The organism is Bosea beijingensis, from assembly GCF_030758975.1.
Classification (GTDB): Bacteria; Pseudomonadota; Alphaproteobacteria; order Rhizobiales; family Beijerinckiaceae; genus Allobosea; species Allobosea beijingensis.
In genome coordinates this window covers 1119020-1176440 of record NZ_CP132359.1, presented here as the reverse complement: position 1 = coordinate 1176440, position 57421 = coordinate 1119020, and the positions used below count along the sequence as shown (strand labels likewise).

At 66.5% G+C, this 57421-nt stretch carries 49 protein-coding genes and 1 riboswitch (1 of these 50 only partly in view); of the genes, 21 read left to right on the top strand and 28 right to left on the bottom strand.

Features of this window, described 5'->3' with window-relative positions; all coding sequences use genetic code 11:
* From fdnG to Q9235_RS05715, 5 genes are all read right to left on the bottom strand, one after another.
* Positions 1-592, bottom strand: the 5' end (the start) of a protein-coding gene (gene fdnG, locus Q9235_RS05735; RefSeq protein WP_306225867.1) for a formate dehydrogenase-N subunit alpha. Its footprint begins 2492 nt before the window's first position; only the first 592 of its 3084 coding nucleotides appear in the window; it begins with the start codon at positions 590-592; its stop codon lies off the left edge, out of view.
* 291 nt (positions 593-883) lie between these two features.
* On the bottom strand, positions 884-2164 hold the full coding sequence (locus tag Q9235_RS05730; RefSeq protein WP_306225866.1) for a TRAP transporter large permease: 1281 nt from the start codon (positions 2162-2164) through the stop codon (positions 884-886).
* Complete coding sequence (locus tag Q9235_RS05725) at positions 2161-2730, bottom strand: TRAP transporter small permease (RefSeq protein ID WP_306225865.1); 570 nt, start codon at positions 2728-2730, stop codon at positions 2161-2163. Before Q9235_RS05725 ends, Q9235_RS05730 begins: the two co-directional genes overlap by 4 nt.
* 99 nt (positions 2731-2829) lie before the next feature.
* On the bottom strand, positions 2830-3843 hold the full coding sequence (locus Q9235_RS05720) for a TRAP transporter substrate-binding protein (RefSeq protein WP_306225864.1): 1014 nt from the start codon (positions 3841-3843) through the stop codon (positions 2830-2832).
* Positions 3844-3937: 94 nt separating this feature from the next.
* Entirely contained in the window at positions 3938-4948 is a 1011-nt protein-coding gene (locus Q9235_RS05715) for a DctP family TRAP transporter solute-binding subunit (RefSeq protein WP_306225863.1), read from the bottom strand.
* A 132-nt stretch (positions 4949-5080) separates the two neighbouring features.
* Between Q9235_RS05715 and Q9235_RS05710 the strand changes: the two genes are divergently transcribed.
* The 4 genes from Q9235_RS05710 (at position 5081) to Q9235_RS05695 (ending at position 8857) form a co-directional block, all read left to right on the top strand.
* Positions 5081-5839, top strand: a complete 759-nt coding sequence (locus Q9235_RS05710; RefSeq protein ID WP_306225862.1) for a FadR/GntR family transcriptional regulator — start codon at positions 5081-5083, stop codon at positions 5837-5839.
* 2 nt (positions 5840-5841) lie between these two features.
* Positions 5842-6606 (top strand): SDR family oxidoreductase, encoded by a 765-nt coding sequence (locus Q9235_RS05705; protein ID WP_306225861.1) that lies wholly within the window; start codon positions 5842-5844, stop codon positions 6604-6606.
* A 71-nt stretch (positions 6607-6677) separates the two neighbouring features.
* Positions 6678-7877 (top strand): mandelate racemase/muconate lactonizing enzyme family protein, encoded by a 1200-nt coding sequence (locus Q9235_RS05700; RefSeq protein ID WP_306225860.1) that lies wholly within the window; start codon positions 6678-6680, stop codon positions 7875-7877.
* Positions 7878-8128: 251 nt separating this feature from the next.
* A complete protein-coding gene (locus Q9235_RS05695) occupies positions 8129-8857 on the top strand; it encodes a methyltransferase domain-containing protein (protein WP_306225859.1) in 729 nt (242 codons plus the stop codon).
* Between the two features lie 91 nt (positions 8858-8948).
* On the opposite strand, the gene Q9235_RS05690 is transcribed toward Q9235_RS05695, so the two are convergent.
* A complete protein-coding gene (locus Q9235_RS05690; protein ID WP_306225858.1) occupies positions 8949-10280 on the bottom strand; it encodes a dicarboxylate/amino acid:cation symporter in 1332 nt (443 codons plus the stop codon).
* A gap of 207 nt (positions 10281-10487) precedes the next feature.
* On the opposite strand from Q9235_RS05690, the gene Q9235_RS05685 reads away from it, so the two are divergent.
* Both Q9235_RS05685 and Q9235_RS05680 read left to right on the top strand, forming a co-directional pair.
* On the top strand, positions 10488-12308 hold the full coding sequence (locus Q9235_RS05685) for a sensor histidine kinase (protein ID WP_306225857.1): 1821 nt from the start codon (positions 10488-10490) through the stop codon (positions 12306-12308).
* Positions 12305-13672, top strand: coding sequence for a sigma-54-dependent transcriptional regulator (locus Q9235_RS05680; protein WP_306225856.1), 1368 nt, complete (start codon positions 12305-12307; stop codon positions 13670-13672). Before Q9235_RS05685 ends, Q9235_RS05680 begins: the two co-directional genes overlap by 4 nt.
* Positions 13673-13679: 7 nt before the next feature.
* On the opposite strand, the gene Q9235_RS05675 is transcribed toward Q9235_RS05680, so the two are convergent.
* Together Q9235_RS05675 and Q9235_RS05670 are read right to left on the bottom strand one after the other, a co-directional pair.
* A complete protein-coding gene (locus tag Q9235_RS05675; protein WP_306225855.1) occupies positions 13680-14876 on the bottom strand; it encodes a mandelate racemase/muconate lactonizing enzyme family protein in 1197 nt (398 codons plus the stop codon).
* Positions 14873-15631, bottom strand: coding sequence for a GntR family transcriptional regulator (locus tag Q9235_RS05670; protein ID WP_306225854.1), 759 nt, complete (start codon positions 15629-15631; stop codon positions 14873-14875). Before Q9235_RS05670 ends, Q9235_RS05675 begins: the two co-directional genes overlap by 4 nt.
* Before the next feature lie 78 nt (positions 15632-15709).
* Here Q9235_RS05670 and Q9235_RS05665 point away from each other — a divergent pair, with 78 nt between their 5' ends.
* From Q9235_RS05665 to Q9235_RS05625, 9 genes are all read left to right on the top strand, one after another.
* Positions 15710-16741 (top strand): succinylglutamate desuccinylase/aspartoacylase family protein, encoded by a 1032-nt coding sequence (locus Q9235_RS05665; protein ID WP_306225853.1) that lies wholly within the window; start codon positions 15710-15712, stop codon positions 16739-16741.
* A gap of 51 nt (positions 16742-16792) precedes the next feature.
* Positions 16793-18331: an ABC transporter substrate-binding protein gene (locus Q9235_RS05660; protein WP_306225852.1), complete on the top strand. Its 1539-nt coding sequence runs from the start codon at positions 16793-16795 to the stop codon at positions 18329-18331.
* Positions 18332-18539: 208 nt separating this feature from the next.
* Positions 18540-19484, top strand: a complete 945-nt coding sequence (locus Q9235_RS05655) for an ABC transporter permease (protein ID WP_306225851.1) — start codon at positions 18540-18542, stop codon at positions 19482-19484.
* Positions 19484-20332: an ABC transporter permease gene (locus tag Q9235_RS05650; RefSeq protein ID WP_306225850.1), complete on the top strand. Its 849-nt coding sequence runs from the start codon at positions 19484-19486 to the stop codon at positions 20330-20332. The genes Q9235_RS05655 and Q9235_RS05650 overlap by 1 nt, the downstream gene beginning before the upstream one ends.
* Positions 20333-20349: 17 nt before the next feature.
* Positions 20350-21843: a M81 family metallopeptidase gene (locus Q9235_RS05645; protein WP_306225849.1), complete on the top strand. Its 1494-nt coding sequence runs from the start codon at positions 20350-20352 to the stop codon at positions 21841-21843.
* Positions 21844-21854: 11 nt separating this feature from the next.
* Positions 21855-23033 (top strand): mandelate racemase/muconate lactonizing enzyme family protein, encoded by a 1179-nt coding sequence (locus tag Q9235_RS05640; RefSeq protein ID WP_306225848.1) that lies wholly within the window; start codon positions 21855-21857, stop codon positions 23031-23033.
* A 35-nt stretch (positions 23034-23068) separates the two neighbouring features.
* Positions 23069-23280, top strand: a riboswitch (cobalamin riboswitch).
* Between the two features lie 215 nt (positions 23281-23495).
* On the top strand, positions 23496-24533 hold the full coding sequence (locus tag Q9235_RS05635; RefSeq protein ID WP_306225847.1) for an ABC transporter substrate-binding protein: 1038 nt from the start codon (positions 23496-23498) through the stop codon (positions 24531-24533).
* Positions 24530-25573: a FecCD family ABC transporter permease gene (locus tag Q9235_RS05630; protein ID WP_306225846.1), complete on the top strand. Its 1044-nt coding sequence runs from the start codon at positions 24530-24532 to the stop codon at positions 25571-25573. The genes Q9235_RS05635 and Q9235_RS05630 overlap by 4 nt, the downstream gene beginning before the upstream one ends.
* A complete protein-coding gene (locus Q9235_RS05625; RefSeq protein ID WP_306225845.1) occupies positions 25570-26355 on the top strand; it encodes an ABC transporter ATP-binding protein in 786 nt (261 codons plus the stop codon). Before Q9235_RS05630 ends, Q9235_RS05625 begins: the two co-directional genes overlap by 4 nt.
* Before the next feature lie 127 nt (positions 26356-26482).
* Here the strand turns inward: Q9235_RS05625 and Q9235_RS05620 are convergent, their stop codons facing one another.
* From Q9235_RS05620 to Q9235_RS05590, 7 genes are all read right to left on the bottom strand, one after another.
* Complete coding sequence (locus Q9235_RS05620; RefSeq protein WP_422678274.1) at positions 26483-27175, bottom strand: ABC transporter ATP-binding protein; 693 nt, start codon at positions 27173-27175, stop codon at positions 26483-26485.
* A 101-nt stretch (positions 27176-27276) separates the two neighbouring features.
* On the bottom strand, positions 27277-28308 hold the full coding sequence (locus Q9235_RS05615; RefSeq protein WP_306225843.1) for a FecCD family ABC transporter permease: 1032 nt from the start codon (positions 28306-28308) through the stop codon (positions 27277-27279).
* Complete coding sequence (locus Q9235_RS05610) at positions 28305-29291, bottom strand: FecCD family ABC transporter permease (protein WP_306225842.1); 987 nt, start codon at positions 29289-29291, stop codon at positions 28305-28307. The genes Q9235_RS05615 and Q9235_RS05610 overlap by 4 nt, the downstream gene beginning before the upstream one ends.
* Positions 29288-30034 (bottom strand): ABC transporter substrate-binding protein, encoded by a 747-nt coding sequence (locus tag Q9235_RS05605; RefSeq protein ID WP_306225841.1) that lies wholly within the window; start codon positions 30032-30034, stop codon positions 29288-29290. The genes Q9235_RS05610 and Q9235_RS05605 overlap by 4 nt, the downstream gene beginning before the upstream one ends.
* A gap of 190 nt (positions 30035-30224) precedes the next feature.
* Positions 30225-32633, bottom strand: a complete 2409-nt coding sequence (locus Q9235_RS05600) for a TonB-dependent receptor (RefSeq protein WP_306225840.1) — start codon at positions 32631-32633, stop codon at positions 30225-30227.
* A gap of 139 nt (positions 32634-32772) precedes the next feature.
* Positions 32773-33768, bottom strand: a complete 996-nt coding sequence (locus Q9235_RS05595) for a FecR family protein (protein WP_306225839.1) — start codon at positions 33766-33768, stop codon at positions 32773-32775.
* Between the two features lie 45 nt (positions 33769-33813).
* Entirely contained in the window at positions 33814-34305 is a 492-nt protein-coding gene (locus Q9235_RS05590) for an RNA polymerase sigma factor (protein ID WP_306225838.1), read from the bottom strand.
* A gap of 149 nt (positions 34306-34454) precedes the next feature.
* Here Q9235_RS05590 and Q9235_RS05585 point away from each other — a divergent pair, with 149 nt between their 5' ends.
* Positions 34455-35225, top strand: coding sequence for a siderophore-interacting protein (locus Q9235_RS05585; RefSeq protein ID WP_306225837.1), 771 nt, complete (start codon positions 34455-34457; stop codon positions 35223-35225).
* A gap of 550 nt (positions 35226-35775) precedes the next feature.
* Here the strand turns inward: Q9235_RS05585 and Q9235_RS05580 are convergent.
* The 7 genes from Q9235_RS05580 to Q9235_RS05550 all read right to left on the bottom strand — a co-directional run bounded on the left by Q9235_RS05580 (position 35776) and on the right by Q9235_RS05550 (position 44293).
* Positions 35776-36585 carry an ABC transporter permease gene (locus Q9235_RS05580; RefSeq protein WP_306228126.1) on the bottom strand — a complete coding sequence of 270 codons (810 nt, stop codon included), beginning with the start codon at positions 36583-36585 and terminating at the stop codon, positions 35776-35778.
* A gap of 71 nt (positions 36586-36656) precedes the next feature.
* On the bottom strand, positions 36657-37598 hold the full coding sequence (locus tag Q9235_RS05575; protein ID WP_306225836.1) for an ABC transporter permease: 942 nt from the start codon (positions 37596-37598) through the stop codon (positions 36657-36659).
* Positions 37599-37633: 35 nt separating this feature from the next.
* Positions 37634-39226, bottom strand: a complete 1593-nt coding sequence (locus Q9235_RS05570) for an ABC transporter substrate-binding protein (RefSeq protein WP_306225835.1) — start codon at positions 39224-39226, stop codon at positions 37634-37636.
* 64 nt (positions 39227-39290) lie between these two features.
* Positions 39291-40982, bottom strand: a complete 1692-nt coding sequence (locus Q9235_RS05565) for a M20/M25/M40 family metallo-hydrolase (protein WP_306225834.1) — start codon at positions 40980-40982, stop codon at positions 39291-39293.
* Between the two features lie 71 nt (positions 40983-41053).
* Positions 41054-42604, bottom strand: coding sequence for an ABC transporter substrate-binding protein (locus tag Q9235_RS05560; protein WP_306225833.1), 1551 nt, complete (start codon positions 42602-42604; stop codon positions 41054-41056).
* 1 nt (position 42605) lies between these two features.
* Entirely contained in the window at positions 42606-43403 is a 798-nt protein-coding gene (locus Q9235_RS05555; protein ID WP_306225832.1) for a polysaccharide deacetylase family protein, read from the bottom strand.
* Positions 43400-44293, bottom strand: coding sequence for a polysaccharide deacetylase family protein (locus Q9235_RS05550; protein WP_306225831.1), 894 nt, complete (start codon positions 44291-44293; stop codon positions 43400-43402). The genes Q9235_RS05555 and Q9235_RS05550 overlap by 4 nt, the downstream gene beginning before the upstream one ends.
* 143 nt (positions 44294-44436) lie before the next feature.
* Between Q9235_RS05550 and Q9235_RS05545 the strand changes: the two genes are divergently transcribed.
* From Q9235_RS05545 to ggt, 3 genes are all read left to right on the top strand, one after another.
* Entirely contained in the window at positions 44437-45225 is a 789-nt protein-coding gene (locus Q9235_RS05545; protein WP_306225830.1) for an IclR family transcriptional regulator, read from the top strand.
* 49 nt (positions 45226-45274) lie between these two features.
* Positions 45275-47020 carry a M28 family peptidase gene (locus Q9235_RS05540; RefSeq protein ID WP_306225829.1) on the top strand — a complete coding sequence of 582 codons (1746 nt, stop codon included), beginning with the start codon at positions 45275-45277 and terminating at the stop codon, positions 47018-47020.
* A gap of 299 nt (positions 47021-47319) precedes the next feature.
* Positions 47320-48924, top strand: a complete 1605-nt coding sequence (gene ggt, locus Q9235_RS05535; protein WP_306225828.1) for a gamma-glutamyltransferase — start codon at positions 47320-47322, stop codon at positions 48922-48924.
* 469 nt (positions 48925-49393) lie between these two features.
* Here ggt and Q9235_RS05530 read toward each other — a convergent pair whose 3' ends face one another.
* The 6 genes from Q9235_RS05530 to Q9235_RS05505 all read right to left on the bottom strand — a co-directional run bounded on the left by Q9235_RS05530 (position 49394) and on the right by Q9235_RS05505 (position 55487).
* Complete coding sequence (locus tag Q9235_RS05530) at positions 49394-49864, bottom strand: YHS domain-containing (seleno)protein (RefSeq protein WP_306225827.1); 471 nt, start codon at positions 49862-49864, stop codon at positions 49394-49396.
* Positions 49865-49868: 4 nt separating this feature from the next.
* Positions 49869-50354 carry a hypothetical protein gene (locus Q9235_RS05525; protein ID WP_306225826.1) on the bottom strand — a complete coding sequence of 162 codons (486 nt, stop codon included), beginning with the start codon at positions 50352-50354 and terminating at the stop codon, positions 49869-49871.
* A 21-nt stretch (positions 50355-50375) separates the two neighbouring features.
* Positions 50376-51773: a tetratricopeptide repeat protein gene (locus Q9235_RS05520; RefSeq protein WP_306225825.1), complete on the bottom strand. Its 1398-nt coding sequence runs from the start codon at positions 51771-51773 to the stop codon at positions 50376-50378.
* A 70-nt stretch (positions 51774-51843) separates the two neighbouring features.
* Positions 51844-53040 (bottom strand): OpgC family protein, encoded by a 1197-nt coding sequence (locus Q9235_RS05515; RefSeq protein WP_306225824.1) that lies wholly within the window; start codon positions 53038-53040, stop codon positions 51844-51846.
* Positions 53040-54692, bottom strand: a complete 1653-nt coding sequence (locus Q9235_RS05510; protein WP_306225823.1) for a thiamine pyrophosphate-binding protein — start codon at positions 54690-54692, stop codon at positions 53040-53042. The genes Q9235_RS05515 and Q9235_RS05510 overlap by 1 nt, the downstream gene beginning before the upstream one ends.
* 72 nt (positions 54693-54764) lie before the next feature.
* Complete coding sequence (locus tag Q9235_RS05505; protein WP_422678273.1) at positions 54765-55487, bottom strand: CE1 family esterase; 723 nt, start codon at positions 55485-55487, stop codon at positions 54765-54767.
* 310 nt (positions 55488-55797) lie between these two features.
* On the opposite strand from Q9235_RS05505, the gene Q9235_RS05500 reads away from it, so the two are divergent.
* Complete coding sequence (locus Q9235_RS05500) at positions 55798-56370, top strand: sigma-70 family RNA polymerase sigma factor (RefSeq protein ID WP_306225821.1); 573 nt, start codon at positions 55798-55800, stop codon at positions 56368-56370.
* 87 nt (positions 56371-56457) lie between these two features.
* The gene (locus tag Q9235_RS05495) at positions 56458-57099 is read left to right on the top strand and encodes an NrsF family protein (RefSeq protein ID WP_306225820.1); all 642 of its coding nucleotides are present in this window, start codon (positions 56458-56460) and stop codon (positions 57097-57099) included.
* Positions 57100-57421: the final 322 nt, after the last annotated feature.

The following is a 57421-nucleotide window of genomic DNA, read 5'->3' as shown; positions in this document are numbered from 1 at the left end:
GCGCCTGGTTGTCGAACGCCAGTACTCCGAGGCTCCGCACGACCTTGTAGGTCACGAAGGCCGTCTCGTTGGTGGTTGCCGATGCCGCCAGGAAGCCCGTGGTCAGCCAGCGGTTGACCGTCGTGCCGTCCTGGTTCTTGGCAATGAAGTTCTTATCGCGATCGTCCTTCATAAGGCGCGCTATGCGGTCTAGCGCCTCGTTCCAGCTGATCTGCTTGAACGCCTTCTCGCCCGGGCCGCGATATTGCGGGACCTTCGTGCGCGTCTCGGAATGGACGAAGTCGAGGAGGGCGGCTCCCTTCGGGCAGAGCGTGCCGCGATTGGTCGGGTGGTCCGGGTCGCCTTCGATATGGATGATCGCCGGATGGGCGTTCTTGGACTTGTCGCCCAGGCTGTACATGATCACGCCGCAGGCGACGGAGCAGTACGGACAGGTATTTCGTGTTTCCGTGGTGCGCGCCAGCTTGAAGGGCCGCACGGCCTGGGCAAGCGCCTCTTCGGCACCCCCGAACCCAAGCGCGGCGACGGCAGAACCGGCGACACCCGCACCTGCGGCTTTCAGAAACTGGCGACGCGAGAGCTCATGCAGCATCTCAACCTCCCAGGCGAACGACAAGGCGTTGTTCAATTTAGAATAGTGAAACTCTGAGGCGGGGGCGTCAAGGCGCGCCTTCTGTCGCCCTGAAGGCCGCTTCTTAGACTTTGGGTGTAGGACGTTTTTGCCTGCGAGGCGTTGCACGACCGGGCTGTCGCGGTGTCCGGAGGCTTCGAAAGCAATGCCCGCGCCGCGCTTCTGCGCTTCCCGTGCCGGATGCCTCAGGCGGGAAGCTCCGCAACATCGCTGAGGGAGCGGGGGCCAACTGGCCCCCGCGCGTCGCACTTCTCAGCGCGACATCATCTGCAGCGGCCACATTACGATCTGCGGGAAGATGACCAGCAGGGCGAGCACGACGAGCTGGGCGACCATGAAGGGCGTCACGCCCTTGATGACGCCCGTCATCGGCACCTTGGCGACGCCGCAGACCACGTTGAGCACGGTCCCGACCGGCGGCGTCACCAGGCCGATGGCATTGTTCATGATGAACAGAACGCCGAAATAGACCGGGTCGATGCCCGCCTGCTTGACCACCGGCATCAGCACCGGGGTCAGGATCAGAACCGTCGGTGTGAAGTCCAGCGCCGTGCCGACGATGAACACCATCACCATCAGGATGGCCATCAGCAGGGTCTTGTTCTCCATGAAGGGCGCGACCATGTCGGCGACCTGCTGGGGAATGTTGGCCGTGGTGATCAGCCAGGCCGAAACGCCGGCTGCGGCGACCAGGAACATGATGACGGCGGTGGTCTCGGCCGCGCGGTACATCAGGCCGAACAGGTCGGGGACCTTGATCTCGCGATAGATGAAGACGCCGACGAAGAGCGAGTAGGCGGCAGCGATGACCGCCGCTTCTGTCGGTGTGAACCAGCCGACCTTCAGGCCGCCGATAATGACAACGGGCAGCACGAGCGCCCAGCCGGCATTGCGGGTTTCGATCAGCCTCTCGCGCATGCTGCGCTTCGGCTCGACGCGCGGGTTGTCGCGCTTGATGCTCCAGCGCCAGGCCAGCATGATCGCGATGCCCATCATCACGCCCGGCACGATGCCGGCGATGAACAGCTTGGTGATCGAGACGCCGCCGGTGACGCCGAAAATGATCATGCCGATCGAGGGCGGGATCACCGGCGCGATGATGCCGCCGCAGGCGATCAGGCCGCAGGAGCGGTTGATGTTGTAGCCGGCATTGCGCATCAGCGGGATCAGCACGGAAGCCAGCGCCGCTGTGTCGGCGACGGCCGAGCCCGAGAGCGAGGCCATGATGACGGCGGCAATGACCGCGACATAGCCGAGGCCGCCGCGGATATGGCCGATCCACGCCATCGCCATGGTGATGATCCGGCGCGTCATGCCGCCGGCATTCATCAGCTCGCCGGCCAGCATGAAGAAAGGCACGGCCAGCAGCGGGAAGGAGTTGGCGCCGTCCCACATGTTCTGGATGATGATCTGCGGGTCCGAGATGCCCATGTAGAGCATCATGGCGAGACCGCAGCCGATCAGTGCGAAAGCGACCGGCATGCCCAGCGCCATCAGGCCCAGCAGCGACGTGATGAAGACGAAGACGATCACGGCTTGGCTCCCTGCGCCTTCATGTCGCGCTCGGCTTCGAGGCCTTCCGCCATCCCCTCCTCGTGTACGTCGATCAGCTCGTCGTCGGAGACCTCGCCGCGTGCGAGGCGGATCAGGTTCGACAGGCAGATCAGCGCGATCGCGGCGCCGGTGACATAGCTCACGCCATAGACCCAGATCATGCTGAGCTGCGCGACCGGGGAGGCGTTGCCGGCGATGATGTCGTGCTGGAGGTAAGTGCCGTAGAAGATGAACAGCGCGCAGATCAGCATGATGACCTGGCTGATCGCCCAGCAGACCTTGCGGCCGAAGATCGGCAGGGCCTGGACCACCATGTCGACGCCGAGATGGCTGCGCCGGTGCAGGCCGATGATGCCGCCCAGAAAGGTCATCCAGACGAAGGCGAAGCGCGGGATTTCCTCGGACAGGTCGATGCCGGTGTTGAAGAACAGCCGTAGCATCACGTTGCCGAAGACCATGACCAGCATCACGGCCATGCAGATCACGAGGATGATCTCGATCAGACGGTAGAAACCGTCCGTCGCGATCTTGAGGGCGCTGGTCATCGGTCACCTCGCCGGCGGCACTTTGAAGGAATCGCCGGCTCGGCGCCGGTATGCGGAAAAAGGGCAGCCGGCCGCTGGGGCCGGCTGCCGTCGCGTGCCTTACTTGGCGGCGCGGGCCTTTTCGATCTCGGCGACGAAGCCGTTCACGAATTCCTCGCCGATCTGGCTCTTGAACTTGTCGATCACCGGCTGGACCTTGGCCTGGACCTTGCGCAGGTCGTCGGCCGAGACGGTGTCCACCGACACGCCGGCTTCCTTGAACTTGGTGATCACGTCGCGGTCGCCCTCGTCGAGCAGCTTGCGCTGCAGCAGGCCGGCCTCGGTCGCGGCCTTCTGGACGCCGGCCTTGTCGCTGGCCGAGAGCGAATCCCAGAACTTCTTGGAGGCGACGAGCGCCACCGGCGTGTAGACGTGGTTGGTGATGGAGATGTGCTTCTGCACCTCCTGCATCTTGTTCGCCCACATGTGCTGAAGCGGGTTCTCCTGGCCGTCGAGCGCCTTGACCTCGAGGGCAGTGAACACTTCCGAGAAGGCCATCGGCACGGCGTTGGCGCCGATCGACTTCCAGGTGTCGAGCGCCACCGGGTTGGCCATCACGCGCAGCTTCAGGCCGTTGACGTCCTCGGCCGTTTTCACGGCGCGGCGGCTGTTCGAGAGGTTGCGGAAGCCCATGCCGGTCCAGGTCAGGCCGACGAGGCCGCTCGGCTCGATCTTCTCGAAGATCTTCTTGACCGAGGCGCCGTCGAGGACCGCGTAGACCTCCTTCTCGTTCTGGAACAGGAAGGGCAGGTCCCAGACCTGGACTTCCTTCACGCGCGTCGAGAGCGGCGCCAGCGTGCCGATATAGAATTCCTGCGTGCCGGCCTGCGTCGCCTGGAGCTGCTTCTCGTCGCTGCCGAGCATGGCCGAGTGGAACGCCTGAATCTTGACGTTGCCATTGGTGTAGGTGCCGGCGAGTTCCGCGAACTTGGCGACAGCGGTCGCCTGCGGATGCGTGTCGGGCATGGCATGGCCGATCTTGGCCTTGATCTCGGCCATGGCCGCCGTCGAGCCCAGCAGGGCCGCGGCCAGCGCGGCGATGAAAGCGAAGCGTGTCGGATGGGTCTTGGTCACGATACTCGTCTCCGGAACAATTGCTGCGGGATGTGTCACCGAACGAAGGCAGGCTCAACCGCCCGGCGGCGTTTTCCACCGCCGAGGCAGGGGCTTATTTCCGGTTCTTTTTGATCTCGGCGTAGAAGTCGTTGACGAAGGCGGCGCCGATCGTCTCGGTGTTCTTCTCGATCACCGGCTGGATCGCCTTGCGGATGGCGTCGAGTTCGGCCGCCGGCATCTCGGTCGTCGCCATGCCCTTGGCCTTGAGCTCGCCGAGCACCTCGCCCGCCTCGCGCAGTTCCGCCTCGCGCTGGAAGGCCCGGGTCGTCTCGGCCGCCTTCTGCACGGCCGCTTGCTGCTCCGGCGTGAGCGAGGCCCAGAATTTCTTCGAGGTCACCAGCGCGACCGGCGTGTACACGTGATTGGTGACGGTCAGATACTTCTGCACCTCGAACATCTTGTTCGCGTACATGTCGACGAAGGGGTGCTCGTAGCCGTCCAGCGCCTTGGTCTCCAGGGCGGTGTAGACCTCCGTGAACGCCATCGGCACGGCGTTCATGCCCATGGCGTTGAAGCTCGCCAGCGCCATCGGGCTCTGCATGACGCGGACCTTCAGGCCCTTCAAGTCGGCGAGCGTGGCGATCGGACGCTTGCTGTTCGAGAGGTTGCGGAAGGCGCCGCCCGACCAGGCGAGACCCTGTAGGTTCATGTCGGCGAGCCCGTCCAGCAGGCGCTTGCCGGCCGGGCCGTCGAGCACGGCGGCGGCCTCGGCATCGGTCGCGAACAGGAACGGGAAATCGAAGATCTGCAGCTCTTTCTTGCGTGCCGCGATCGGCGAGAGCGCACCCATGTAGAAATCGATCGTGCCGGCCTGCGTCGCGATCAGCATCTTCTCCTCGGAGCCGAGCGCGGCATTGCCGAAGACATCGACCTTGACGCTGCCATTCGTCGCCTTGGCGACCTCTTCCGCGAAGCGGCGCATGGCGGTGGCGCGGGGGTGCGAGTCGGCGAAGGAGTGGCCGAGCTTGGCGGTCTTCACGGCCTGCGCGCTTGCGGGGGCGAGACCTGACGATGCGAGCGCTGCTCCGGCAACAAGCAGCGTCCGGCGGGTTCCGTTGAACATATCGGGCCTTCCCTGTGCTTGGCGCGTTGTGTCGCTCTGAAGGCGGGCGCCGTTGCGGCACCCATAACGCGGCAGAAGTCAGGTTGTCAAACAACTGACAACGTGACAATGATGACCCAGCAGGAACCCACCATGCAGCTCTCATCCATCGGATCACGGCCCAATCTCGCGAGCGATGCCGCCACCGCGCTGGCGACCTCGATCCGTTCGGGCGCCTTGCAACCGGGCGATCGGTTGCCGTCCGAGACGGAGCTTGCCCGTCAGCTCGGCGTCAGCCGGCCGGTAGTGCGCGAGGCGATCGCCTATCTGAGGGCCGACGGCATCGTCGAAAGCCGGCGGGGCCTCGGGCTTTTCGTCAACCAGCAGGATTCATTGCGTTTGCGCCGGGCCGAGATCGCGGCCTCCGAGCAGTCGATCCTGCAATTCCTGGAATTCCGCCTCGGCCTGGAAGTCGAGGCAGCGCAACTGGCCTCGCTGCGCCATACGCCGGAGGATCTCGCGCGAATGGAAGCGGCCGAGGCCGCGCTGAACGTCGCTGACGATGCCGGGGAGGACAGTTCCGCCCATGACCTCGCGCTCCACCTCGCCATCGCGACGGCCGCGCATAACCCGCTCTTCCTGACCGTGCTCCAGTTCGTGTCGAGTCCGCTGCTCAACTCGATCCGCAGCATGCGCGACAAGGATCGCGGCGAGGATTCCAACATCGCGATCCGCCGCGCCGACCACGCCGCGATCCTCGGCCGCATCCGCGCCCGCGATCCGGCCGGCGCCGGCGAGGCGATGCGCAAGCATATCGGCGAATCCTATCGCCGCTACGCCGCCCAGCTTGCCGCGAGCGGCATGGTGCCGGCCCATCCGGCCATCCAATCCACGCCGAAACAGGACGCTTGAGCTTGACCTCTCCCTTCGATCTTTCCGGGCGCACTGCGCTCGTGACCGGTTCCTCGCGCGGGCTCGGCCGTGCCATGGCCGAAGGGCTTGCGGCCGCGGGCGCCAGCATCATCCTCAACGGCGCCGATGCCGGACGCCTCGCCGAGGCGGTCGCCGCGATGAGCGCGGCCGGCCACAAGGCCCGCGGCCTCAACTTCGACGTGACGGACGAGCAGGCGGTTGTCGCCGCCTTCGCGGCGCTCGATGCCGAGGGCGTCGCGGTCGACATCCTCGTCAACAATGCCGGCATCCAGTTCCGCAAGCCGATGCTGGAGCTGGAGACGGCCGACTGGCGCCGCGTGCTCGACACCAACCTGACCAGCGCCTTCATGGTCGGCCGCGAGGCGGCCCGACGCATGGCCAAGCGCGGTCAGGGCAAAGTCATCAATATCGGCTCGCTGACCAGCGAGCTCGCCCGCGCCACCGTCGCGCCGTACACGGTGGCGAAGGGCGGCATCAAGATGCTGACCAAGGCCATGGCGGCAGAATGGGGCGAGCTCGGCATCCAGGCCAATGCGATCGGCCCCGGCTACATGATCACCGACATGAACCAGGCGCTGATCGAGAACCCGGCCTTCGACGCCTGGGTGAAGGGTCGCACACCCGCCCGCCGCTGGGGTCGCCCGGACGAGCTCGCTGGCACCTGCGTCTACCTTGCCTCATCGGCTTCCGACTATGTCAGCGGCCAGATCATCTATGTCGACGGCGGCATGATCTCGGTGCTGTGAACCCCCGATAACCGACCAGCGGCGAGGGGGCTTCCCACCTGCTCGCGACAGATTGAACAGGACGAAACGCCATGAAGATCACCGCCATCGAAACCCTGCGCGCCGAGGAATTCGGCAATGTGCTCTGGGTCCGCGTCCACACCGATTCCGGCCATATTGGGCTCGGCGAGACCTTCTACGGCGCAGCTTCCGTCGAGGCGCATATCCACGACACGCTGGCCGGGCGCCTGCTCGGCAAGAACCCGCTGCATATCGAGGCGCTGCATCGCGAGATGACCAACCTGCCGATGGCGCAGTCCTCGACCGGAGCGGAATCCCGCGCGACCTCGGCGATCGACATCGCGCTCTGGGATCATTTCGGCAAGGTCTGCGGCCTGCCGGTGCATCAGATGCTCGGCGGGCTCTGCCGCGACAAGCAGCGCATCTACAACACCTGCGCCGGCACCCGCTATGTCCGCTCCAGCAACATCAAGCCGGTTTCGAACTGGAGCCTCGGCGACGAGGGCAGCCCCTATGAGGACCTCGACGGCTTCATGAACCGCGCCGATGCGCTGGCCGAGAACCTGCTGGAGCAGGGCATCACCGCCATGAAGATCTGGCCCTTCGATCCGCCCGCGATCGAGAACCAGGGTCTCTACATCACCGCCGAGCAGATGAAGAAGGCGGTCGAGCCCTTTGAAAAGATTCGCAAGGCCGTCGGCGACAAGATGGAGATCATGGTCGAGTTCCACTCGCTCTGGAACCTGCCGACCGCCAAGCAGATCGCCCGCGTGCTCGAGCCCTACAAGCCGACCTGGTACGAGGACCCGATCAAGATGAACTCGCCGCAGGCGCTGGCCGAGTACGCCCGCTCGACCGATGTCTGGGTCTGCGCCAGCGAGACGCTGGGCTCGCGCTGGCCTTACAAGGACATGCTGGAGCGCGACGCCGCCCATGTCGTGATGGTCGATCTGTGCTGGACCGGCGGCCTGACCGAGGGCCGCAAGATCGCCGCGCTGGCCGAGACTTGGCACCGCCCCTTCGCGCCGCATGACTGCATCGGCCCGGTCGGCTTCGTCGCGGCGGTCCACACCTCGTTCAGCCAGCCGAACACGCTGATCCAGGAATCGGTGCGCGCCTTCTATCGCGGCTGGTATCTGGAGCTGGTCACCGAGATGCCGCGCATCGAGGGCGGCTATGTCTACCCGATGGAAGCGCCGGGCCTCGGCGTCGACCTGCTGCCGTCGGTCTACGAGCGCTCCGACCTGACGGTGCGCCGCTCGACGCTCTGAGGAGGCCGGATGCGCGGCGCGGGCGCCAGGAGCCGTATATGACGTCTGGGTGCCGGAGCAGCTCGGTGGATCATCGAGCTGCTCCGGCACGATTCTTTGCGTCACCTCCCAAATGGGGGATGCACAATAACAATGGCTTTCTCAAAGACGCTCGAATATTCCAGCCGTTCGTATCTCTCATGGGGGGCTGCGACCTGTCGTTCTGAGCTGTCGACCTCGGCCAGAACGTCGCGTCACGGCTGTGCTTTGGCATGAACATCAGTGTATTCGCGCAGGAATATCTGCGCGCGGCGGTTCGCAAGCCGAGCCAGTTCCTGGAGGCGCGCCCGGCCCGGCTCTGCACCATCTGCGGCCATGAGGGGCGCTTCCTCGATGTCGGCCCGCGACCCGAGGCGCGCTGCCCGAACTGCTCCTCCAAGGAGCGCGACCGGATCATGGGGCTCTATCTGCGCGCCAACCGCCTGGATCTGACCGACAAGGCCGTGCTGCATTTCTCGCCGGAACGGCCGTTTTTCCGCTTGTGGAGGAACAACCCCCGCTATGTCGCCGGGGACGTCAAGATCAGCAAGGTCGCCAACGCCGTGGTCGACATCACCAGGATCCAGTTCGACGACGACCATTTCGACTACGTGATCTGCCATCATATTCTGGAGCACGTCCCCGACGACGCCCAGGGCATGCGCGAGTGCTTCCGCGTCCTGAAGCCCGGCGGCACCGCCTTCTTCTCGGTGCCGCTCGACCAGTCGCGGGCCGAGACCTGGGAGCCGCCGGCGGGCATGCTGGCCGCGGAGATCGAGCGCATCTGTGGCTGGGACCATGTCCGGCTTTATGGCCGCGACTTCCCCGACAAGCTTGCCGCCGTCGGTTTCGACGTCGACGAGATCAGGTTCTCGGCGGAGGACGGCGACCGCAGCCGCCTGACCGAAAAGCACGAGCTCGAGCCCCAGGGGCTCGACCGCATCTTCGTCTGCCGGAAGTGACCGGTAGCGGCGCTGCTGCTCTATCCGATCGAATGCGTGAGGGATCGCGGCTCGCAGGAGCCGCGATCCCTTTTCGCGTCGACCCTGCGGATCACTCCGCCGGGGCCATCAGCGGCTCGTCGAGGAAATCGGGCAGTTGGCCGGCGAGCGCCGCCTTCAGCCGGTTCTCGTCGAGTTCGCCTTCCCAGCGCGCCACCACGATCGTGGCGACGGCGTTGCCGATGAAGTTGGTCACCGCGCGGCATTCCGACATGAAGCGGTCGATGCCGAGGATCAGCGCCATGCCCGCGACGGGCACGGCCGGAACCACCGAGAGCGTGGCCGCCAGCGTGATGAAGCCCGCGCCGGTGATGCCGGCCGCGCCCTTCGAGGACAGCATCGCGACGAGCAGCAGCAGGATCTGGTCGCCGAGCGGCAGGTGGATATCCATCGCTTGCGCGATGAACAGCGCCGCCAGCGTCATGTAGATATTGGTGCCGTCGAGATTGAAGGAATAGCCGGTCGGGATCACGAGGCCGACGACCGAGCGCTTGCAGCCGGCGGCTTCCATCTTCTCCATCAAGCTCGGCAGCGCCGCTTCCGAGGAGGAGGTGCCGATGACGAGCAGGATCTCGTCCTTGATGTAGCGGATCAGCGCCAGGATCGAGAAACCGTTGTAGCGGGCGACGGCACCGAGCACGACCAGCACGAAGACCGCCGCCGTGATGTAGAAGGTCAGGATCAGGAAGGCGAGATTGGCGACCGAGCCGATGCCGTAGCGGCCGATGGTGAAGGCCATCGCGCCGAAGGCGCCGATCGGGGCGGCCTTCATCAGGATCGCCACCAGCTTGAAGATCGGGGTCGAGAGCGCCTGCAGGAAGTCGAGCACCGGCTTGCCGCGCTCGCCGACCATCGCCAGCGACAGGCCGAACAGCACCGAGAAGAACAGCACCTGCAGGATGTCGCCCGAGGCGAAGGCGCCGACGATCGTTTCCGGGATGATGTTCTGCAGGAAGCCGACGATGCTCGTGTCATGCGCCTTGGCGGCGTAGCCCTGCACGGCCTTTGCGTCGAGGCTGGCGGGATTGATGTGCAGGCCGGCGCCGGGCTGGATCAGGTTGCCGATGACGAGGCCGACGATCAGGGCCAGCGTCGAGAAGCACAGGAAATAGATCATCGCCTTGCCGGCGACGCGCCCGACCTTCTTCATGTCGGTCATGCCGGCGATGCCGGTCGAGACCGTCAGGAAGATCACCGGCGCGATGATCATCTTCACCAGCTTGATGAAGGAATCGCCGAGCGGCTTCAGGGCGGCGCCCTGTTCCGGCCAGAAATGGCCGAGCAGGATGCCCGCTGCGATGGCGAACAGCACCTGCACATAGAGATGCTGGTAGAACTTCTTCGGGCGCGCCGGCTGAGCGGGCGCGATGATCGGGGTCGCCATGTTCTGCTCCTTGGGTCGGCGGTCGTCTTGCTTTTGTTCGAAACCGCTGCCCCTCTTTCGCAACCGGCGTGCCAACCGGCCTGGATTCAGGAAGGCAAATAAAAACAACGGCTTGCGATTCCTGGCGGAATCAATCTGCGAATGTCCCGAGCGGAGTTCCGCACGCCCCCTCTTGATTTGTGCGGGATTCCGCACAACGACTGAGGGATGAGCCGCTCCTGGCGCGATCCATGGAAGAATGCCACGACGCAGCGCTGGCTGGTCTTCGGGCTAGTCGTCGCCGCGCTGGCCATCGCCGCGCTGTTTGCGGCCGGCGAGATCGGCCGCAGCCGGGCCGTCGCCGCGACTGAGAGCCGGGCCGCCGATGGCGGCACGCTGGCGCTCGCCATCCTGCGTGGCGAGTTGGAGAAGCAGCGCGCCCTGCCGGTGATCCTGGCGCGCGATCCCGATGTGCGGCAGGCACTGACCGGTGGCAGTCGCCACGGGCTCGACCTCAAGCTGGAGGCGATCGCGAAGGAAGCCCGGGCGGCGGTGATCTATCTGCTCGGCACGGACGGCGTCGCGATCGCGGCGAGCAACTGGAATGAGCCGACCAGTTTCGTCGGCAGCGACTACAGCTTCCGCGACTACTTCAAGGGTGCCGTGGCGAATGGATCAGCCGAGCAATTCGCTCTCGGCACCGTTAGTCAGCGCCCCGGTCTCTATGTCACCCGGCGGATCGAGGAGGGCGGCCGCAGCCTCGGCGTGATCGTCGTCAAAGCCGAGTTCGACCGCGTGGAGGCGGATTGGCGGGCGCTTGGCGGCCAGACCTATGTCGTCGACCGGCGCGGCGTCGTGCTGCTCTCGACGGTCGAGGATTGGCGCTTCCGCGTCGAGGCGCCGCTCGACACGGCGACCGCAGCCACGATCCGCGACACGCTCCAGTTCGGCGCTGCGCCGCTGACGATGCTGCCTTTGCGGGAGCGCGGCGATCTCGTTCAGAGCGCAGGCGCCTTCGCCGGCCGCTATGTCCGCATCCGCCAGCCCGTCGCGACGACGGATTGGCTGCTGAAGGTGCTCCAGCCTGTCGATGCCGCGATCACGGCCGGCCGTTCGCAATCGCAGGCGCTCGTCGCGCTCCTGCTGATGCCGGGGATAGGGTTGGCCGGCTTTGCCCTCTATCGCCGCCAGCGCAATCTCGCCCGGCAGGAGGCCGATGCCCGCTCCAAGGCCGAACTGGAGGATCGCGTTGCCGAACGCACCGCCGAGCTTGCCGGGGCCAATGAACGCCTCGTCGCCGAGATGGCGAAGCGCACCCGCGCACAGGAGCGCCTCTCCAATCTCCGCGAGGAACTGGCCAAGGCCAACCGCCTCGCGACGCTCGGCCAGATCACCGCCGGCGTCGCCCATGAGGTCAACCAGCCCCTGGCGGCTTTGCGGACCTATGCCGAGAACGCCCGCACCTTTCTCAAGCGCGCCGAGCCGGCGGATGCGGATGGCGCTCTGGTCCGGATCGTCTCGCTGACGGACCGGATCGGCGCGATCACCGAGGCGCTCCGCGGTTTTGCCCGGCGCAGCAAGGAGCCGCTCGCCCCGGTTCCGATCAACACCATCATCGACGGCGCCTTGACCTTGCTCGAAGGCCCCTTGCGGCAGGCCGGCGTGACGCCGCTCGTCACCGCTCCGCCGGAGCCGGTCCACGTCATCGCCCGTCCGATCGAGCTGGAGCAGGTCTTCGTCAACCTGCTGCGCAATGCGATCGAGGCGCTGATGGAAGGCGGGCAAGGCGGCGAGCCCGCTCTTGCGATCAAGGTCACGCCAGGCGAAGACCGGGTCGAGATCGCGATCACGGACCGTGGCCCAGGCCTGTCGGAGCAGGCGCTGGCGCAGCTCTTCGTTCCGTTCAGCACCTCCAAGCCCAAGGGGCTCGGCCTCGGGCTGGTGATCTCGCAGGACATGATCGTCTCCTTCGGCGGCACCTTGACCGCGACGAGCGCTCCCGGAGCCGGAGCCAGCTTCGTCATCAACCTCGAAAGGGCGTCGGCATGAGCGATTCCGCAGGCTCCATCGCCGCGATCGAGGTCTCCTTTGTCGACGACGATCCCGACCTGCGCGACGCCAATGTCCAGGCCTTGCGCCTTGCAGGCTTTCTCGCGGTGGCGCTGTCCTCGGGTGCGGCGGCGCTGGAGCGGATCGGGCCGGACTATGCCGGCATCGTCGTCACCGATATCCGCATGCCGGGCATGGACGGGATCGAACTGTTCCGGCGGCTGCGGGCGCTCGACCCGGATATCCCGGTGATCATGATCTCCGGCCATGCCGATATCGCCACTGCCGTCGGCGCGATGAGCGAGGGCGCCTATGACTTCATCGCCAAGCCCTATGCCGGCGAGCGCCTTGTCGAGACTTTGCGGCGCGCGGCCGAGAAACGCGCGCTCGTCCTCGAGAACCGCCGCCTGCGGGCGCTCGCCGGGCAGGGCGAGGAGGAGACCGCGCTGATCGGCGAGACCCCGGCGATCACGCGCCTGCGCCAGACCATCCGCGAACTCGCCGATGTCGATGTCGACGTGCTCGTGCTTGGCGAGACCGGGACCGGCAAGGAGGTCGTCGCCAGCCTGCTGCACCGGCTCGGGCGGCGCCGCGAAAAGCCTTTCGTCGCGCTGAACTGCGGCGCGCTGCCCGATAGCGTCATCGAAAGCGAGCTCTTCGGCTACGAGCCCGGCGCCTTCACCGGCGCGCAGAAGAAGCGGATCGGCCGCATCGAGCATTCCAGCGGCGGCACGCTCTTCCTCGACGAACTGGAGAGCATGCCGCCTTCGGCCCAGGTCAAGCTGCTGCGCGTGCTGGAGATGCGCGAGATCGCGCCTTTGGGCTCGAACGACCTGCGCCGCGTCGATCTCCGGGTCGTGGCCGCGACAAAGGTCGATCTCGGCGATCCTGCCCAGCGCCGCGATTTTCGCGAGGACCTCTTCTATCGCCTGAACGTCGCGACGCTGCGCATTCCGCCCTTGCGCGAGCGCCGCCGCGACATCCCGCTTCTCTTCACGCGCTTCCTGGCGCGCGCGGCCGAGAAGTACCGCCGGCCGGTGCCGACGCTGGATCGCGCCGTCGAACGCCATCTGGTCGAGAACGACTGGCCCGGCAATGTCCGTGAGCTCGTCCATTTCGCCGAGCGTGTCGCACTCGGCCTCTCCAGCGATCTGCCGGCGCAATCGAACCGGGCAGAGGCCCCGGTCGCCAGCCTGCCCGACCGCCTCAACGCGATCGAGGCCAGCCTGATCCGCGAGGCGCTTGAAGCCAATCGCGGCGATGTCCGCGCGACGCTGGAGATGCTCGGCATCCCCCGCAAGACCTTCTACGACAAGCTCGCCCGCCACGGCATCGACCGGGCCGCTTACGCGATCGCGGAGTGAGCAAGGCTCAGCCGAACAGCGCCTGCGGATCGGGCGTATACCGCCCCAGCTTGTCGCGATCGATCGTGACGCCGAGCCCCGGCAGGTCGGGGATCGTCAGCCAGCCCTCGGCATCGAGCGCGAAGGGCTTGGCCAGGATGCCGTCGACATAGGGGCTGCCACCGATGAACTCGACGAGATCGGCATCGGGGAAGGCTGCGGCCATCTGCAAGTCGGCAGCGAGGCCGAGCGCCGTGTTCCAGCCGTGGCCGACATATTTGATGCCCAGATCATAGGCCATCCAGGCGATGCGGCGCTGCTCGGAGATGCCGCCGACCTTGGTGACGTCGGGCTGGACGATATCGAGCGCGCCCGTCGTCAGCCAGGGAATGAAGCTCTGCCGCCGCGTCAGGACCTCGCAGCCGGCGATCGGCACGGGCGAGGAACGGCGCAGCTCGCGATAATCGTCGATGGCGTCCGGCCGCACAGGCTCCTCGAACCAGCCGACCTCGTAATCCGCCAGCATCTCGGCGGTGCGCTTGGCCCATTTCAGCCCATGCGGCCAGAGCGCGTCGCTGGCGCCGGCATCGACGAAGAGCCTGGATTTATCACCTGCTGCCTCACGCGCCGCGCGCACGATCGCCTCGTCGAGCTTGACGTCGAGCGCCCGGCCGAACGGCCCCCAGCCGATCTTGAAGGCGCTGAAGCCCTTGTCGCGATAGCTCGCGACGACATCCTTCATCGCCGCTGGCTCCTCCATCAGGAGCGAGCAATAGGGCTGTACGCGCTCGCGGTAGCGCCCGCCGAGCAGCCGCCCGACGCTGAGACCCGTGGCCTGGCCGAGAATGTCCCAGAGCGCGATGTCGATACCGCTGATCGTATGGGTCAGCGTGCCGCCGCGCCCCATCCAGAAGGTGTTCTGGTGCAGCTTCTCGCTGACGAAATCGGGCGAGAGCGCGTCCGCACCGAGGAAGAGAGGCTCCAGCACCTTCAGGCCGGCCTGGACGAGCCGGCCGTCGGTGAAGACGCTGCCATAGCCGGTCAGGCCCTGGTCGGTATGGACGGCGATCAGCGCATGGATCGAATCCTCCGGCCGAATCTCGGCCGACCAGCCGCCCTTCGGACTTTCGCCGAAGAGGGGAGCGGCCTCGATGCGGGTGATGCGGAAGGGCGGGAGCCCTGCCGGTCGGCCGGCGGCGCGTGCCTGGGTGGGCTGGTCGTTCACGGCAAATCCCTTTCCCTGCGGCGCCTGGCGACGATGGTCTCGTAATCCATCGCGTGGTTCATGACGGTGATGTGCTCGTCGAGCGTGCGCGTGATCACCGCGATATCGCCGGCCTCGAAGGCCGCGAGCAGGTCGACATGCTCCTCGACCACGCCGGCCATCGGCTTGCCAAAGGTGGCGAGGCCGAAAATGATCGTACATTGCGGCGCCAGCGTCTCCCACAGGTCGAAGGTGACGCTGTTGCCGCCGAGCCGGCAGAGCGCGCGGTGGAAGCCGGTATCGGCGACCGCGACGCCATAGGCGCTGCCGCGCGCCGCCATCAGCTCCATCTCGGCCACGGCAGCACGGAGTTCGTCGAGATGAGCGCCACGATTGCGGCCGGCGGCAACGGCGCGCACGACGGCGCTCGCCTCCAGCGCGATCCGCGCCTCGATAAGGTCCGAGACCCGCTCGTTCGTCACCGGGCGGAGCCGGATGCCCTTGTAGGGCTCGCTGACCACGACGCCCTGGCTTTCAAGCAGGCGCAGGGCCTCGCGCACGGGCACGCGGCTGACCCCGAGCTTGCGGGCGAGGTCGACCTCGACGATCCGGTCTCCCGGCAGGATCAGCCCGGCGGCAGCGCCGGCGATGATCGCCTCGATCGCGTGGTCGACGAGCGTCTGCGGTTGCAGGGGCTGCCAGTCGGGAGCGGCGCTTTTCACCCGCTCCCGCATGGCCGCCTCAGATGCCTGCACTTGTCCGCCCGTATCCGTCATCCGGCTCTCTGCCTCTCGCTTGACAGGTCGTATGATCGTATACAATCATACGAAACGCAAGAGCGAGAGGGGTTCGCCATGGCGTCGGAAAGTCGGGTTCGGTGCGAGATCGACTTTGAAGCTTCGGGCCGGCAGGCCGGCTATCTGCGGGCGCCTCTGTCGCGCAATACCTCAGGCTGGGGTGTCGTGGAGATACCCGTCATCAGCGTGAAGAACGGTTCCGGCCCGACCATCCTTTTCACCGGCGGCGTGCATGGCGACGAGTACGAGGGCCAGATCGCGGTCTCGCGCCTCGCCCGAAGTCTCGATCCGGCGAAAGTGCAGGGCAGGGTGATCATGATCCCGGCGCTGAACATGCCGGCCGTGCTGAACGACACGCGGCTTTCGCCGGTCGACAATCGTGACATGAACCGCTGTTTCCCCGGCAATCCGCGCGGCACCTTCTCCGAGATGCTCGCCCATTTCGTCGATACGGTGGTGCTGCCGCTGGTCGATGTCTCCGTCGACCTTCATACCGCCGGGCATTCCGGCGACTCCGCGCTCTCGACCAACATGCACTACGTCGCCGACGCCAAGCTGCGTGAGCGGACCATGGCCGCCGCCGCCGCCTTCGGGGCACCCTACAATGTCGTGTTCTGGGGCGTCGATGAGGGCGCGACGCTGACCTCCTCGGTCGAGCGCCGCGGCATCCTCTCGCTCGGCACCGAGCTCGGTGGCTGGGGGCGGGTCAATGTCGAGGGCGTGCGCATCGCCGACCGCGCGCTGACCAATATCCTCAAGCATTGCGGCCTGATGGACGGCAAGCCCGATACGACCCAGCGTGACGGTTCGCCCGGCACCCGCCACATGATGGTGCGCGATGCCGCCGGCTATTCCTTCGCGCCCGCGGGCGGGCTGTTCGAGCCGCGCAATGTCGTCGGCGACATCTGCCGCGCCGGCGATCTCGCGGGCTACCTGCATTTCATCGAGGACATCGACCGCGACCCGCTGGAAGTGCGCTACCGCCGCGACGGCGTGCTGTGGATGTCCGCCGGCCCTGGCCGCGTCCAGCGCGGCGATGCGGTCGCCGTGCTGATGGAGGATTACGACGCGGTGCGCGCCGCCGCCTGACCAAGTTCACGCCTGAACGTGCCTGACCATCAATCCTGAGGGGACAAGAACATGGCAAAGCACATCATCTTCGGCGCCGCTCTCGCGGCGGCGCTTATGCTCGGAGGGGCCCAGAACGCGCTGGCCCAGCGCAAGGGCGGCGACGTCGTCATCGGCATCAGCCAGGCGCCGCCCTCGCTCGATGCGCAGATCACCTCGGCGCAGGCCTCGCGCAACGTCACGCTCCATATCTTCGAGACGCTCTATGCACGCGACGAGAATGCCAAGCCGGTGCCGGAGCTGGCCGAGGGCGTGACCATCTCGCCCGACGGCAAGACCTATGTCTTCCCGATCCGCAAGGACGTGACTTTCCATAACGGCAAGAAGCTCGATGCGGCCGATGTCGTCGCTTCGCTGGAGCGCTACCGCAAGGTCGGCGCCTCGCCAGCGCTGGTCGCCGCCATCGACACGATCAAGGCGAGCGGCGAGCACGAGGTCACGGTCACGCTGAAACAGGCGCAATCGACCTTCCTCGACAACCTCTCGTCGCCGCGCGCCCCGATCGCGATCTATCCGGCAAGCGAGGCCGCCAAGGAGGCCGGCAAGATCGAGGTCATCGGCACCGGCCCCTACAAGTTCGTCGAATACCGGCCGGACAGCCACGTCAAGCTGACGCGCTATGACGGCTATGCGCCCAATCCGAAGGGCACCGGCCGCGACGGCTTCGCCGGCAAGAAGGAGGCCTTCCTCGACACCGTGACCTTCCGCTTCATGCCGGAGGGTGGCGCCCGCAGCGCGGCGCTCGAAGCCGGCCAGATCCAGTTCAACGAGACCGTCGACGGTCCGACCGCCAAGCGCCTCGGCACCGACAACCGCTTCACCATCCACAAGGTGATGCCGTTCGGCCTGCAGGTCATCAAGTTCAACCAGGCGCAGGCACCGGCCAATGACGTGAACTTCCGGCTCGCCGTCCAGGCGGCGCTCGACATGGAGGAGATCATGGCGATCTCCTACGCTGATATCTACCAGATGGATCCGAGCTGGCTCTATCCGGGCGCAGCCTTTCACTCGATGGTCGGCAGCGACAAGTACAACAAGAGCGATATCAAGCTCGCCAAGGAGCTGCTCGCCAAATCCTCCTACAAGGGCGGCAAGATCACCTTCATCACCGATAATCTGCGCCCCAATGTCGACACCGCGACGCTGGTCCAGCAGAAGCTGAAGGAGATCGGCGTGGAGGTCGACATTACCGTCGCCGACTGGCCGACCGTTTCGAAGATCGGCTTCACCCCGACCGGTTGGACCTTCTGGACGCATGGCTTCGGCATCGAGCCCTATGAGGGACCGGGTTCGGTGATGGCGCCCTGGGTCAACGGCCTCTCGCAGCAGGCGAAGGACCCGGAGATCGACCGCATCGCCGCCGCCTTCAATGCCGAGATGGACGAAACCAAGCGCAAGGCCCTCTTCGATGCCTTCCAGAAGCACATGTACGATGCGGCGGTGGCAATGAAGGCCGGCAATTACGGGATCTTCCAGGCCTCGACGGCCAAGCTCAAGAACTTCAAGCCCTATCGCATCCCGCGCATGTGGGGCGTCTGGCTGGAGCCTTGAGCGCAACGGTCGATGCCTGCCTTCATAGGTATCGACCGACGCCATCATAGCCGTGTCGTCCCGGACAAGCCGCCGAGCGGCGCCGATCCGGGATCCATGCCTGAACCTTCTTCGGAAGCGCTCCGGTATGGATCCCGGGTCTCCCTCCGGTCGCCCGGGATGACCTCGTTTGTTTGAATGAAATTTTGACGCTCGGAAGGAGGGCGGCATGGGACATTTCCTGATCCGCCGGCTCGCGGGCGCCTTTCTCGTGCTCGTCCTGGTCTCGCTGATGTCCTTCGCGCTGATCTGGCTGGTGCCGGGCGATCCGGCAGCGGCCTTCCTCGACGCCTCGGCGACGCCCGATCAGGTCGCCAAGCTGCGCAGCGCGCTCGGGCTCGATCTCTCGCTGCCGCAGCAGATGCTCGGCTGGTACGGGCGCATCCTCAGTGGCGATCTCGGCCAGTCGATCCTGCTCAACCGCTCCGTAACGGCGGCCCTGATCGAGCGCCTGCCGGTCACGCTCTCGCTGGCGGCGCTGGCTCTGGCCTTCGCCGTGTTTTTCGGCGTCGCGGCCGGCATCATTGCGGCCGTCAATCACAATCGCTGGCCCGATCAGGCGGTGATGACAACGGCCTTGCTCGGACTCTCGGTGCCGGATTTCTGGCTCGGCCTCGTCATGGTGCTGGTCTTCGCCGTGTCGCTCGGCTGGCTGCCGAGCGGTGGCTTCACGCCCTTCCTGCAATCGCCGAGCGAATGGCTCCGCGGCATGGTCCTCCCGGCGCTGACGCTGGGGCTGGTGCAGGTCGGCTTCATCGCCCGCATGGCGCGCGCCTCGATGCTGGATACGCTCAGCCAGGACTATGTCCGCACCGCCGATGCCAAGGGGCTGGCCAAGCTCCATGTCGTCCTGCGTCATGCATTGCCGAATGCGATGATCCCGATCCTCACCGTGATCGGCATCGTCTCCGGCGCCTTGCTCGGTGGCGCGGTCATCGTCGAGCAGGTCTTCTCGATCCCCGGCATCGGCCGCCTGATCGTCGGCGCCATCGCATCGCGCGATTTCCCGGTGCTGCAGGGCGGCCTGCTCTTCCTCGCGGTCGTCTATCTCGCGATCAATCTCGTCGTGGACATCCTCTATGCCGTGGTCGATCCGCGCGTGAGGCTGGCCTGATGCAGGGCACGCCACTCGTCGGCCGCGCCCTCTGGGGGCGCCTCTTTCGCAACCGTTCCTTCGTGATCGGGGCCGTGCTGGTGCTGCTGATGGTCGCGATCGCGCTCGCCGCCGATTGGCTCACGCCCTTCGATCCGCTCAAGAGCAATGTCCGCGCCCGGCTCGCCGCGCCCAGCGCTGTCCACTGGTTCGGCACCGATCATTTCGGCCGCGACATCCTCTCCCGCGTCATGATCGGCGCCCGCATCTCGCTCGCCATCGGGGCCTGTACCGTGGTGCTGGCCGGGATTGCCGGCACGCTGAGCGGCGCCATCGCCGGTTATTTCTATCATCTCGACCAGCCGATCATGCGGATCATGGACGCGCTGATGGCCTTCCCCTCGATCGTGCTCGCCATGGTCGTCTCGGCGGTGCTCGGCGCCTCGCTCACCAATGTCGTGATCGCGCTCGCCATTGCCACGACCCCGCATACGGCCCGCATCGTGCGCGCCTCAGTCCTGATCGAGAAGGAGCAGGAATACATCGCCGCGGCGCGCTCGATCGGCGTCGGCGAATGGACCATCCTGTTCAAGCATGTGCTGCGCAACGTCGCCGGCCCGCTGATCGTGCGCCTGACCTATGTCTTCGCCATCGCGGTGCTGGCCGAGGCGGCACTGTCCTTCGTCGGTGCCGGCCCGCCGCCGCCAGCCGCCTCCTTCGGCTCGATCATCGCCCAGGGGCGCGATTTCATGCGCGAGGCCCCGTGGATCACGGTGTTTCCGGGCCTCGCGATCATCGCCTGCGTGCTCGGCCTCAACCTGCTCGGCGACGGCCTGCGCGACGTACTCGACCCCCGCCTGAAATTCTGACCCGCCGGAGCCGCACGATGAAGCGCATCCTGATCGCCGACTGCAAGCAGGAGATTTCCTCCTTCAACCCGCTGCCGTCGCATTACGAGAATTTCCTGATCCATCATGGCGACGGCCTCTACATCCAGCGCGGCCAGAACCAGGAGCTCGGCGGCGCGCTCGCCGTCTTCGAGGCGAGGCTCGATATCGAGATCGTGCCGACGATCTGCGCCCGCTCCGGCAGCGCCGGCCCGCTCTCGGCCGCGGGCTGGAAGAAGCTCTCGGAGGAAATCCTCGCCGCGATCTTCGCCAAGCTCGACCGCATCGACGGCATCTATGTCTCGCTGCATGGCGCGATGGGCGCCGATGGTGAACTCGACCCCGAAGGCTACCTGCTGGAGAAGCTGCGCGAGCGCGTCGGCCCGGATATGCCGATCGTGATCTCGCTCGACCTGCACGGCATCCTGACCGACCGGATGCTGCGCAATGTCGACGGTTTCGCGATCTACTGGACCTATCCCCATGTCGATTTCGCCGACACAGGCCGGCGCGCCGCCGAACTCCTGCTCAAGCTGATGGCTGGCGGCATCAGGCCCGTCGCCGCCCGCGTCGTCATCCCCGCGCTGGTGCGCGGCGACGAGCTCATCACCAAGACCGGCTGCTATGGCGAACTGCTCGCCGAATGCCGCCGGCTGGAGGAGGAGGGGCGGGCGCTCGCCGCCGGCATCATGATCGGCAATCCCTTCACCGATGTACCCGAGCTCTGCTCGCAGGTGCTGATCCTCACCGATGGCGATAAGGCAACCGCCGAGCGCGAGGCGCTCCGGCTCGCCGAGGAGTTCTGGCCGTTGCGCTTCCGCATGCAGGGCAAGCTTGTCCCGCTCGACCGCGCCGTCGCTCAGGCCCGCAGCATCGACGGCCCGGTGATCTTCACCGATGCCGCCGACGCGACCTCCTCCGGCGCCTCCGGCGACAGCAACCTGATCCTCGCCGCCTTGCGGAAGGCCGGCTACGGCAAGCGGGTGCTGGCCCAGATCGTCGATGCCCCGGCCGCGGCTGCGGCGCATAAGGCGGGCGTCGGGGCGACGATCGAGGTCACGCTCGGCGGCTCGATCGATCCCGCCCGCTTCCCGCCGATGCAGGTGAAGGCCAAGGTCAAGGTCAAGCTGCTCTCGGATGGCGAAGCCGCGCTGGAGACGATGAAGGCGCCGCTCAGCGCCGGGCCGACCGCAGTGCTCACTTGGGACAACATCACCGTCGTCGTGATGAGCCGTTCAGTCAGCCTGTTCGACCGTGCGATGTATTACGCCAACGGCATAGACCCGACCGATTTCGACCTGATCGTGGTGAAGTCGCCGCACACCGAATTCCACATGTTCGACCAGTGGTGCGCGCGGAACTTCAACATCGACGCGCCCGGAGCGACCTCCGCCAACCTGAAGAGCCTCGGCCACACCATCTGCGCGCGGCCGATCTACCCGCTCGACGAGGGCGTCACCTTCGCGCCTCGTGCCACGATCTACGAATTGTAAGGAGAGGACCCGTGCCCAGGATCGAGGCCGTCGATTTCTTCTATCTCGCCATGCCTGTCGTCACCGATGAGGCCGATGGCAGCCAGGATGCGCTGCTGGTCAGGGTCGCCGCCGGTGGCCATGTCGGCTGGGGCGAATGCGAGGCGGCGCCATTGCCTTCCATCGCCGCCTTCATTTGCCCGATGTCGCATGGCGTCTGCCGGCCGGTCGCCGACTCCGTGCTCGGCCAGGCGCTTGAAAGCCCGGAGGATATCGCCCGCATCGCCGCGGCTGTCGCCTATAACTCGATGGACCTGCTGCAGGCGCCGCATACCTTCTCGGGCGTCGAGATGGCCTTGTGGGACATCCTCGGCAAGATGCGGTCAGAACCGGTCTGGCGCCTGCTCGGATACGCGAAAAGCCATCCCAAGACGCCCTATGCCTCGGTCCTTTTCGGCGACACGGCGCAGGAAACTCTCGAACGCGCCCGCGATGCCCGCAAGGGCAGCTTCCGCGCCGCCAAGTTCGGCTGGGGGCCGATCGGTCGCGGCAGCGTCGAGGCTGATGCCGAGCATTTCGTCGCCGCTCGCGAGGGTTTGGGGCAGGATGGCATCCTGCTCGTCGATACCGGCCAGATCTTCATCGAGGACGTCGAGCGCGCCGCCGCCCGTCTGCCCGCCATGGAGAAGGCGAACGTGCTCTGGTTCGAGGAGCCCTTCCATGCCAGCGCGCTCGAACCTTATGGCGCGCTAGCCAAACGCAGCCCCAAGGTCCGGCTGGCCGGCGGGGAGGGCGCCCATAACGAGTCGATGGCGCGGCAGCTCATCGACTATGGCGGCATCGGCTACGTCCAGATCGATTGCGGCCGCATCGGCGGTATTGGCCCGTCCAAGGCGGTGGCGGATTACGCGGTCGCCAAGGGCGTGACCTTCGTCAACCACACCTTCACCTCGCATCTCGCTCTCTCGGCCTCGCTCCAGCCCTATGCCGGCCTCGCCGATCACGAGATCTGCGAATATCCGGCCATGCCGAAGCCGCTGGCCACGGCGATCTCAGCCAATCATCTGGAACGCGACGCGAACGGGCAGGTCGCCGCGCCCGACGCGCCCGGCCTCGGCATCGAGGTCGCGACGACGGCGCTGCGCGGCTATCTGCAGGAGGTCGAGATCTCCGTCGGCGGCAAGCGGCTCTACAGCACGCCAAGGCTCTGACACGATGCCGGCTTGACGCAGCGCCACGCCCTTATAGGGTGTGCGCCGATCGAGGTTCTCCGGGTTGCTCCCGGAGCTAAGAGGGAATTCGGTGAGGCGCGCCTAGCGCCAATGCCGAGGCTGCCCCCGCAACTGTAAGCGGCGAGCTCTCCGTCCATCGTCCACTGGCGCCCGAGGCGCCGGGAAGGCCGGGCGGAACAGGCATCGACCCGCGAGCCAGGAGACCTGCCCCGGTCGTCGAAGACGTCTTTCGGACGGGGTGTTCCGAAGCCTGTGTGTCGATGGCGACCCTTGCGGCCAGCCTCCCGCCCCACATGCCCAAAGCTGCCCCGGCCGTCATCTCGGGGAGCGATGAAACTCATGTTCACGAAGATCAATGCACAGGCCGCCCGGGGCGGCTTGACGGCTGCCTGCCGCGCACTCTATCAGAAATGCAACATTGTTACATTTCGGATGGCCTCGATGCCGGCTGCGCGCCCGTTCAACACCCTGCTTCGCCTGTCCGCCGTCGCGCTGTTCGGCGCTCTCGCCGCCGGTACGGCCAATGCCGCGCCGACCAAGTATCCGCTGACCCTTGAGAATTGCCGCGAGACGATCACTTTCGACGCCGCGCCCAAGCGCGTCGTCGCGATCGGCCAGACCCAGACGGAGATCCTTTATGCGCTCGGCCTCGGTGACCGCGTCGTCGGTACGGCGGTCTGGTTCTCGCCGGTGGCCAAGCCCTATGAGGCCGTCAACGCCAAGGTGAAGCGCCTCGCCGATAACGACCCGAGTTTCGAGGCCGTGCTGGCGCAGGAGCCCGATCTCGTCACCGCGATGTTCGAATGGCATGTCGGGCCGAACGGCATCGTCGGCAAGCGCGACCAGTTCGCCAAGGTGAAGGTGCCGACTTATGTCTCGCCGACCGACTGCATCGGCAAGGACAATTCCGGCGCAGGCGACGGCGTTCGCACCCAGATGTTCACGATGGAACTGGTCTATCGCAACATCCGCGAATTCGGCGAGATCTTCGACGTCGCCGACCGGGCCGAGAAGCTCGTCGCCGAGCTCAAGGCGCGCGAGGACAAGGCCGTCGAGCAGGTCGCCAGGCTGAAGGCGCAGGACGTGCCGGTCGTCGTCTGGTTCTCCAGCAAGGACATCAAGGGCGACGGCTTCATGGCCGGCAAGAACGGCGTTCCCGCCTATATCCTGTCCAAGCTCGGCGCCCGCAACATCATTTCGACCAATGAGGAATGGCCGCTGGTCGGCTGGGAGAGCATCGCCGCTGCCAATCCGGCCGTGATCGTCACCGTGAAGATGGATCGCCGCCGCTTCCCGGCAGACGATATCGAGAAGAAGCTGGATTTCCTGAAGACCGACCCGGTCGCCAGCAAGCTCGACGCCGTGAAGAATGGCCGCATCGTCATCATGGATGTCGGCGCGACGCGCGCCGGGCTCGACACGATCGACGGCATCGAGACCCTCGCCACGGCGATCGCCGGCTTCGGGATCTCGCGTTGAGCCACGCCGCCCATGAGCCGAACTGGCCGGTGCGGATCGGCATCGCGCTGGCCTCGCTGCTGGCGCTGACCTTCTCGGTCGCGCTGGCGGTGACGATTGGCGAAATGCGCATCCCGCTGGACACGGCCTTGAAGGCCCTCGGCAACGGGCTGTTCGATCTCGACTTTCCCGTCAGCGCAATCCAGCAGGGCGTGATCTTCGATTACCGCCTGAGCCGCGCGCTGATGGCAGGCTTGTGCGGCGGCGCGCTCGCGTTATCGGGTGCTATCCTCCAGGCTCTGCTGCGCAATCCACTGGCCGAACCCTATATCCTCGGCATCTCGGCCGGCGCCTCGACCGGCGCTGTCGCGGTGCTGATCCTCGGCATCAGCATCGGCGGCGCGGTGCTTTCGGTCTCTGCCGGCGCCTTCATCGGCTCCTGCGCCGCGCTCGTCGTCGTCGCCTTGCTGGCGACGGGGGCGGGTGGGGCGAGCGATCGCGTCATCCTTGCCGGTGTCGCCACCTCGCAGCTCTTCAATGCCGCGACCGCGACGATCGTCACGACCATGGCCAGCGCCGAGCAGGCGCGCGGCGTGATGTTCTGGCTGCTCGGCAATTTCGGCGGCGTGCGCTGGCCCGACATCTGGATGGCGGCGCCGGTCGCCTTCATCGGCTTCGGTATCTGCATGCTGCACGCCAAGGCGCTCGACGCCTTCGCCTTCGGCGTCGATGCGGCGGCCTCGCTCGGCGTCGCGGTCACGCGGGTCAAGGTCGTGCTTTTCGCGACGACGGCGGTGATGACGGCGGTGATGGTCTCGATCGTCGGCACGGTCGGCTTCGTCGGCCTGATCATCCCCCATGCCGCGCGCTTCCTCGTCGGCTCCGGCCATGCCCGCCTGCTGCCGGCCTGCCTCGTCATCGGCGCGATCTTCATGATCCTCGCCGACATCCTCTCCCGCATCCTGATCCCTCAGCAGATCTTGCCGATCGGCGTGGTGACGGCGCTGTTCGGCGCGCCGGTCTTCGCCTTGATCCTCTATCGCGCCCGGAGGCCGGCATGACGCTCGCGACCCGCGAGGTCCGCTGGGGCGCCGGCGGCCGGATGATCGTCGATGGCGTGACGCTGGAAGCCGCGCCCGGCCGGGTGCTCGGACTGATCGGCCCGAACGGCTCAGGCAAGTCGAGCCTGCTCAGGTTGCTCTGCCGCCTGCGCAATGTCGCGAGCGGCGTCGTCACGCTCGACGGGAACGACATTGCGTCCGTGCCGCGCCGCGAGCTCGCCCGCCGCCTCGCCTTCGTCGAGCAGCAGGCGACGACCGAGATCCAGCTCTCCGTCTGCGATGTCGTCCGCCTCGGCCGCACGCCGCACCGCGCTGCGCTCGCCTCCTGGAGCGAGGCTGACGAGGCCGCCGTCAACGAGGCGCTGGCGCGGGTCGGGCTCCTCGAGCGTCACGACCAGTTCTGGCACACGCTCTCTGGTGGCGAGCGCCAGCGCGTCCATATCGCCCGTGCGCTCGCGCAGGAGCCGAGCGAACTGATCCTCGACGAGCCGACGAACCATCTCGATATCCGGCACCAGCTCTCGATCCTGAGCCTGGTCCGCCGCCTCGGCATTACCTGCATCATGGCTCTGCACGACCTCAACCTCGCCGCCATGTTCTGCGACGAGATCGCGCTGCTGCATGACGGCCGCCTGCAGGCGGCCGGCACGCCGGAGGAAGTCCTGACCGCAGAGGCGATCCAGCGCATCTTCGGCGTCGCAGTCTCGATCCGCCCGGGCGCTTCTGGGCGCCGGCATGTCGAGTATCTGATCGAGCCCGAATCGCGGAAGGGTGTGCTTTGAAGCGATGAAGATATCGCGACGCGTGGCGTAAAGCCTTGCTTCTTCCCCCATGGAAGCGCGATGCGCCTGGCGCTCATCACCGGGAAGGGATGGATACAGGCTCCCCATCCCACCTCTCAACCGCGCCTCAATCTTTATAGGTGGGTGGTTTGGGTATGATCAAAGGCTTGCCGGTGAGCGGGTCGGGGATCACGATGCTGCGGACTTGGAACACCTCGTCGATGAAACCGGGCGTCAGGATGTCCTCCGGCAGGCCCTGCGCCAGGATTTCTCCCGCTCGCATCACAATCAGCCTAGATGCGTAACGCGCAGCCTGGTTCAGATCATGCAACACAGCGACGATGGTTTTTCCGGCGCGGTTCAGCGTTGCACAGAGTTCGAGCAGATCGATCTGGTGGGCAAGGTCGAGGAAGGTCGTCGGCTCGTCCAGCAGCAGGATGTCCGCGCCCTGGGCCAGCGCCATCGCGATCCAGACCTTCTGGCGCTGACCTCCCGACAGGCTTTCGAGCGAGCGCCCGCCGAGCTGGGATACGCCGGCCGCGGTCATTGCGGATTCCGTCGCTGCCTGATCGGCGGCGGTCCAGCGCTGGAACAGGCTGCGATGCGGGTGGCGTCCACGCGCCACGAGATCGGCGACGGTGATCCCCTCCGGGGCCTCTGCTCCTTGCGGCAGAACCGCAAGCAGCTTGGCGCGGTCGCGTGGGCGATAGCGCGCGATCGGGTGTCCATCGAGCAGGACGCTGCCGCCTGAAGACGGATGCAACCGCGCGAGGCTTCTCAACAAGGTCGACTTGCCGCAGGCATTGGGGCCGACGATCATGGTGAAGCTGCCGGCCGCTAGAGCGATGTCGATGCCCTTGAGGATCTCGCGTGGACCGTGATGCGCGCTCAGGCCCTGCGCTGCCAGCCTTGTTTCGACACTCATCGGATAGGCTCCCCGCGGCGGACCCAGGAGCCGAACAGCAGAATGAGATAGGCCCCGCCCAGACAGGCCGTCACCGCGCCGACGGGCAGCGCGCGCGGCGCCAGCGCGATGCGCGCGACCGCATCGCTCGCCAGCAGGAACACCGCGCCGAACAGGGCGGAGGTCGCGAGCGGCAACCCGGCCAAGCCGACGAGCTTGCGTGCCGCCTGCGGCGCGATCAGCGCGACGAAGCCGATCGGTCCGGCGATGAAGGTCGCCGTCGCGGTCAGGCCGAGGCCGATGAGACCGAGGCGGAGCCGGGTGCCTCCGGCCGGAACGCCGAGGGATTGCGCCTTGTCGTCTCCGAGTTCGAGAGCCTGCACAGAGCGGCCACAGGCAAGGCCGAGGGGCAGCAGCAGGCCGAGCATCCCCGCACCAATCGCCAGCCGCTGGACATCGACACCGGCGAGAGTCCCCTGTTTCCAGTTCGCGGCGACCAGCGCGATGTCGAGGGGCGCGACGAAGATCATCCAGTCTGCGAAGGCCGTGAAGGCGGAGCCGACCGCGATGCCGATGAGGATCAGCCGCGTGCGATCGGCGCGCAGGCCGCCGGCCGCGAGATAGACCAGCAGGCCCGCGCCAAGTCCGCCGCCGAAGGCAGCCAGCGCGACCAGCGCGGGCGCCAGGCCGGCAAGAAGCGCCAGCAAGGCGCCGCCGAATGCGCCTGCGTCGAAGCCGATCACGTCGGGGCTTCCGAGCGGATTGCGCAGCAATGTCTGGAACAAGGCACCGGATAAGCCGAGCGCGGCGCCGGCTGCGAGCGCGGCGCCGATCCGGGGCAGGCGCCATTCTACGAGCAACTGCAGCGCCGGGCTCTCGTGGCCGGCAAGCGCCTGAAGCGCCTGGACCGGCGTGAGCCTGACCGTGCCCAGTGTGAGGGAAGCCAGCACGAGCGCCAGTCCGCCGAGCCATAGGCCGAGATGGCATAGCGTAGGGCGGTTGGTCACGCCGCCCGGGACCGGTCCGCGCCGCGAGAGGAGGCCCGTCATGCGGCAGCGCTCCTGCGGCGAGCAAGCAGGATCAGGATGGGGGCGCCGAGGAGGCCGGCGACAATGCCGACGGGCACCTCGGCCGGCGGCGCCGCGATGCGGCCGAGCGTGTCCGCGATCACGACGAGGGCGGCGCCGATCAGGCCGGAGAGGGGCAGATGCGTTGCCGCGCCGACGCCGCCGATGCGGCGGGCGACATGCGGGCTGGCGAGACCGATGAAAGCGACAGGGCCGGCCGTCGCGACGGCACTGCCGGCGAGCAGGACGACGGCCATGAGCGAGCCAAGTCGTACTGGCCGGACCGCGACGCCGAGCGAGGCTGCGCGATCGTCCCCGAGCGCGAGCAGGTCGAGGCGAGGGGCGAGCCCGAGCGCCAGCAGCGTTCCGGCAAGCCATGCCAGCGTCACGCTGGGGAGAATGGCGTCGGTCGCTCCCGAGAGCGTGCCGACGCGCCAGTTCCTGACCAGATCGAAGCGCTCGGGATCCGACAAGGCGACCGCCTGGCCGATGCCGATGCACAGCGCCGTGACCGCGACGCCCGCAAGCGTGAGCCGGATCGGGTCCGAGCTGCTGCGCCCGCCCGCAAGCGCCTGGACCGCGAGCACCGCACCGAGGGCGCCGCAGGCGGCAAGCCAGGTCGCGGCCTGCGGGCCGGCGAGGGCGATGAGATCGGTGCCGAGGATCAGCGCGAGGCTCGCTCCCGCGTTGATCCCCAGCAGGCCCGGATCGCCCAGCGGATTTCGCGTCGCGAGCTGGATGACCGCGCCGGCAAGTCCGAGCGCAGCCCCGACCATCGCTCCGAGCAGGACGCGCGGCAGGCGCAAGCCCAGCACGATCTCGGCGGCTTCGCTGCCGCGGCCGTCGCGCAGGATGGCGAGCCATTCGCCGGCAGCAATCGGCCGCGTGCCCAGCGTCAAGGCGGCGAGCGAGGCTGCCAGCAGCAGCAATGCGCCGATGACGATCGCCAGCGGAGCCCGTGTCACGACGGCATCCTGGCCAGCAACACATCCCAGGCGCTGGCAAGGTGACGCGCGGTATAGACCGAGCCGAAGATGCTGTTGCCTCGGGTGACATGCACCTGTCCTGCGCGCACTGCCGGCAGCCGCTGCCAAAGTGGTTCGCGCGCGAGCGCCTGCGGGGCGCGGTCGCCGAGATCGATCAGCAGGATGCCGTTTACCTGCCCGATGACATCTCCGAGGGATTCGAGCGCGACCTCGCCATAGGGGCCGATCCGTCCGGATTCGACCGCACGGCCGCCGAGATCGGTGAGCACCTGGGCCGGCATCACGAAGCCGTAGCCCGTGCCGTCGCTGCGCACCATCAGCCGCCGCTTGAGCGGATCATAGGTCGCTGCCGCGAGCAGGCTCCTCTGCAGCACGCCATCATGGCGCCGGCGCAGCCCGGCAATCTGCTCGGCATAGGCCGCGATGGTGCGTTCGGCCGCTTCGGTGCGCTGAAGCCAGCCGGCCAGCCTGTCGAGATTGTCGCGCCAGTGCGTGCGATGATTGCTCGGCAGGACCGGCGCGATCCTGCTCAACCGGGCGAGGGGCCACCATTCCGAGTGGGCGGAGGTGTCCGGGCAGAGGATCAGATCGGGTTGCAACATCAGGATCTGTTCGAGATCGGGCGGCGCCGCCAGGAACGGCACGGAAGCCGGTACGGGCACCCATGGCCTGGCGCGGCTGTGGCTGTAGCCGATCAGAGGCAGATCGAGCGCCAGCGCCATCTCGAGGCTGATGCGCGAGTCGATCGCGACTACCCTGCTCGGCTCGGCCGGCACCTCGACAGGACCGAGCGGCGTGTTCACCACCCGGCGTCCGGATGCGGCACAGGCGGAGCCGGCCAGGAGGGCCGCCCCGCCTGCCGCGAAGCTGCGTCGGGACAGGAATGTCGCCACGCGTTCCCTGCCTTCGGCCCTAGAACTCGAAGGTGGAGGAGAGCGAGACCATCCGCGCCTCGCTCGGATAGAGCAAATTGAAGCCCGGATAGGTCGTCCAATAGGCCTTGTTGAACAGGTTGGTGACGTTCGCCTGCAGGATGATCGGCTTCCCGCCGGCCCGCTCGATCTTGTAGCGCGCGCCGATGTCGAAGGTCGTCCAGGCCTTCAGCTTCTGCAGGTTGGCGGCATCGGCATAGCTCGAGCCGGTATAGATCATCCGGCCGAAGAGCGTGAGGTTGCGGACGAAGCCCGGGTCCCATTCGAGGCCAAGATTGGCCTGCACGCGCGGGGTGCCTTGCGCTTCGTTGCCATCGAACGTGCCGTTGGCGGTACGCACGAGCTTGGAATCGAGGAAGGTGATGCCGCCAAGAGCCCGGACGCCTTCCACGATCTCGCCGGCGACGCTGAGTTCGACGCCGCGATAGCGGGTCTCGCCATTGTCGGTGAAGGTGTTGGTGACGGTGTTCGCGATGCCCGACGCCTGTTCCGACTGGAACACGGCGACCGAGGTCATCAGCCTGCCCCAGTCGATCTTGGCGCCGGCTTCGTACTGCTTGGTGACGAAGGGCGGCAGGACCTGGCCGGCATTGACGAAGGTGTTGCCGACGACCGAACCCGCGGTCAGACCCTCGATATAGCTGGCATAGAGCGAGACGTTCTCAAGGGGCTTCACGACGAGACCGATGACCGGCGTCACCGCATCGCTCTTGTTCTTCGAGGAGATCACGCCGGTCTGCAGCGTGTAGTTGTTGATGTCGACGAACTGCTTGCGCACGCCGAGCGTCAGTTGCAGGCGCTTGTCGAAGGCCGAGATCGTGTCCGAGATCGAATAGCTGGTGAAGCTGTTGTCGTTCTGGCGGTAGCGCCGGGCCGTCGGCATGATCGGGTTGGGCGAGAATCTCGGGTTGTAGATATTCGACTGAGTGACCGAGAGCGTCGCTGGCAGGCCGGAGGCACGCGCCTGGTAGAAGTTGTTGGCGGAAATGACGACTTCGTGGTCGAGCGGCCCGGTCTGGAAGCGCCCGCGAACGCCGGCTTCGCCCGAATAGCGGTTGATATCGATCTGATAGCGGGAGCCCGTGCTGGTGAAGTTGCCGTTGCGCCTGAGGCCGGAGCCGGCTTCGACGGCCTGGTCCCAGTCCATATGGCTGACGCCGGCCTTGCCGTAGACGGTTATGTTGGAGGTCACATCGTATTCGGTCTGGACCATGCCGAAGCTGTCCGCGAACTTGCTGTAGTTCCAAGGCGAGACATAGCTCTTGTTCGGCTTGATCGGCCGCGGGACCAGCTCGGTCGCCAAGGGCGTGACCGTATTGTTCATCCGGTCGGTATTCAGCACCTGATAGCCGGCATCCAGCGAGATGCGGAAGGCGTCGCTGCGATAGTCGAGCCCGATCGTGCCGTTGACCAGAGTCTGCGACTGCTGGCTGATCGGCGTGCCGCCGTCGCGGTAGAGCAGGTTGGCGCGCACGCCGAACTGCTTCTGGTCGCCGAAGCGGCGGCCGAGGTCGAGATGGCCGCCGAATTGTGAATTGCTGATCCAGGTCGTGGTGAAGCGGGTCAGCGGCTCGTCCGTGGCGCGTTTCGGCACGAGATTGATGACCCCGCCGACGCCGCTCGGCGAAAGGCCGCCGAGGAAGGCGCCGGGGCCCTTCAGGACCTCGACACGTTCGATGCCGGCCAGCGTCGACTGTGCATTGGGTGCGATTCCGAACAGGCCGCCGAAGGCGACGGCAGCGTTGCCGACCTGGATGCCGCGGATGACGAAGTAATTGGCGTTGCCGACATTGGTCGGCTCGACATTGCGGATCGAGGAATCGTTCTTCACGACATCGGCGACGGACTGCGCCCGCTGATCCTCGATCAGCTTCGACGTGTAGTTCGTGACCGAGAAGGGCGTATCCATCACGGAGCGCTGCCCGAGCACGCCGAGGCCGCCGCCGACCGCGACCTGGCCGCCGGCATAGGCCGGTGGCAGTCCGGGCACGCCGCTGCCGACGACCTCGATCGTATCGAGCGGAATCGCGCCCTCGACGGCGCCGCCGGCCGAGACGGGCCGGGCCGGGTCGTAGATCTGGACGGTGGTGGCGTTGCTGAAGCGGAAGGCAAGTCCGGTGCCGTTGAGCAGGGCCGCGACGGCCTGGGCCGTGGTCAGCGAACCTTTCACCGCATTGCCGCGGCGGGAGGCGGCCGGCGTCTCGGCGAAGACGACGTCGACGCCCGTGACGCGGACGATATCGTTCATCGCGGCGCGGACGGGTTTCGCCGGAATGTCGAAGCTGTGCAGCGCCTGCGCCTGCGCCGTTGCAACGGGAATGGCAAGGCCGGCACCCAGCGAGCTGAGAAATGTCGCCGCGAGGAGGATTTCCTTCGCCGTCAACCGCATCGAACGCATCCACCGGCCCTTTTCGTACAGGATGGGAACAAGGCTGCCAGCCTCGCCCTCTATCTCCTTGTCGAACGGGCGGGCCTGCCACCCTCACGCATCCGGCGATTTTTTTGCAGTGGCCGGCCGCGCCGTCCGGTCAGGGCGAGACGAAGGTGACCGGCCCGACGGTGGTGATCGAGAAGCCAACCGAGGATTGCAGGGCCGCCAGCGCCGCCGCGCTGTCGCGCAAGGTGACATTGCCGGTGACATGGCGTCCGCCCAGCGCGGAGCCGAGGAGAACGATGCGGCCGCGATGGTGGCGCTCGATCCGGGCCAGGACCTGCGACAGCGGCATATCGTTGAAGATGAAGCGGCCGGCGCGCCAGGCGGTCACATCCGCGACATCGACGGCCTCGGCCTTGCCGAGCCCATGCCCGCCATAGGCGACCCGCTCGCCGGGCTTGAGGATCACCGCCTCGCGCGACTGCGGCAGTTCGACCGCGACGCTGCCGCTGGCAAGCGTGACCGCGACGCTGCCGTCGTCGCTTGCTGCCACCTCGAAGCTCGTGCCCAGCACGCGGGCCTCGCCCTGGCCCGCGCCGACCACGAAAGGCGCCCCGGAGCGCTTGACCTCGAAGAAGGCCGTTCCCCTCAGCAGGCGAACGCGACGCAACCCCTCGGAAAATTCGACGGCGAGCGCGCTGTCAGAATCGAGCTGTGCCGTCGAGCCGTCCGCCAGCACCACGGTTCGCTGTTCGCCGCGGGGCGTGACCTGGTCGGCCTGCCAGTTCTCGAACAGATGCGGCCGGTCGAGCCAGATCCAGCCGAGGCACAGGGCGAGTACGAGGCCGAGCACGGCCCCGGTCGCCGCTCTTCCGCGACCACGCTCGCGGCGCAACGCCCGGATACGCTCCAGCGGCGTTGCCAGCGTTTCGGTCTCGGACGCGCCGAGAGCGGCAGACAGCGCGCCCATGTCGGACCAGAGCGCCGCGACCTTGTCATAGTGGCGGGCATGATCGCTCGAAGCCGCCAGCCAGGCCTCGAAGTCCCCGCGATCCGCAGGCGACGGGCGGCCGTTCATGCGGGTGAACCACGCGATCGCCTGCTTTTCCAGCAGCAGTTCATCGGAGCGTAGGTTGTCGTCGGTTTCCATGGCGCCTGAGTTACGGCTTGGGCCCGGAGGATCGTGCGCTTGGCGTTATCTCAATGTGTCCCGGCATGCCAGCAGGGCGCGGGCGATCTCGCGCTCGACCGTGCTGTAGGAGAGGCCGAGCGCGGCTGCGATCTCGTCGTAGCTGCAGGCATGCACGCGGTTCAGCAGGAAGATCTGGCGGGTGCGTTCGGGCAAGGCCGCGACGGTCCGGACCACACGTTCCAAATCCAGCCTTGCTGCCGCAACCTGATCGGGCAGGGCGGCCGGAGCCGCGTACTGCTCTTCGGTGATCCGCAGTGGCAGGCCGGCGCGCAGCCGCTCGGCGCGCTGTTGGCTGATCGCGGCATAGTCGATCGCGCGGCTGAGATAGGACGCCTGGCAGCCGATATGGTCCCGGGCGCGCGACCAGAAGGCGACGAAGACGTCCTGCACGACATCGGCGGCGTTGGCGACGCCGACGCGGCGCGCGGCACGCCGTTCCAGCCGGCGATATTCCTGCGCGTAGAGTGTGCCGACATCGTCGAGGCTGCTCGACATGGTCCCGCTGGCTCCGGATATCCCAAGGCCCAACGCCATAGCAGCCGCATTCCGGCCGCTCAATCAAGATGTTTTAGAAATACTCTAAGTAAATCAAAGGCTAAGGCTGTTGCCTCGACGCCGTTCGCGTGAAACAAGCGCCGCGCTAGATGAGGTCGATCGGCGCGATGGAAGCCAGCCCCAACCCGTTTCATGAAGCCGCCGTCGTAAGGCGCCGCTATCTCACGCCCGGAATGATCCGGCTGACGCTCGGGGGAGGCGGCATGGCCGGTTTCCGCTCGACCGGGATCTCCGACGAATATATCCGCCTGTTCTTCCCCGATCCCGAGACGGGCGAGCTCGTCCTGCCGGAGATCGGTGCGGACGGGCGCTGGACATTTCCCGAGGACCGCCACCGCGTCCGCTATTCGACCTATACGGTGCGCCGGCATGATGCTGCCGCCTGCGAACTCGACATCGACATGGTCGTTCATGCCGGCGGCCGCGCCAGCGACTGGGCTTGCGGCACCAGCGAGGGGGACCGGGTCGTCATCAACAATCCGCGCGGGCTCTACAAGCCTCCGTCGGATTGCCGCAGGCAGATCCTTCTCGGCGATGCGACCGGCCTTCCGGCGATTGCCCGCATTCTCGAGAACGCGCCGCCCGACATGGAAAGCCGCGTCGTTATCGAGGTTCGCGACGAAGGCGAACGGCAGCCCTTGCCGGAGCATCCGGGCGCGGACGTCACCTGGTTCACCGGCAGCGGGAACGGCGTCGGACAGAGCCGGCTCGGCTCCCTCCTGACCGATATGCCTTTGGGGACGGATCCCGGCTACCTCTGGGTCGCTGCGGAACGTGCCGCGGTGCGTTCGCTGCGGGCACAGGCGGATACGCTGGGTTGCTTCGCCGACGATCGACGCAAGCTCGTCGCCTACTGGTAGCCGCCGGCTGGGATGCTCGCTGCCGGCTGAGGTAATGCCCGTGAACGAGTGGAAGGGCGGATGATCCGCAAGCTCGCAAGATCAGGCAATGAGCCCGGTGGCCACAAACCGGCAGCAGGCCAACGAGCCAAGGGTCAGGCGGATCGGTGAAATTGTCAAACACGGGTCGAGTCGGCGCGGCAGGCGAACTCGCCAACGCCCGATCGCGAGCGACAGAGGCTAGGACGGTGCTCGCTGCCGGCCAAAGCCCAATTCAGCAGCGACGCCTTGCCGTTGAGCGCCGCAGGACCGTTCCGACCTTCGCGCTTTCACGGACGATCTGGCCGCAGTCGTTATGTCGGAGCCGTCGAGCGGGGAGACGTCTCCACAAGCGTTACCGTTCTGGGTCAAATCGCCGCTGCGCGATCAGTAGAGCCAGGTAGCCTCCTCAAAGCGCCCAACACGTTGCCCCACATTCAATGACCAGCCTAAGCAGCGGCTGGAGTTGGCCCTCTGCGGACATTGTGAAAGTCCGCTCTGATTGAGTTCGTTGTGGTCATCAGGGAGCGCACTAATAGATTCGGCGCGGATCCAGTGCATCTCGCAGGCCATCTCCGAGGAGATTGACGGCAAGCACCGTGGCCGAAAGGAAGGCTGCCGGGATCAGCACGATGTAGAACTTGAGCTGCCAGAGCGTCCGGCCTTCCGCCATGATGTTTCCCCAGGACGGCGTGATCGGCGGTGTTCCGGCACCGATGAAGGACAGCACGGCCTCGGTGACCATCGCAGCCGCGCAGATATAGGTTGCCTGGACGATCAGAGGAGACAGCGAGTTCGGCAGGATGTGACGGAAGATAATCCGTGCGGTGCCCGCGCCGGCCGCCGTGGCCGCCTCGACATAGGGCTGTTCGCGTAGGGAGAGGACTGTCGAGCGGACCAAGCGCGTCACGCGCGGGATTTCGACGATGGTCAGGGCGATGATTACATTGATGACCGAGCCTTTGGTGAGGGCCATCAGCGCGATCGCCAGCAGCATCGACGGGATCGACATCAACCCGTCCATGATGCGCATGACGACGACGTCGACGCGCCTGATGAAGCCCGCGACCAACCCGAGCAGAAGGCCGCCGATCGACGAGAGGATCGCGACCGAGAAGCCGACCAGCAACGAGATGCGGGCGCCGTAAAGGACGCGGGAATAGAGATCGCGCCCAAGCATGTCGGTGCCGAAGAAGAACTGGGCGGAAGGCTCGCGCAGCCGGCGCGCCAGCGACGTCGCCGTCGGGTCGATCGTGCCCAGCAACGGTGCGAGCACTGCGATCGCGATCATCGTGACGAGGACAGCGGATCCGAAGGGAATCGTCGGATGACGCCGCATCATCTTGAGCACCTCGGGGAGGCGGGAGCGGCCGGAAGGCGTTCCAGCGGTGCCGGCGTGGAGCAAGGAGGAACTCAATAGCGGATCCTCGGATCGACGAGCGTGTAGATCAGGTCCACGGCGAGGTTGACCAGCACGTAGACGAAGGAGAACACCAGCACGAGCCCCTGGATGACCGGGTAGTCGCGACGCAAGATCGCGTCGACGGTCAATCGACCCATGCCGGGTATCGTGAAGACGGTTTCGGTGACGACGGTGCCGCCGATCAGCGCGGCAAAGCCGATGCCGATGACCGTGATGACGGGCACCGCGCCGTTCTTGAGCGCGTGCAGGAACAGCACCGAACGCGGCCCGAGGCCTTTGGCGCGCGCGGTCCGGACATAGTCCTGCTGCAGAACCTCCAGCATCGACGCGCGGGTGATCCGGGCGATGAGGACGATATAGACGAAGCCGAGCGTGACCGCGGGCAGGATGAGCCGTTGCAGCCACGGCCAGAGCCCTTCCGCGAGTGGCGTATAGCCCTGCGGCGGCAGCCATTGCAGCTTCAGCGAGAAGGTCCAGGCCAGGATATAGCCGACGACGAAGAGCGGCACAGAGAAACCGACCACCGAGACGCTCATGATCGCTCGGTCGATCCAGCTTCCGCTCTTCGAGGCAGCGACGACGCCGAGCGGAACGGCGATGCAGATGGAGAGCAGCAGTGTCAGCAGCATGACCGAAACGGTCGGCCCCACCCGTTCCGCCATCAGCGTCGTCACCGGCTGGCCGGTAAAGACGGAGTTGCCCAGGTCGAAATGGACGAGCCGCCACAGCCATTTGCCGAACTGCACGAGGAACGGCTGGTCCAGGCCTAGGCTCTGCCTGATCCGCTCGATATCGGCTGCTGAGGCCTGGTCTCCTGCGATCATCGTCGCGGGGTCGCCGGGAGCAAGAAACAGCAGCGAGAATACCGTTAGCGCGACGACCAGCATCACCGGTATCGTCGCGAGAATGCGTTTCAGGATGTAGGCGAGCATGGCGCTAGCCTCCTCGGGCCGCAACGGGAGCGGGATCAGCCACGACGGATGTTCCAGAACACCGTCGCGGTCGGCACCCGGTCGACGAGGTATTTCTTGAGCGCGGTCTGGCGGTAGATGGCGCCGAGCGGAATAGCCGGCAACTCGTCCATGCCGACGACCTGCATCTCTTGCGCGATGCGCTTGCGATCGTCGCTGGACGGAGAATTGAGCCAGGCGTCGCGGAGTTCCTCCAGCTTCGGAATGGTGGGCCAGCCGAACCAGGCGTTGCGACCATTGCCGCGCAGCATGATGTTAGTGCCGGGATCGACGAACCAGGTGCCGGGGAAGAGCCAGCAGCTCAGCGACCAGCCGCCCTTGTCGATCGGCTCCTCGGAACGGCGGCGCTGGGCGACCGACGCATTGTCGAGGAGCGCGATATCGAGGTTCAGCCCGAGCTTGCCAAGCATGTCCGCGGCGACCTGGGCCAGCGGCGTGGTCGAAGCCGGGCTGTCGGCCGCACCGAGCAGGCGCACCCGCTCGTTCGAATAGCCAGCCTCCTTCAGAAGCTGCCTGGCCTTCTCGATGCTGCGGGGACCCTTGAGCGGGTCGAGGCCGGCATCGCTGGCCAGCGCCGTACCGGGCGGGAAGAAGCCACTGCCGGTCGCGAAATTCTGCGGGTTCGTCCCGGCGACGGACATGCAGAACTCCGCCTGGTCGATGGCGGGGAGCAGGGCCTGGCGGATCTTCTTGTTGTTGAACGGCGCGTGGAGGGCGTTGATCCGCATCATCGCCATCGAGGGAATGTCCTCGAGGCGCGGCAGGTCGACATCCTTGAAGCCCGCCAGCAATTCGACCGTTTCCGAGGTCGGGCCGCCGATCCAGTCGACATCGCCGGTCTGGAGCGCCGCGGCAGCCGTCGAGGCATCGGGAATGCGGCGCCATTCGACGCGGTCGAAATGGACCATTTTCGGGCCAGCCGTCAGGCCGCGCGCAGTGCTGGGAGTCGGCTGATAGCCCTGGAACTTCTCGAACACCGCGAGATTGCCGAGCTGGAACTCGTCCGCCTTGAACTTGAACGGCCCCGAGCCGGTCCGATCGGTGATCTGCGTCTTCACATCCGTCTGGGCGACCCGCTCGGGCATGATGAGGGGTACGGGAGCGCTGAGCTGCCCGAGCACGGCCGGCAGGATCGGGAACGGACGCTTGAGGCGGAAACGCAGCGTCCGGTCGTCGACCGCGACGAGTTCGTCCGTCAGCGCGAACAGCGTCGCGCCCATCGGCGCAGCCTGCGACCAACGCTTCAGGCTGGCGACGCAATCGCGAGCCCGGATCGGTTCGCCGTCATGGAAGGTGATGTTGCTGCGCAGCGTGATGGTGCAGCTACGCCCGTCATCGCCCCAAAGCAGGCCTTCGGCAAGCTGCGGCTGCGGCTGGAAATTCGCATCCAGCCCGAACAGCGTATCGTAGATCATGTAGCCGTAGTCGCGGGTGATATCGACCGTCGACCACATCGGGTCGAAAATCGTCAGGTCCGTATAGGGCACGAACCGCAGCACCTTCTGACGGGCGGATTGCGACAACGCCGGAGCGCTGATGCCGGCGAGTGCGGCGGCGGCGCCGGCTTTGATGAAGCTGCGACGATCCATGATGATCCCCTGTTGGTCTGTGCGGCCGTGAAAGCCGCAGCGATTGATCGAAAGCCGGATTGGGTCAGGGCGCGCCGTTGCGCGCAGCCTCGACCAGGTCGATCGCCTCGGAGAGACCATGCGCGATGCGGTTGGCGCGCTGGCGCAACTGCACCCGCGCCATCCGGGCGGCATCGGCATCGAGGCGATCGAGCGTCAGTGCCGCCGCCAGTCCGGGCAGAATGCGGCTGGCCCTGCCGAGGTCGAACTCGAAAGCGCTGCGCGCGTGATAGAGAACCGGGTTGAGGTGGCGGCCGAGCCGCAGGAGCACCCGGTCGTCGGCCGCGGTCGGCGTCCAGCCTGCGAGCCCGTCGGACAGCTTCTCCGCGAGGTCGGTCAGGCGCGCGATATCGTCCAGCGCCGGGGCGGCTTCGCGATAGGCGCGCAAGCCCGCGAGCACGTCATCTGCCATCGCTGCGGGCTTGAAGGGCAGGACGGGAGCATCGATCAAGCCCGCGACAAGGTTCCGGTAGATCAGCGTGTCGATGGCCAGGACGTCGGCATCCATATGCTCGATCGTGTCCTGATCGGTGTGCCACCACCAGGCGAGGCCGCTGCCGTGCAGGTGATCCGGGCTGGCCGCCGGCAGAAAGGCGCTGACCTGGGCCGTGGCGAGCCCGATGCCGCTGAAGCTCTGGTCCGAGTTTCGGGCCGAGCGCCGGGGATCGATGTAGGGGTCGAGCCGCTTGACCGAGCGATCGACGAAATCCTCTTCCTCCTGTGTCTGCTTGCCGACCGTTCTGTCGAGAACCTGCCTGACATAGTCGGCCAGTTCGGCGGTGGTGTTCCGCAGGGCCTTGGTGGTGCCACCGCGGCTGCCGACGATATCGACGTTGAGATAGGCGATCGCATCGCGATGGAGCGAGTCGCGAAAAGCATCCGCGTACCAGGACGAGCCAGCATAGCCGCCCTGTTCGTGCCCGGTCCAGAACGCGAACTTGATGCCGTAGCGGGGCTTGGGCTGCTGCTTCAGCAGCCGCGCGAGCTCGATCAGCAGGGCGACGCCGGCCGTGTTGTCGGTCGCGCCGTCGCCCCAGGTGCAGTAGTGCGCGCCGAGCAGGACATAGCCCGGCTCCCGCCCTTCGATCTCGCCGACGGGTTGCTGGGCGGCACGCCATTCCGTGCGGATGTCGCTGGTCATCGTGACCTGCGCGCCGCTTGCGATGGCTTGTTCCAGAACGGCGGCGGCGGCGTGAGAAACCTGTATCGCGGGCACGCTCGGCAGCAGGGAGAGGTCGGCCGGGCCTGTCGGCGCGCCCCAGAGCGGCGAGGCCTGGACATAATGGCGCTGCGGACCATGCGAGATGGCGATGACGCCGAGCGCGCCGGCCTTCTGCGCGCTGATGCAGGCGTCATAGCGCGGCAGTCCGTCGATCGCCAGAAAGGCGCCGTTCAAGTCGGCCGGTTCCAGAGAGCGGGTGACGCAACCGCTCAGCTTGTCGGCAGAGGCCGTGAAGGCGGAGCCATTGGCCGGAAGCACCGTCCCGGCAACCGTCAGGGATGCATTCACTGGCCAACTGACGAAGGCGTCGAGTTCCAGCACTTCGTTGGCGACCCCCGCGGATGCGAGTTGCTCGCAGATGAAGCGGCAGGCCGTCGCGGCGCTCTCGGAACCCGGCAGCTTTCGTCCAAGCCCAGCCAGCGCGGCGACCGTCTCCTGCAGCCTCTGCGCGGAGATGCCAGCAGCGACCGGGTCATTCACTATTGCAACAGTCATTGGGCCCTCGGCCGTCATTGCAGTCGGTGTCGGAAGCGGGGGCTGACGCCCTCGTTCCGATCGGAAAGGGTTCAGGGCGCGACCGAAACGTTCCAGTAGCGCGGCTTCTGGCCGGGCCAGGCCTGGAAGCCGGTGACGCTCTTCCTGAAGGCCACCGTCGTTGCGCGCGTGCCCCAGACGACGAGGGGCGCTTCCGCCATCTGCAGGCGGTGCAACTCGTCGTACAGCGCCTGCTTGTCCTGGCCGTCATCGGCCGTGACGAGCTTCTTCAGGAGCTCCTTCGAGGCCGGGCTGTCCCAGACCTTGTCGGCCTGCCGCGCCTTGTCGCCGGTGAAGCGTTCGACGATGAAGAGTGGATCGAGATAGGGCGTAAGGTTCCAGACCATCATCTGGTAGCGCCCGCTGTAGAAGCGCTCGAACTGCGTCGCGAATTCCAGAATCTCGACATCGACATTGAGGCCGACCGCCTGCAGCATAGACTGGAGATAGATCGCCGTATCGGCCATGACCGGCGAGGCCTTGCTGGTGATCAGGGCGATCCGCTCGCCCTTGTAGCCGGAGGCCTTGATCAGCGCGCGGGCCTTGTCGGGATCGTATTCGGCACCGCTGCGCTGAACCTTGCCATAATACTTGCTGGTCAGCGGGATCAGCGAGGGCGAAGCGATGCTCGCATCGTCCAGCACCGCCTTGGCAAGGCTCGCGCGATCGACCGCGTGACTGATCGCCTGACGAATCCGCGGATCGGCCAAAACCGGATCGCGGGATTGCAGCGGGATCGTGTAGATGCCGGCGACCGGCGTGGTGACGACCGTGACGTTCTTGTCGTTGGCGAAATCCTTGATCGAGGCCGCATCGACATCGGCCCAGAGATCGAGCTTGCCCTGCAGGATGCCCAACTTCGCGACCTGCGCGTCCGGTACGAGATCGATCCTGACCTTGTCGACCTTCGCTTCCTTCGCGCCAGAAAGGCCGTCTGACGGCTCCGTCCGCGGCTTGTAATCGGCGAATTTCGCAAGCTCGATGAACTGGCCCTTGCGCCACTCGGCCAGCTTGAAGGGACCGGTGCCGATTGCCGTCACCCAGTTGCCGTTGGCATCGACCGCATCTGGATGGGCGATGCCGGCGGAATCGCAATCGCCGCGTGCCATGGCGCTGAGGAATGAGCCGCTGCGCTCGGCGAGCTGGAACTCCACACGGCGTTCGTCTAGCGCCTTGACCGTTTCGATTTTCGTTGCGTTCGTCCCGTTGAAGGCGCCGCGGCACGGCCAGGCGGATTTGGGGTCGAGGAAGCGCTCCCAGGTCCAGACGACTTCCTTCGCCGTCAGAGGCGCGCCGTTGTGAAACTTGATGCCGTCGCGGAGGGTAAAGACATAGGTCTTGCCGTCGGCGGAGATATCGATCTTCTCGGCCAGCATCGGGGCGACGCTGCCATCGGCGCGCCAAGCGACCAAGCCCTCGTAGATGTTCTGGAGAACGCTGCCCGTTGCGGTGTCGGGGCTGCGACCGGGCATCACCCCCCGGATATCGGACGTGAGCATCGTCCGCAGCGTCTGGGCAGAGGCGGAACCTCCAGCCGCCGCGAAGGCGGCCAGTCCGAGGGCGAGGGCAGCGAAAGCACGCATCTCAATCTCCGGTCGTGTCAGATGTCGGCGCGATGCCGGTTGTGCGGAATCGCTGCGCCAGTTCGGTGCAGAGCAGAGGCCGGGCACCCCGTGCCTCGGCCAGCCCGACAAGGCGCCGGATCATGGGCAGGCGCGCTGCGCGGCCGACGCCGATATCGGCGCGCGGGTGGAACGTGAGGCAGGCGTAGCCATCGACGGCGAGCAAGGCTGACAGCTCCTCGCGCATCAGTTCCTCGGCGCGGTCCTGCGTGACGCGCCGGCGGAAATGCGTGGCGTCGGTCAGCCCCTCCGAGATCGGCAACTCGACCATCCGATCGCCGCCATGCTCGCCCAATCCATAGGGGCAATCATCGTCTAGGAAGCTGGAATCGTAGAGATAACCGAGGCTCTGGAGGATCGGGATCGTATGGGGCGACAGGGTACCGGTCGGCGAACGGAAGCCGCGCGGTGATGCTCCGCTCAGGCGAAGCAGCGTTTCATGCGCTTCACCGATGGCTGCGGTTTCCGCCTCGCGATCCAAGGCCGAATGGTCTTCGAAGGCGCGGCCGTGACTGGCGATCTCGTGGCCGTCGCGCAGGCAGCGCTCGATCAGGTGAGGCAGCTTTTCAGCTTCTGTCGCAGGCCAGAAGAAGGTCGCGGGAAGCCCGCCTTCGCGCAGCGTGTCGAGCAGGCGGACCAGGCCGATGCGATAGGTGTAGCGGCCATGGGCATCGCGACCGAACAGCTCGGCTTCCGGGGTGCTTGCGGCCTCCGGGCCGACGCCGTGAACGTTCACGGTGATGAGCAGGGAGCCGGTCATGCCCGCGTCTCCTGCCAGCGGGAAGGTTCTCTCAGGCAATATTCCGCGAGTTCGCGGCAGGTCATGAAGCGGGTGCCAGGCGTCGCCTTCGCGTGGGCCAGGAAGCGGTTGACCGCCGCCGCCCGCGCCGGGGTGCCGGAGCCGCCGCCTGCCCGGGGATGCACGGTCAGGTGGACATAGCCGTCGCGATCGAGCGCGGCGTCGAACTCCTGCACGAAGTTGCGCTCGACCTCCGCAGCCGAGGCGCCGCCCGTGAAATACATCGGGAAATCGTCGAGCGAGACGGTGTTGTTGGGCAGGATCATGAAGCCATCCTCCAGCAGGTAGGGGATGTCCTCGTCCTTCTCGCTTGCGTCGTAGATATAGCCGAGGCGGCGCAGCGTTGGCAGCGTCAGCCGGCTCTTGCGCCCCGATGGCGAGCACCAGCCCACCGGTATCTGGCCGAAGCCTTCAAGGATCCGGTGCGTCTTTTCGAGCAGTTCCGGCTCTCTCTCGCCGAGGTCGAAACCCTCGTGCTGGTAGCCATGGGCGGCGATCTCGTGCCCGGCCTCGTGGATTTCCCGAAATGGCTCCGGCCAATGCTCGGCATCGTAGCCACAGCAAAAGAACGTTGCCTTCGCGCCATGGCGTTCCAGCATGTCGAGATAGCGCCGGATGCCGCGCCGCAGCGCGTAACTGCCGCGGCTATGGATGCCCAGCGCGTTCTGCCCGCGGCCCGCTTCGACGGCCGGGCCATCGATATGGATCGTGACGCAGACGACGGCTCTGGCGTCATCGGGCCAGCGAATCCGGCCAAGGCGGTCTTTCGCGTCTGAAACCATCGGCTGTTCGTTCCCTGCGATCTCGATGACGCGGCCCATGTCGGGGGCGCTGCCAAAGGTCGATTTCACGAGAGCTTGCGGCGGAGTCGCGACGATGTCAAATTATTGAACCGATGGTTCATCTAGCGAACCGATTTGCAATGTGCTAATGGCCAACTTCACAAGGAGACGACCCCAGGCAACCGGGGGTGAGCAGAAGGAAGGCTCGGCAGATGAGTGCGTCCCCGCCCAAGGAGATCGAGAAGTATCGCGTCGATGCCGTCGACGCGGCGCTCCGCGTTCTGCAGCTCATCTCGGAAACGCCCGATCTCGGTCTTTCCGAGATCACGCGGCGTTCGGGGCAGAGCAAGGCGAGGGTGTACCGGTTGCTGTGCAGCCTCGAGGCCAGCAATTTCGTCAGCTCGACGCCGGAACGGCGCACGTATCGGCTGGGGGTGGCCGCGCTGGCGATCGGCAACGCGGCGGAGCGGCAGATCGATATCGCAAGGATCGCCGGGCCGATCATCGCGAAGCTCGGAAGCGGCACGGGCGAGACGGTGCAGCTACGCGTTCGCGATGGTCGCAACAGCCTGTGCGTAGCGGGGTGGGAACCGGAACGAGCGGTGAAGGTGCTGTCGGGCATCGGCGGAAGCAGGCCCATGCATGCCGGCTCTGGCGTCGTCCTGCTCGCTTTTCAGGACGAGGCCTTTCGCGAGGCGCTGCTCGGCGAGCCGCTGAAGGCGTTTACCGAGCGGACCTGCGTCGATCCCGATCGGCTTCGTCAGGTGCTCGTGCGGGTTCGCGATCAGGGCTTCTATGTCAGCCATGGCGAGGTGAGTCCCGACCTGATCTCGATCTCCGCGCCGGTGATGGGCCCCAACGGCAAAATCATCGCGACTATCCATATCGGTGCGCCGACCGGCCGCGTGAGCGAGAATATCCTTCCCACTTTGATCGATACCGTTCGTAGCGCGGCCCGAGAGCTTTCGGCCCTGCTCGCGGCTTCTCGAAGCGTCGGCTGAACGCGCCGGCTCCTTTCACGCAGAAGCAAGAGACGAGGATGCCAACGCCATGGCCATAGCAATGCAAGCCCGAGGCGGCGTGGAGCCGGTGCCGGTCGACGGAGTGTCCGCTGCCCGCATGATGTCCGGGCTCGAAACCCTGGCGCAGTGGTCGAAGCTGGCCGGAACAGCTGGGGAGGCCGCCAGCTTTTCCTGGATAAAGGAGCAGCTCGACGAGCTCGGCCTGTGGACAGACCTTATCCAGCATGACGCCTATATCAGCATTCCCGGGCCGGCCCGGCTCGTCGTTGAGGGGCGAACGGTCGAGGCGATCACGCATTCGATGTCGCTTCCTTCGCCAGCCGGCGGGCTGACCGGGCCGCTCGTCGATCTCGGCGACGGCTCTCATGCGGCCTTTTCCGAACAGGATGTCCGCGGGCGGATCGTTCTGGTCGATGGCATAGCGGGGCCCGGGATAGCCTTGCTGGCTTCGCAGGCCGGTGCGGCGGGCGTGGTGCAGATCAGCCCTCACCATCTGCTGCATGAGATGTGCATCTCGCCGATCTGGGGCAGTCCGTCGGTCGATACGCGTTCAGCCCTGCCGAAAGTCGTCGTGCTGACGATCGGACATGCGGATGGCGAGGCCTTGCGGAAGGCATTGCGGGATGCCGCATTGGAGGTCACGCTTCACGCGGAAGTCGATACAGGATGGCGCAAGACGCCGCTTCTCGTCGGCGATCTGCCGCTGGCCGAGGACCCGCAAGGGCCTTTCGTCCTGCTCTCCTGCCATGTCGATACCTGGTTTCACGGCGTGATGGATAACGGCTCCGCGAATGTCGCGATGCTGGAAGTGGTCCGTCTGTGCCTGGAGCACCGCAAGGCCTGGCGCCGGGGCATCCGCATCTGCTTTTGGTCCGGGCATTCCCAGGGGCGCTATTCCGGATCGGCCTGGTATGCGGACAATCATTGGGCGGATCTCGACGCGCGCTGTGTGGCCCATGTGAATCTCGACAGCCCCGGAGGAATCGGAGCGAACGATCTGACCCGGACCGGAGCGGCCGGAGGCCTTTTTGGCATCGCAGAGGCCGCGATCGCGGAGGAAACCGGGCAGAAGCTGGCCGGACGCCGCAAAGCGCGGTCGGCCGACGATTCCTTCCCAGGGATCGGCATTCCCTCCGTTTTCGGGAGCCTCAGTCTGCAGGAGCCGAGCGCGCTGAAGATGCGCAATGATCTCGGTTGGTGGTGGCATACCGAGCACGATCTGATCGACAAGATCGATCCTGATCTGCTGGTGCGGGACGCGCGGATCGTGCTGCGCGTCGTACTGGAACTTCTGACGCGGGAGCGGCTGCCGATCGACTACGCTAACCAACTTGCCGATCTCGCCGGCGAACTGGATCGGCTCGGGAATCGCACTGATATTCCGCCGCACGTCCGTAAGGCCGTCGGCGATGCAAGAGCTCTTGCCCTGGATCTCGCGGCCGTCGATGCCACGGTGTTCGACGCTTCGGCGCATGATCGCGCGGTCATGCGGCTGAGCCGCATCCTTGTCCCGCTCGATTACACTCGGGGGGATCGCTTCGTGCACGATCCCGCGCTTTCGCTGACGTCTTGGCCGGTTCTCGATCCGCTCCGGCGACTGGCTTCCAGCACGGCTGGCGACGAGGCCCGATTTGCGGAAGTCGATGCGGTGCGTGCGCTGAATCGGCTGACCTACAGCCTTACCGAAGCATCGCGCCTGCTGGCGGCTGCCTCGGAGCTATCAACCGATCCGGCCGGAGTCTGGAAGCATGAATGCGGTGGTTTCGACCGGTGAGCCCCGGCTCCTCCGAGACATTATGGTCAACCGCATAAGGATTGGGTCGGCATGGTGATGCGAGCTGAAATCGACGAGCGCACGATCTCCCGCATAGCCTTCTCGCTTGTGCGACATTATGAACGGCATCGCACGATCGAGTGCAGCTTTGCACGATGTACCGGCCGAGCGTGATCGCTTGTTCTCATCGTCTGCAGCGATGGGCGTCGTTCTGCATAAGGCAGGCGAGAAATTGATCCTCGATCTCTGGCCCCGTGGCTGCTGCCTGAGTGCCCGATAACCTTTGAAAGCATCATGACATGAAGAATGCGATGATCGTTGCGCCCCAGCCCGAGGCTGCAGAGGCGGGGGCGGAAGTGCTGGAGCGCGGCGGCAATGCCATCGACGCCGCGATCGCCTGCGCCTTCATGCAGGGCGTGGTGGATCCCCTGATGTGCGGCATCGGCGGTTTCGGCTCGATGCAGGTCTATATGCCGCGCCGCGGCGTCCACGAGATCGTCGAGTTCTATGCCAAGGCCTCGCTCTCAGCGACACCGGACATGTGGCTGCCGCATCTGCTCGGCCAGACGCGGGATGGCTTCGCCTTCCTGCTGAAGGGCGGCATCAACGAGTTCGGCCATCTCGCCGTCTGCACGCCTGGCAGCGTCAAGGGTTATGCCCATGCACTCTCGCAATTCGGCACGATGGACTGGCGCGACGTTATGGCGCCTGCAATCAGGCAGGCGCATGAGGGCGTGCTCGTGCGCCCGCACATGCACTGGTTCTGGAGCCAGGACCAGAGCGGTGGGGGCGAGGTCAATACCGGCGACAAGCTGCGCTACAGCAAGACCGGGCGCGAGGTCTTCTTCCGGCCGGACGGCAGCCCCAAGCGCGTCGGCGACACGCTCGTCAATCCGGATCTCGCGGCAACGCTCGAACACCTCGCGAGCGCGGGACCTGACGATTTCTATCACGGCTCGCTGGCCGCCCGGATGGCCTCCGATTTCGCAGCCCAGGGCGGGTTGATCAGCGAGCGCGACCTTGCGGCCTATGAGCTCTCGGTCGTCAAGCCGATCTGGGGCTCCTATCGCGGCCACCGCATCTCGACGAGCCCGCCACCGGCAAGCGGCATGTCGATGCTGCAGATGTTGCACATCCTCGACAATTTCGACATCGGCGCACTCAGGCATGGCGGCGCCGAGCACATCACCCTGCTGGCCGAGGCCATGCGGCGCATGACCATCGACAAGGACAGCTTCATGGGCGACCCGGCCTATGTCGACGTGCCCGTGGATCGCCTGATCTCGAAGGAGCACGCCGCCGAGCAGGCGGAGGCGATCCGCCGTGGCGAACGCGCGGTCATCAACCGGCTGGACAAGTCGCAGCGCGAGACGACGCATGTCACGGTGGTCGACCGCGAAGGCAACGCCGTAGCCCTGACCCATACGCTGGGCAGCCCGTCCGGCGCGATCACCGACGGGCTCGGCTTCATCTACAACGGCACGATGAGCCGCTTCGACCCGCGTCCCGGGCGGGCGGCCTCGATCGCGCCGGGCAAGCGCCGTGCCTCCTCGGCCGCCCCGACCATCGTCTTCGACGGCGAGACGCCGCGTATCGTCATCGGCGCACCCGGCGGCAGCTATATCGCGCCGGCGGTGGCGCAGGGCATCATGAACATGATCGATTTCGGCATGTCGCCCTTCGAGGCGGTTGCGGCACCCCGCGTCATGGCCGTGTCGAACATGATCGACATTTCCAATCGCATCCGCCGGAGCGTCAGCGCCGAACTCACCGGCGCAGGATACGAGGTCAAGCGCTCGGCCCAGACATTCCCATTCGCCGCCCTGCACGCGATCGGGATCGTCGACGGGTTGTGCTCCGGCGGAGCCGATCCGCAACGCGACGGCATGGCGATCAGTGTTTGACCCGATGCAGGCATGTTGCGGAGGGTATCGCCAGTAGGGCAGGCCGTCTCAGCGACGGCAAGCGCGTCATTGCAAAGATCAAGGCTAGGCGAGATGGGTTCAAGCCGGTCAGTGATAGCTGAGGTCACGGCAGGTTTGGTATTGATGGTCGTCGATGGCGCTATCAGAAATCAATCGTAGCCAGCATTTCTGGAAGTGGCCCTTGCTGACATCTGGAGAGTCCCGTTCAGGGCGGCCAAATGCGATCTGCAAGTGCAAGCAGCAGACATTGGATAACCTGGCTTTCGGAAATTCTGTTGCACCGCGGGGCTCTCAAAATCGGCCGAGATTGGCGATCACTTTTGCAGGCGCGAACCCACCAAGCCGGCGGTTTTGGTCATAGAGTCGCATAGGCAGGTCCGCCTTCGGCCTCCAGACTCGTCCGGCCATCGGGCAGTCTACCAGACGCTGAACCGGCTTAGCGGTCGTCCTATCGGATATCCTTCGTCGTCAGGCGCGGCCAGTCGCCATCCGCGCGGGCGATGTAGGTCTTCGTTCGTCCGAGCCAGGTCTTCTGCACGCCGAGATCGTAGTTGAGATAGAGCCTGCCATCGACGATCGACCACGCTTCGGGTTCGATCTTGACGAGATAGCCCCGCGAGGTCCCGTACGCGCAGAAGCCGCCATAGGCCGGCAGGTAGCGCTCCGGCTCGGCCTCGAATAGCGCCTTGTGCTCGGCGCTGGCGAAGCGCCAGGTCGCGCCGCCATGGCGCACTTCGAACTCCGGCTTGCCCGCTTTCGGACCGCCGTCGCGAAAATACGCGACGGGATCGTAGCCGCGGATCGCGACGCCATCGGGCGAGCCGAGCGTGTTGACCGGGCGCTGTGCCTCGGCGCTTACCTCGCCTCCGGCAGCAAGGGCTGCAGTGACGATGCCGATGAAGGCGCGTCTGTCGAGCATGGCGTTATCTCCCACGCGCTTCGAGCGCCTCGAAGACATAGGCCGCGAGATAGCCGTAGATCGCGTGGCCGATGAGGCTCATGAAGGACAGGCGTGGCACGTCGTTCAGCAGGAAATGCTGCCCGGCCAGCGGCGCGAAGAAGGCGAGCGCGATGAAATAGGTGATCACGCCCCAGATCCAGCCATCCGCCGGCATGCCGAAGCTCTTCACCCAGCGCGTCACGATCCAGTAGCCGAGTGGATAGAACAGGAAGCCGGTGATGAAATGCAGCAGCTTGGCTGCCGGTGTCGAAATCTGCAGGCCGAGCTGATGGTAGAAAAGCGACTTCACCAGTTCCGGCGGCTCCAGCGGATATTCGGCGAACCAGGCGGTTGGCACGGCCGAGAACAATTCCCAGAAACCGAGGCCGGCGAAACCACCTAGTGCGAGATGGATCACTGTGCGGGTGGAAGGCGGGGCGAAGCTGCGGGGCATGGTGGCAGTGGTCATGGCAGGGGTCCTTACTGGATGTCAGTGCGTGATGGCGAGCGGGGTGGAGGCGACGGCCAGCGCGGCGAGTCGGCCGGCATTGCGGCCTCGCAGTTGCGCCAGCCGGCGTGTCGCGAAGAGATTGGCGCCGCCGCGCCGGCTCAGGCGCTCGCCGAGAATTTCTGCGGCGCGTTCATGCTCGCCGGCGCGGATCAGGCTCTCGGCATAGGCCTGCTCGAATAGGTCACGTTGGGCATGGCTGCCGCCGACTGCGATCAGGCCGTTGCGAGCCGAGCCGAGCAGGCGCGCCGCCTCGCCATAGTCGCCCTCGTGGAAGGCGATCAGCCCGAAGGCGGCGAGCGCCCCGTTGCGGGCGGCACCGCGCCGCTCGTTGCTGGGATGCGCCTTCGCATCCTCGACTAGGCTGCGGGCGATAGCTTCGGCCCCGTCGACATGGCCGGCGCCGAGCAGGGAGAGGGCATAATGCAGGTCGGCGAAGACGAGGCACCCGTCCTGGACGCGCCCCTCGGCCTTGGCGGCGAGCTCCTCCCAGCGATCGCCGACATCGACGCCGGCATAGTCGAGCCGGGCGAGCAGCGAGGCGCCGTTGGCGATATCGCGGTAATCGTCGGTCGGCTCGGCCCGGATCTCCTCGTCATAGAGTCGCAGAACGTCGCCGACCTCACCGCGCTCCAGCCGGAACAGCGCGAGGTGCCAGAAGATGTGGAAGCGCAGATTGTTGGCATGTGCGATTCCGCGCCCGTTGCCGAGCCAGGCGATGCCCTCGTCGGTGCGGCCGGTCATCTCCAGCACATGGGCGACGGCATGGCGGCCCCAGGCGTCGCGCGGGCTCAACGCCACGGCGCGGCGGCCGGCATGCTCGGCCTGCGCATAGAAACCGCGCTCCTCCAGCGCGAAGGCATGGCAGCCGTGGACGAAGCCGGCGAGCGGATGGCTCTCGCCGAAACCAGGCGCGAAGCGGTTCAGCGCCGCGAGCATCTCGGCTTGATCGCCCAGCATGAAACGCAAGCCATGCGAGAGCTTGAGCGCCAGCACGTCGAAGGGATGGGCGAGGAGGATCGCCTCCAGCCGCTCGGCTGCCCGGCGCGGAGCGTCGTCGAGCCAGAGCGCCAGCGCTTCCGCTACCATCGTCTCGCGCCGCGTTACCGGGCGCAACATCGCGGCTGCTTGCGCCTCTACAAGGCACTCGCGGGCCGGGCCGACGAGTTCGGCGCGTGCCAGCGAGAGCAGCATCAGCCCCTTGGCGGCATGGGCCAGCGCGAAATCCGGGTCGGCGGCGAGCGTCCGGGCGAGGTGCTCGGGTGTCGCGGCAGCGTGGGCCATGAGCGCTTCGAGCATGTCGTTCCAGGCGAAGCGCGCGGCATCGCCGGAGACGCTGATCGGATCGCCGGAGAGATCGTGATGAATGGCGTAAGTCATGGGCTGCTCCATTGCCGCGCCGGCGAAGGGCGCTTGTCAGGGAGTTCGCGACAGCTCGATCAAGCGGCGTTCAATTCGCTTCACGGACCCGTGTTGTCAGCGACGCAGACGCCGCCGGCTCGTTTCTCGGCTCGGCAGCGAGCTTGCGCGCCGGGCCGGCCCAGGGCGCGCTCTTGAACCAGCCGACGACGAGCGCGGTGGCGAGGATCATCGCGAAACCGGTCAGATTGAGCGACGCGACCACAAGCTCGCCGCGCCCGGCCATGTCGGCGATGGTGCCCAGAAGCCGTGCCAGCACGACGCTTGCCAGGAAGCAGGCCAGCGATTGCCGTCCGATCAGGATGAGGAGGTGCCCAGCGCCGCGATCGAGCCGATCCCGCCATGGTTCGATCAGGCTGAGCACGAGATAGGCGAGCGCCAGGAAGTGCATGACACGCAGGATATGCAGGTCGGTCTTCTCGCTGGCGGGAATGACGAGATCGCGGACGGTCTGCGCCAGTGGCCAGTGCTCCAGGATGCCCCAGAAGGACAGGGGCAACGAGACCAGGATGAAGAACGCAGCCGCCAGCATCAATCGTCGGTCACCCAGCGCGGGCACCGGCAGCCATTTCATGGCGATGAAGAAGCCGATGAAGAAGATCAATTGCCAGGCGAAGGGATTGAGGAACCAACCCGTGCCGTTCCACGGGTTGCCCGACAGGTTGAGGTCGGTCGCCCAGACTGTGGCGTAAAGCGTTGTGGCGATCAGGAAAGGGAAGGCGGCATGAAGCCTTCGCGCCAGCATCATCACCGGCACGAGCGCCAGGATGATGAGATACATCGGCAGGATATCGAGATAGTCCGGCTGCCAGCTCAGCGTGGCCAGGCCAAGCAGCGCGTTCTCGGGATCGGCCAGCAGCGGCTGGAACTGCTGCGCGAGCACGGCAAGGCCGAAGATTCGGTCGAGCGCGGCGGCAAGCGCGATCAGCGCCAGCACGAGACCGATCTGCGCCCAGTAGACCTGCCAGATGCGGTAGGCGATGCGGGCCGTGCCCAGCCACCACCCGCGACGCTTGAAGACGCTGCCGAAGGCGAGGGCACTGGCGATGCCGGAGCAGAACACGAAGAGCTCGGCGCCCGAAGAAAAGCCGAAACGTGCCGGAATCCAGGCATTCCAGCTATTCTCCGGCAGATGCGCCACGAAGATGATCAGCATGGTCAGGCCGCGGAAGAGGTCGAGCCGTTCATCGCGTGGCCGCTTCGCAGGGGTGGTCGACGCTACAGCCATCAGAACGCCCCCTCGTAGCTGGCAGCATCGATGCGACAGGCGAGTACGGTGAAGCCGTTGCGCCGGAAGGCCGCCTGCGCCTCGCACTCCAGCGTTTGGCGATCGTCGATCGTTGCGCCATGCCCGCCCATCGCGCGGGCGACTCCGGCGAAATCGGTTTCGCCGATATCGACGCCGGCACGCGCCAGGCCGAGCTGGTGCTGCTTCAGCGCGATCAGCCCGAGCGCCCGATCGACGAGCACGACCACGATCACCGGCAGGCCGAGATCGCGCAGTGTCGCCAGCTCGCCCAGTACCATCTCGAGGCCGGCATCGCCGACGAAGCACACGATCGGTCGGCCGGAGCCGAGCGCGGCACCCGCAGCCAGAGGCAAGGCGCAGCCCATGGTGCAGAGCCCGCTCGACTGCAGCAGGCGACGCGGCCCGTCGCAGTTCCACATCTGGCTGAGCAGGATGCGATGAGCCCCGGAATCGGCGGTCGCCGCCGTACCGGCGGGGGCGACGCGACGCAGCGTCTCGAAGACGGCATGCGGCCCCCATCGATCGGGAGCGGCGAAGGCGGCGCGGAGCGCCTTGCGGATGGCGACAGGTTCGCCGCGTGGCCAGCACGCCGTCGCCACCCGTCCTTCCGAAAGCTGCGCCAGCGTCATGCCGACATCGCCTTCGAGCAGCAGGCTGGAATGATGCATGCCGTGCTGGATCGGCTCCGCGACGATATCGATGACAGGCTTTCCGGCCGGCCATGGGTCCCGCCAGCCCTGGCGCATCTCGATCGGATCGTAGCCGGCAAGCACGATCAGGTCGGCCGCCTCGATCAGCGGGCGGACGAGCGCATCGGCCTTGGGCGAAAGGCCGACGGCCCCGATCACGCGCGGATCATCCTCCGGCACCAGCCCTTTGGCCTTGTAGGTCGTGAGCAGCGGCGCGCCCGTGGCGGTCAGGAAAAGGTCGAGCGCCGCCGCCCCGCCATCCTGGCTCATGAGGTCGAGCCCTGCGATGACGAGAGGTCTTTGCGCGGCAGCGATCAGAGCTTGTGCCGGCCGGAGATCGACCGGGATCGCAGGCGCTGTCGGTGGGATGGCCGGCATCGTGCGTGGGGCCGTGCGAGCTTCCGCGACCGAGATCGGCAGGTCGATATGGACAGGTCCCGGCCGTCCGCGCCGGGCGATCGCGACGGCCTTGGCCACGACGAGGTCTTCGGTGCCGGGCGCGGCGCGGAAACTCGCCTTCACCAGTGGGCGCAACACGGCCTGATGGTCGAAAACCTGATGCGTGTAGCTCTCGGCCAGCGCCTGGTCGACGCAGCCGGTGATGAAGATCAGCGGCACGCGGTCCTGTTGCGCGTTGGCAACGACGTTCACCGCATTCGCGGCGCCGGGGCCGAGCGTCGCGACCAGCACGGGCAGCGCGCCGGTCGCATGCCAGAGCCCCTCCGCCATGAAGCCGGCAGCATTTTCGTGCCTCGCGAGATTGAAGCGGATGCCGGCGCGTTCGAGCGCATCGACCAGCGCCAGCACCTCCCCGCCAGGAATGCCGAAAGCATGGGTCGCGCCTGCCGCGGCGAGTTGCCTCGCCAGGAGATCGGCGCCTCGCGGGCATTGCTCCGGGTCAGTTTCCGCCGAGGCGGCGGCTGCTATCCGTTCATGGCGCATGGTCTGTCTCCGGCAGGTCGCCGTTGTGGCCTTGACGGAGAAGTCGTGCGCAACCGCGGTCTGGTTACAGGATCACGGAGATGTGAGCGCGGCAGCGGGCGGTGGCTGGCGCGCTCCGGCAGGAACAGCCAGGCGCCAGGCCCGTTCGACCCATGCCGCATCCGCGACATGTCCTCCGACATGCAGGCAGAGTTCGAGCCGCGCCGGGCCGTCGCAACCGGTCGCGACCCGGCAGGCGAGCTGTCCGGGCGCAGGGGCACGGGCAGCTTCCGCCCATCCGCCGGTGCAGCCGCCCGGCGCAAAGACCGCGAGGCTCTTGAAGACATCGCCCTGCTTGGAACCCTGCCGCAGCGTGCGGCCGGCAAGCGGCACCGTCACATCGCTCGTGCCATGGACATGGATCAATGGCGGACGCGCGCCGTCGCAGCTTTCCGGCAGCGGCTCCCAGAAGGCTCCGGCGATCGGCGCGAAGGCGGCGAAACGCGATGGCATGCGGCAGGCCAGATACCAGACCATCGAACCGCCCTGCGAAAAGCCGCTCGCCATGATGCGGGCCGGGTCCAGCCCGAAACGCGCGACGGCATCGTCGAGCACCTGTCCGACGTAACGGAACTCGTCCCGGTTACGGGCGGGCGAGCCGGGAAAGGACCAGGAGTGGACGACACCGTCAGGCGCGATCAGCGCGACACCGAGCCGCTGCGCCGCGGCGACGAGACCTTCATCGGCGAGCGTCTCGGCGGCCGAACCCTGATAGCCATGGAAATACATGATCGCGCCCGGGCGTCCGGCCTTCACGCCGGATGGCAGGATTATGCGATAGCTCCCGCTTTCTACCTGGCAGCCATCAGCAACGGGACAAGCATCCAAGGCGGGCCGGCTGCCGACCTCCTGCGCCGACACGGTCGCTCCACCGAGAAGCGTCACGAAAGCGACGACGAGGCTCAGGCGAGATGGAGGCACCATCTTGGTTCTCCCTTGGGGAGCACGAGCCTATCGAGCTGGCAGCGCGGCATCATCGTCCGGTCACAGCCTTGTGAGCCGGCCGGCTGCATGCGACGGATTGGGGCGGCCCCGGCTCGCGGGCTCTCGGGAAGACGTCTCGGCCTTGTCACTCGATGAATTCGAATCACGGCTTCGGCCTGTTTTCCTCGCTGCGCTTGCCGGCGACGCCGCCGCTTATCGTCTTTTCCTCGATACGATCAGCCTGCGGCTGCGCGGCTACCTCCGCCAGATGCTGGCCCGTGCCGGCCGGACCGAGGCCAGCGAGGCTGAGGATGTCCTGCAGGAAACCCTCCTGGCGCTGCACCTGTCGCGCCATACCTATGACGCGACGAGCCCCGTGACGGCCTGGGCGCACGCAATCGCACGCTACAAGCTGGTCGACCATCTGCGCCGTTCCGGCCGCCATGCCGGTGCGCTGCCGCTCGACGACGAGGTGGATCAGTTAGCAGGTCCGGCGGAAGGCGCCGCGGCAGACGCGCGGCTCGATCTGGCGCGCGCGATGGAAGCTCTGCCGGAGCGCACGCGGCGCCTGATCGATCAGGTCAAGCTACAGGGCGCCAGCGTCGGCGACGCTGCCACCGCTGCCGGGATGACCGAGACGGCGGCCAAGGTCGCGATTCATCGTGGCCTTCGGGCTATGGCGCAATTTCTCTCGAAACGGAGGCGGCCACCATGACGATCCGCATCGGGCATAGGCACGGCGTAACCTTTCGGCGGCTCCCCACGAATTCCCGTTGAAACGGATCATCTTCGAAGATCGGACATGCAGACCAACGATTTGATCTCCCTGATCAGCATGGACAGCCGGCCGGTCGATACCGGCTGGCTGCGCCGCGCGACCTGGCTCGCGGCCTTCGTGGCGCTTGCGGCGACAGCCGGGCTCGTCCTGCTGACGCTCGGAACCCGGCCCGACCTGGCAAGCGCCTGGACGACGCTGCCGGTCATCGCCAAGGTAGCATTCGGCACCAGCGTTGCGGCCATTGCACTTGTGCTGTTCCAGAACAGCTTGCGGCCGGGCCTGAAGCCGGCGCGGCGCCTGCCGCTCATTGCGCTTCCGCTCCTGACCGTCGCTGGCTGGGCGCTTCTGATTCTGGCGCAGGCGCCGGCCGAGCAGTGGCAAGCCTTGATCTTCGGCCGCTACTGGCGGGCCTGCCTCATCGCGGTACCGCTCTACGCGCTGCTTCCGCTCGTTGTGCTTCTGCTGTTGGCTCGCCGCGGCGCACCGGTCGACCGCACCTTTACGGGGATCTGTGCCGGCCTCGCTTCGGCCGGGCTCGCCACCGTCGCCTACAGCCTGCACTGCCCCGACGATACGGTACCCTTCCTGGCGACCTGGTATATGATCGCGACGGCGATAGTGGCGGCGCTCGGCGCGCTCATCCTGCCACGCTTCCTGCGCTGGTGAGTCGTACGGTGCGCCAAAGCGACGATCGGATTTCCCGCAAGGATCGCCGCCGCCGGTCGTGCGGATAGCCTCGCGCGTGCGACAACTGCATCCGCTTTCGCGCCAGGCTCGAACGCCTGCTTATGGCGCGAATCGGAAGTGCATTGCTCGGTGAAGAACGGGAGCCTCACCATCCGTGACGCTTCCGGGCAGGAACGGGCACCGGGGTGATCGTTGGGGCGCTGAGCGCCAGAAAAGCTTGATTTCTAAATCAAATCATCTGCTTAGCGCAGGGAATGCGGCGGAGACGGGGCCGGTCTCCGCCGCTCGGCGAGAGCACCGT

Excerpts from the sequence above, each read along its gene's own strand:
- Q9235_RS05650 (WP_306225850.1), top strand. The coding sequence starts at position 19,484 with ATGCAGGGCACGCCACTCGTCGGCCGCGCCCTCTGGGGGCGCCTCTTT.
- Q9235_RS05625 (WP_306225845.1), top strand. The coding sequence starts at position 25,570 with ATGACGCTCGCGACCCGCGAGGTCCGCTGGGGCGCCGGCGGCCGGATG.
- Q9235_RS05530 (WP_306225827.1), bottom strand. The coding sequence starts at position 49,864 with ATGCTCGACAGACGCGCCTTCATCGGCATCGTCACTGCAGCCCTTGCT.
- Q9235_RS05690 (WP_306225858.1), bottom strand. The coding sequence starts at position 10,280 with ATGGCGACCCCGATCATCGCGCCCGCTCAGCCGGCGCGCCCGAAGAAG.
- Q9235_RS05665 (WP_306225853.1), top strand. The coding sequence starts at position 15,710 with ATGGCGTCGGAAAGTCGGGTTCGGTGCGAGATCGACTTTGAAGCTTCG.
- Q9235_RS05495 (WP_306225820.1), top strand. The coding sequence starts at position 56,458 with ATGCAGACCAACGATTTGATCTCCCTGATCAGCATGGACAGCCGGCCG.
- Q9235_RS05590 (WP_306225838.1), bottom strand. The coding sequence starts at position 34,305 with ATGTCGAGCAGCCTCGACGATGTCGGCACACTCTACGCGCAGGAATAT.
- Q9235_RS05660 (WP_306225852.1), top strand. The coding sequence starts at position 16,793 with ATGGCAAAGCACATCATCTTCGGCGCCGCTCTCGCGGCGGCGCTTATG.
- Q9235_RS05635 (WP_306225847.1), top strand. The coding sequence starts at position 23,496 with ATGCCGGCTGCGCGCCCGTTCAACACCCTGCTTCGCCTGTCCGCCGTC.
- Q9235_RS05615 (WP_306225843.1), bottom strand. The coding sequence starts at position 28,308 with ATGACGGGCCTCCTCTCGCGGCGCGGACCGGTCCCGGGCGGCGTGACC.
- Q9235_RS05655 (WP_306225851.1), top strand. The coding sequence starts at position 18,540 with ATGGGACATTTCCTGATCCGCCGGCTCGCGGGCGCCTTTCTCGTGCTC.
- Q9235_RS05525 (WP_306225826.1), bottom strand. The coding sequence starts at position 50,354 with ATGACCACTGCCACCATGCCCCGCAGCTTCGCCCCGCCTTCCACCCGC.
- Q9235_RS05575 (WP_306225836.1), bottom strand. The coding sequence starts at position 37,598 with ATGCTCGCCTACATCCTGAAACGCATTCTCGCGACGATACCGGTGATG.
- Q9235_RS05670 (WP_306225854.1), bottom strand. The coding sequence starts at position 15,631 with ATGACGGATACGGGCGGACAAGTGCAGGCATCTGAGGCGGCCATGCGG.
- Q9235_RS05620 (WP_422678274.1), bottom strand. The coding sequence starts at position 27,175 with ATGATCGTCGGCCCCAATGCCTGCGGCAAGTCGACCTTGTTGAGAAGC.
- Q9235_RS05545 (WP_306225830.1), top strand. The coding sequence starts at position 44,437 with ATGAGTGCGTCCCCGCCCAAGGAGATCGAGAAGTATCGCGTCGATGCC.
- Q9235_RS05565 (WP_306225834.1), bottom strand. The coding sequence starts at position 40,982 with ATGACTGTTGCAATAGTGAATGACCCGGTCGCTGCTGGCATCTCCGCG.
- Q9235_RS05685 (WP_306225857.1), top strand. The coding sequence starts at position 10,488 with ATGAGCCGCTCCTGGCGCGATCCATGGAAGAATGCCACGACGCAGCGC.
- Q9235_RS05645 (WP_306225849.1), top strand. The coding sequence starts at position 20,350 with ATGAAGCGCATCCTGATCGCCGACTGCAAGCAGGAGATTTCCTCCTTC.
- Q9235_RS05570 (WP_306225835.1), bottom strand. The coding sequence starts at position 39,226 with ATGGATCGTCGCAGCTTCATCAAAGCCGGCGCCGCCGCCGCACTCGCC.
- Q9235_RS05580 (WP_306228126.1), bottom strand. The coding sequence starts at position 36,585 with ATGATGCGGCGTCATCCGACGATTCCCTTCGGATCCGCTGTCCTCGTC.
- Q9235_RS05555 (WP_306225832.1), bottom strand. The coding sequence starts at position 43,403 with ATGACCGGCTCCCTGCTCATCACCGTGAACGTTCACGGCGTCGGCCCG.
- Q9235_RS05605 (WP_306225841.1), bottom strand. The coding sequence starts at position 30,034 with ATGGCGCTGGCGCTCGATCTGCCTCTGATCGGCTACAGCCACAGCCGC.
- Q9235_RS05700 (WP_306225860.1), top strand. The coding sequence starts at position 6,678 with ATGAAGATCACCGCCATCGAAACCCTGCGCGCCGAGGAATTCGGCAAT.
- Q9235_RS05715 (WP_306225863.1), bottom strand. The coding sequence starts at position 4,948 with ATGTTCAACGGAACCCGCCGGACGCTGCTTGTTGCCGGAGCAGCGCTC.
- Q9235_RS05725 (WP_306225865.1), bottom strand. The coding sequence starts at position 2,730 with ATGACCAGCGCCCTCAAGATCGCGACGGACGGTTTCTACCGTCTGATC.
- Q9235_RS05515 (WP_306225824.1), bottom strand. The coding sequence starts at position 53,040 with ATGGCTGTAGCGTCGACCACCCCTGCGAAGCGGCCACGCGATGAACGG.
- Q9235_RS05680 (WP_306225856.1), top strand. The coding sequence starts at position 12,305 with ATGAGCGATTCCGCAGGCTCCATCGCCGCGATCGAGGTCTCCTTTGTC.
- Q9235_RS05600 (WP_306225840.1), bottom strand. The coding sequence starts at position 32,633 with ATGCGGTTGACGGCGAAGGAAATCCTCCTCGCGGCGACATTTCTCAGC.
- Q9235_RS05710 (WP_306225862.1), top strand. The coding sequence starts at position 5,081 with ATGCAGCTCTCATCCATCGGATCACGGCCCAATCTCGCGAGCGATGCC.
- Q9235_RS05595 (WP_306225839.1), bottom strand. The coding sequence starts at position 33,768 with ATGGAAACCGACGACAACCTACGCTCCGATGAACTGCTGCTGGAAAAG.
- Q9235_RS05540 (WP_306225829.1), top strand. The coding sequence starts at position 45,275 with ATGGCCATAGCAATGCAAGCCCGAGGCGGCGTGGAGCCGGTGCCGGTC.
- Q9235_RS05520 (WP_306225825.1), bottom strand. The coding sequence starts at position 51,773 with ATGACTTACGCCATTCATCACGATCTCTCCGGCGATCCGATCAGCGTC.
- Q9235_RS05695 (WP_306225859.1), top strand. The coding sequence starts at position 8,129 with ATGAACATCAGTGTATTCGCGCAGGAATATCTGCGCGCGGCGGTTCGC.
- ggt (WP_306225828.1), top strand. The coding sequence starts at position 47,320 with ATGAAGAATGCGATGATCGTTGCGCCCCAGCCCGAGGCTGCAGAGGCG.
- Q9235_RS05560 (WP_306225833.1), bottom strand. The coding sequence starts at position 42,604 with ATGCGTGCTTTCGCTGCCCTCGCCCTCGGACTGGCCGCCTTCGCGGCG.
- Q9235_RS05510 (WP_306225823.1), bottom strand. The coding sequence starts at position 54,692 with ATGCGCCATGAACGGATAGCAGCCGCCGCCTCGGCGGAAACTGACCCG.
- Q9235_RS05585 (WP_306225837.1), top strand. The coding sequence starts at position 34,455 with ATGAGGTCGATCGGCGCGATGGAAGCCAGCCCCAACCCGTTTCATGAA.